Raw genomic sequence first — 55,267 nt, 5'->3', positions numbered from 1 at the left:
CCGGGAGTGACCGTGACCTGTTATGACCGACGCGACCTGGGCCTGCTGCTGCTCCGGCTGGGTACCGGCGGAGTGCTGGCCGCGCACGGCGCGCAGAAGCTGTTCGGCTGGTTCGGCGGACACGGGATCGAGGGGACCGGCCAGTTCATGGAGTCCGTCGGCTACCGGCCCGGCAAGGCGAGCGCCACGGCGGCGGGGCTCGCGGAGTGGGGTGGCGGCACGCTGCTGGCGCTCGGCCTGGCCACCCCGGCGGCGGGCGCGGCGGCGGCCGGCGGGATGGCGGGCGCGGCCGCGGTGCACACACCCAACGGCTTCTTCAACCAGGAGGGCGGCTACGAGTACGCCGCGACCCTGGCCCTGGCCGCGACCGGCCTCGCGGTCACGGGCCCCGGCCGCCTCTCCCTCGACCACGCGCTCGGTCATGTCGTCGACCGCGGCTGGATGGTCCCGGCGGCGCTCGGGGCGACGGCGGCGATGACAGCGGTGGTGGTGGGGATGCGGAACAAGCGGCTGGCGGAGGCGGAGAAGGAAGAGCAGGCGGAACAGTTCGGGGAGCAGGACGCCCTGTTCGGGGAGTAGGAGGGTCTACTCACGGAACAGCCACGGCATGCCATGCCAAGCTGCCCACATGACTGATCAGTGCGCCTCCACCGAGACCTCCGCCGACCTCTGGACCGACATCGACGCCCTGTGGACCTGGCTGGACGAGAACCGCGCACACGGCGGCCAGGAAGGCCTGCTGCTGCGCATGCTCAAGCTGTCGGAGGAGGTCGGCGAGGTCGCCCAGGCGGTGATCGGCGCGACCGGCCAGAACCCGCGCAAGGGGACGACCCACACCTGGGACGACGTCCAGTCGGAACTCTGCGACGTGGTCATCACGGCACTGGTGGCGCTGCGCACGCTGACTCCGGACACGCGCGAGGTGTTCACGCGGCATCTGGCGAGGGTGAAGGAGCGTTCGCTGGGAGCGTCCTGAGCGTCGACTCGACTGATCGGCGACGACTCGGCTGATCGGCGAAGACGCGCTGAACGATCAACCGGCGGAGGAAAGGGCGGTGGACGCGTCGCCCTTGGACGCGCGGAGGCTGTTGGGCATACCTCCAGGCTCTCGGCGCTTCGCGGGGCGATCGTCGTGCGGCCGGAGGAAACCGCCGTACATCCTTCGATGCAGCCGACCGGGAACGGCGCTGTCGCGAAAGGGCGGCCGTCAGTCCTGGCGGGGTTCGAGCGCGAGGGAAGTCGCGGGCCCGGGACTCGCGCACGAATCGCCCCCGCGCCAGCTGCTCGCGGAACGAAGGCGCCCCGGCCCTACGCCGCCCCGACCGTTGGTCATCGACCGCCGGTCGTCAGGTCACCAGCCCGTGCCGGTAGGCGTAGACGACGGCTTGGACGCGGTCGCGGAGGCCGAGCTTGGTGAGGATGCGGGAGACGAACGTCTTGACGGTCTCCCGGCTGATCATCAGGGCCGCGGCGATCTCGCTGTTGGACAGGCCGTCCGCGATCAGGCGCAGGACCTCCAGTTCGCGGGGGGTCAGCGGAATGTTCTGGGCCGGGCCGTCCTCGGCGGGACGGATACGGGCGGCGTACTTGCCCACCAGTTGACGTGTCACCTCGGGGTCCAGCAGGGCGGCGCCCATGGCCACGGTGCGGATGCCGTGGAGCAGCCGGTCGGGGGGCGCGTCCTTGAGCAGGAACCCGCTGGCCCCGGCGCGCAGCGCCTCGTAGACGTACTCGTCGAGGTTGAACGTCGTCACCACGAGCACCTTGGCGGGGTGCGGCACCCCGGACCCGGCCAGCAGCCGGGTGGCCCCGATGCCGTCGAGTCCCGGCATACGGATGTCCATCACGACGACGTCCGGACGCAGCCGGCGGACGAGATCGACGGCGGCCTGTCCGTCGCCGCACTCGCCGGCCACCTCCATGTCGGGCTGGGCGTCGATGATCGTCACCAGCCCAGTGCGGATCAGTAGTTGGTCGTCGCAGACCACGACCCGGATCGGCACTGTCACGAGGGGGCCTTTGCGGGGATGCGTGCCCGCACCACGAACCCGCCGCCCGTGCGCCGACCCGCGCTGAACTCGCCACCCAGGACGTCGACCCGCTCCCGCAGCCCGGCCAGGCCGCGTCCGCTGCCGCCGGGGGATGTCGCCCGCGAGCCGGATGCCTCCGTAGTGACTTCCACGGTTATCTCCTTGTCGCCGTGGCGCACCATAACCGAAGTGCGAATGCCGTGGGCGTACTTGAGGGCGTTCGTCAGGGCTTCCTGCACCACCCGGTAGGCCACCAGGTGGGCGCTGCCGGTGGACTCCGGCGGGGTGCCCTCCTCGGTGAACTCCACCGGCTGGCCCGCCCTGCGCGTCTGTTCCACCAGGGTGCCGAGGGTGCCGGCCTGCGGGGTCATGTCCTCGGTCGGCTGCGGGCTGTGATCGGGGTTGAGCAGGTCGAGCAGGTGCCGCAGGTCGCCGATGGCCTGCCGGCCGGTTTCCGAGACGGCGGTCAGGGCTTGTTCGAGGCGCTCGGGAGCGGAGGTCAGATAGCGGGCCGCCTCGGTCTGCACGACCATCGCCGTCACATGGTGGGTCACCACGTCGTGCAACTCGCGGGCGATACGGGTGCGTTCGGCGGTGCGGGTCTCCTCGGCGACGCGGCGCCGGCGGTCGGCTTCCGCGATGCGGGCGGCGCGCAGCCACGCCCCCATGCCCCAGACCAGGGCCGTCGCCACGTAGAACATCACGAACCCGCTCGTCGACTCGCCCGAGCCGAGCCGGGAGAGGACGACGGCCAGCGGTACGTACGCCACGGAGAGGGCGAGGGCGGTGGCGCGGCGGTGCTGTTCCACCCGGGACCCGGCACCCAGCAGCGCGAGGGCCAGCGCCGTACCGGCCAGCGAGTGGTAGCCGAGCAGTTGGTCCAGGGCGAAGCCCACCGACACCAGTGCCACGCAGGCCACCGGCCATCGGCGGCACATCATCAGCGGGAGGCTCTCCAGGGCGATGACCACTACGGCCAGCCCGTCCCAGGGCCGGTTCGGGACGCCGCCGAGTTGTGTGCCGTGGCTCTGCAGCGAGGGGAGGAACGACGCGGCCAGCAGCAGCGGGCCGAGGACGAGGTACCAGGCCGTCACGTCGAACTGGAGCCACTGGCCCGGGGTCCGGCGGACCCGGATGCGGAGGAGGGCTCTCCGGAGGGCGATCACCGGACGAGCCTAGTGGCGGCGTCGTTCCGGTCGGCGCGTCGGCGGGGCACCACGTGGCCGCGCCGGTGGGCCAGCCACATGAACGCGATCGTCACGAGCACGCCGAACAGGATCGCGTACACACTTCCCTCCGGGCCGAAGTCGCCGCCGGTGAGCAGTTCCGGGCCCGACATCGAGGAGTTCAGCAGGCCCTGCGGGGTGTCGTTGCCGGAGACCTCGGTGCTGAAGATGCCGGACGCGGCGAAGTTCCAGCCGAAGTGCACGCCGATCGGCACCCAGAGCCTGCGGGTGGCGACGTACGCGGCGGTGAGCATGCCGCCGGCCTCGACCGCGATGGCGAAGGCGCCCCACAGGCTCGCGTTCGGGCCCGGCGGCCCGTGCGGCCTTTGGGGCCTATGCGGCCTGTGCGGTGACGCGCTGGATGGCCTTGACGGCGATGTCCGGGCGGTCGACGTGGATGTAGTGGCCGGTCCCCGGAGCGGTGCTGAGCTTGCTGCGGGAGGACAGCGCGCGCCACTGCTGCTGGCCCTTGGACCACATCTGTTCCAGCGCGGGCCCGTACTCGGGGACCTCGGCGTACTGGGACTCGTGCTTGATGATCTGCACCGGGATCTTCCCGGCGGAGCGGACCTTCGTGTCGGCGATGATGAACTGCTCCGGGTTCTGGCCCTCGTTGACCGCCATGGTCTGGTCGCGCAGTTCGGCCGCCATGCCGGTGGCCGACTCGGGGATCGCCTTCGAAATGCCGGCGGTCAGCGCAGGGATGGTGGCGTCCATGAGCACCAGTCCCTTGATCCGGTCCGGGTGGCCGGGGGCGTACCGGGCGGCGATGTACCCGCCCAGCGAATGGCCGGCCAGGACGACGGAGCGGTCACCGGCGAGGCGGTCCAGAACGCCGGTGAGGATCTTGGCGCTGTCGTCGATGGTCTGGGTGCCCTTCGGCTGGTCGCTCTTGCCTTCGCCGAGCCGGTCGTAGGAGCAGACCCGGCCCTTCTCACTCAGTGTCTTCTGCAGGCCGGCCATGGTGTCCAGTCCGTCGCCGCCGCCGGCCATCAGCATGACGAGTGGCTTGCCCTCCGTCGCATCGCCCGAGCAGGAGACGTTTACGGAGTGCTTTCCGAGCCGGATCTTCTTGGTGCCGGAGAAGTTGTCCCCGTCCCGGCCCTCGTCCCCGAGGTTCTTCTCCGCGGTCTCCTCGGTGACCTTGCCGGTGGTCTCCTCGGTGACCTTCTCAGCGGTCGACACGGGTCCGTCGCAGGCGATGAGCGCGGCGCCGACCACGACGGAGGAGAGTGCGGCGATGGCGGTTGCCTTGATCCTGCGGTTCATCCCTTGCCTCCAAAAAGCGGTGCGCATTTCAAATGCGGTGTGTATTTCAAAGCGGTGTCTGTTTCGGGGCTCTGCGGCCACGACCAGAACGCTATGGAAAGCCAGGCACGAAATCGTCACTCCCTGGCGCGCACTTGCGTGTGGCTCACGAGGGGGACAAGCGGGGCTTCGGGCGCAGTCGCACGCGCCACGTGGAACTGACGGACGAGTTCATCGCCGACCGCACACCCCGACCGTGGCCCTGCGACAGTTCCTCGCACACCTCGTCCAAGGCCTCGTACCGCACCACGGCTACAGCGACCTCAACATCCATACACTGTGGTCGCTCAGCAGATCCGACCCAACCTGCTGCAATCAGGCGCGGCAGCCTGGGCAACTGCTCGACCGGCTCCCCGTGATGTTGGATAGCCGTGAGCTCTCGTCGAGCGGGCGAGGGGAGTTGGAAAGCATCCGGTACGCGATCCGCCTCGCCGAGGCGTGAGAGGAGCCGCACGGTGTCCGAGGACCTGACCGCGGTTGCCCGTTTCCTGTACGAGGCAGGCACGCTGAAGAACACCGCTCGCACCGGATGGTGGATGGCAGGCGTGCAGCACCCCGAGTCAGTAGCCGAGCACTCATGGCGTACCGCCCTCATCGCAACGATCATCGCGAAGCTGGAGGGCGCCGACCCCGCCCGGGCGGCGTTCCTCGCCGTCTGGCACGACTCCCAAGAGACCCGTACCGGAGACGTCAACCACCTCGGCAAGAAGTACACCATCGGAGAGGCCGACCCTCGTGACATCACAGCCGACCAGGTGGCGGGCATGCCGGAGCTCCTTGCCGAAGCCGTGCGCCACCTGGTCGCTGAGTACGAGGCCAAGGAGTCCCTGGAAGCGATCTGCGCACGGGACGCCGACAAGCTGGAGTGCATGATCCAGGGCATCGAGTACCGGGACCAGGGCTACGCCAACGCCCAGCGGTGGATCGACAACAGCCGGGGGCGGCTCGTCACGAAGACGGGCCAGGCTCTCGCTGACGCGGTGCTGGACACAGGGTCGTTGGACTGGCTGCGCGCGGCACTGGGTGAGAAGCAGAGTTGATGTCGAGCGTTGCGGCTCTTCCGCCGAGCGCTCGGCCCTCACTTGGCGGTGACCTTCTTGAGGCGGTCGCGGCGCGAGGGGTCCGCCTCATCACCGGGCTCCGGTGACTTGTGGTGCGCGGACCACCAATATCCTCGAGCCTCGCCAACGCCTTCAGGTGAGCGTGCGCAAACTCCACTCCACACAGCCGATGTCATTGCGATCGAGGCCGTCCCGCCGGGTGCCAACGCGTCTGGCGAGTGGGCGGAGACACCACGGCGTCCAAAATCGATCTGCGTCAACTGGCCCGTGCACTAACGTGGTTACCCGCTGCGCACCTTCCCGGAGGGTACGTCGGCGGTGTTCCAGGTGCCGGTCCTCGGCGATGAGCGACGAGTGGTCTCCACCGCGTGTTTCACACGGTGTGACTGCGGATGCCCGGTAGGGCGATCCCTGCCATTCCCAGCTCACGCTCAGGAGTGGAAACCGATGAACCCCGTTGAGTACAAGCTTGCACGTCGTGACCGGATTCGTCAGATTCTGGTCGACGTCGCGGTGGGAGTCATCATCAATCTGATGGTGACGGCCCTTACCGTGGTAGCGCGCCTGGTCTTCTGACCGGCAGGTGGCGGGCCCGGGAGCCCGCCACTCCACCTACCGTGCACCGTTTCAGAAAAGGCGCATCTCTCCGGGCGGAGCGTCCTTCTTCTGACGCTTCCTGCGGCGGCGCCCTCCTCGGCCGGGACGGGGCAGATGTGGCTGTCGCGCCTGCTCCGGCAGGTTCTCCCAGGTGGGTCGCAGACCGTGGATCGCAACGTCGCCGACGAGTCCCTTCAGGTAGTCCCGGGTCTCCTCGTCCGTGGAGTAGAGCACGGTCGCCCGGCTCGCCCGGGTCATCAGCACGTGGTACGCGTGCCGGACGAGGCGGGCGAACTCGTCATCGTGCACGCTCTTCGGCTTCACCTTGGGATCGAACGACCCGGGAACGGCTACCCGCTTGACGCCCGCCTCCTTGTCCGCCCTCTCCTTGCCCCGGCGGAACACCCAGCGATCGCCGCGGCGCACCATGTCCTCACCCATGATCACGCCGCACCAGTCCCACTCCAGACCCTGCGCGGTGTACACACACCCGATCTGGCCGAGGCCGTTCTCGTGCACGGACCAGATCTTGGAAGGCGGGACGGTCTTGTTCTCGCAGAAGGAATCACTGTCCGCGTTCCACGGCCGATGCCAGTCACCGATCCGGACGTCGGGCTCAAGTCGCTTCTCCTTGCCCAGGGGCTTCGTCCAGGGCCAGCAGTATCCGGCGACCATGCGTGCGGACGCTCCCGCCCCGGCCTCGGAACGGATGATCCGCTCGAGTTCCGCCGGGCTGTCCACGACCTCGACATGCATCAGTCCGTCCGGGGTCCACGGCTCCGACTCCGCGTCGGACACTCCCAGCGCACCGCGCACCCAGCGGATGTAGGCGTCGCTGCCGCCGCACCGAAACTGTTCCCGCAGGCGCCAACGGACCAGGTGGGCGTCGTAGCGCCGTGCCGCGTCCTCCACGAGAGCGGCGGTACCGACCTCCTGCGGGCGCACGGACTGACCCTCGTCGAGGAAGAACACCGTCAACCGGGAGGCGTCGAGAAGCTCGTCCACCTGAGGCTTGGTGCCCCAGTCCTCGGGTTTCCAGAAGCGGTTGGTGGAGCGGTCGCGCAGGCGGTGGGCCTCGTCGCAGATCAGCACGTCCAGCGGCGGGTCGGGCGGGGTGACGAAGTTACTGAAGTAGGTGAAGGTCTCCTTGAACTCCCGGTCGCCGAAGCCGACATGCTCCTGGAGAGCGCCGTTGAAGGCCCTGCTACCGCTCGCGTACTTGACCGTGCGGCCCGCCGCCTCCAGTTCAGCCTTGAGCTGGAGTCCGATGGCGCTCTTGCCCGTACCGGCACCGCCCGTGACCAGGAACACCACCCGTCCTTCATCGGGGATGAGCGTGGGCCGCTGGGGATCGGGAAGCACCTTGGCGGCCGTGTCGAGGATCTGGTCCGAGACCTTCTTTTGACGGCCGCGCAGGGTGAAGACCGTGTCCTCGCCGCTGGAGCGGATCATGGCGTCGAGCAGCGGGGTATTGCGCAGACCCATGCTCCGCAGCAGGATCTCGGCCGCCGAGTCGGCACCGTCGGCGGCGAAGCTGCTCCTCAAGTCCGACAGCAGCTGGGGGCGGCGGTCGTTCGTGTAGACACGCGCGTAGGAACCGGTCGGCGCGTCCACGCCGACCAGCGGAAGCACCGAGGCGTCGGTGGCGTTGTGCATATAGGCGAAGCCGCCGCACTCGAAGTCCAGTCCGTACAACGGACCTCTGTCACTCGTGAACGCCTCGTAATATTCGCGCAGTTGCAGCGCAGGATGCTTCTTCTCCCCCATGCCGGGGACATGCACCAGCTCGGCGGTGGCTCGCTCCACCCGGGTCACCGTCGACCACCGCTTCAGCTCGACGAGTTGGACGGACAGCCCGTTCTCCTCGGGATGATGGCCCACGAGGACGACGTCTATGAGCCTCGGGTCCCCGGCGCGGTCGATCTCGTCGAGCGTGGCCGCGCACTCGACGACCATTTCGACGTTCCCACGGTCGGCGGCAACCAGATCCTCGGCAAGATGAACCAGGCTCTCTGCCCAGGCGGAACGTTCGGTCAACGAAGCGTCGGTGCTGAGGAAGTGCTTCCACCTCGCGGCGAGGTGGGGCACCATACGGCGTCTTGAGTTCAGGTTCAGCAGATCCCGCGCTGCCAGTTTCAGCAGGAGCATGGACACGAGGTGGATCCCCCAGGGCACGAGTGACTCGTGCGGATGGGGGCATGTCCACGTGGGGAAGCCCGTCGGGCCGCAATGACGCCTGGGATCTTAGACAAGTGACGTCCCGTCCCGGCGCATATGACACATCGGTCGGCTGGAAGCACGGGCATCATGGCCGGATACCGCGCGCTCACCGCCGCAGAGAGGGCTCCTCCTCGATCGCGGCAGGCTGTGGAGCCGGTCGGCTGGACACCAGTTCCCGCAGCTTCTCCCGGGTCTTCGGATCGGTCGAGTATACGATCGTGCCGACCATCCCCCGCGTCAGCAGCACCTTGTACGTGTTCCGGATGAGACGGTCCACATCGGTGTCTGGTGTGGACTTCTTGAACACCGGATCCTTGGACGCGGTGCGGTCGGTTATCCAGCGGTCACCCCGCCAAACCAGGTCCGGGCCGATGATGACGCCCGACCAGTCGTACTCGAACCCCTGGGCGGTGTAGACGCAGCCGATCTGCCCGAAGCCCGCGGGGTCGGTGGCCCACAGCGCGGACGGGGGCGCCCCAGAGACCGACCGGTCCCCGCGCAGGTTCCAAGGCCGGGCCCAGCCCCCGATGACGACGTCGAGAGGCAGTGGGTCGCCGGGCTTGGGTTCCGGGGACCACTGCCAGCAATAGCCCGCGGACATCCGGGCACCGTATTCGGCGCGCCGGGCGTCGAGGAACGCCTCCAGTTCTTCAGGGCTGTCGGCGACCAGCAACTGCATACGGCCGTCGGGCTCCCACACGACCGGCCCGCCGGGCTCAAGGCCAAGGAGCCGGACCACCCAGCGGAGGTACGCGTCGCTGCCCCCGCAGCGGAACTGGCTGTCCAGGGGGACGACATGGCAGTCGATGCCCCGTCTGGACGCGGCCTCACGGATTTCGCCCACGGTGCCCATCTCGCCGGGACGCACCACTTGGTGCTCGTCGAGGAAGAAGACCGGTACGTGGGCGACATCGATGAGTTCGTCGATCTGTGCCCTGCCGGTCCGCAGTGCCGCGCGGGTGTAGCGGTTGGCGGAAGTCTCCCGGATGCGGTGCGCCTCGTCACAGATCAGAGCACCCAGGCTGTTCTTCTCCGTGGTCATGAAGCTGTTGAAGTACTTGAAGAGATCCTGGACTTCCCGTTTCCGGGAGCCGGCCACCTTGCGCATCGTCTTGGTGAACGACTGCGAGCCGGTCGCGTGGACTGCAGCCACACCCCTCCGGTAGAGCTCGCCGAGCAGTTGGAGCGCAATCACACTCTTGCCGGTACCGGGGCCGCCGGTGACGATGACGACTTCCTTGTGGTCGGCGCGCTTCGCCCTCTCCACTGCGTTGAGCACCATGCGGTAGGCGACCTGCTGCTCGTCGAGGAGGACGAACTGCTGTCGCTCCCGGACTTCCTGAGCTGCTACGGACATCAACTGCTTAGAGGGCACGGTGGCGCCCGCGAGCAGTTCGTCCGCCGCACGGGCACCGGCGTGCTTGTCGCTCAGCTTCGACCGGAGGTGGTCCAGAAACGCACCGCGACGCTCCCCCGTGAAGAGCCGCCCCTGCCCGTCGCGCTCGATCTCACGCAGTCCCGTCACCCCGAACTCAGTGGCGTTGTGCAGGAAGGCCACTCCGTGGATCCGCTCGCCGTGCTCGGCCACCGCGCCGTTGAAGTTGACCAGGTAGTCGCAGTATCGCCGCACCTGCTCGATCGGGTTGAGCACGGGGTGCGCGTAGGCGTCGACATGGCAAAGGGTGGGGTCGTCCTCGTGCGGAGTCGCCTGGCTCCACTGCTTCAGCTCGACCACGACGTAGGACGGCTCCTGCGTGACCGGGTGCAAGCCGGCGAGGACGACGTCGGCACGCTTGCTGTTCAGCGGTAGCGCGTACTCCAGCATGACCTCGACGTCGCCCAAGCCGGCGTCGTTCAGCGCGGCGGTCAGCAGAGGGATGCTGCGCTCCCAGGAACGCATCTCCGAGGCTCCGGGCCGATAGCCGTGCATGTGGACGAACTGGTCGGTGAGGTGCAGGAACAACGAACCGTCGAGTGCCATGACGGCGACCGTTTTCGCGGACGCGCGGAACAGCAAGGACTTCCCCCAGGCAGCACGAAAAGACTCGTGCGGGTGGGGGCATGTCCTTCGAGACTCCACCGGGGTGGAGCGGAAGCCCGTCGGGCCGCGTTGACGATGTGTTTAAGCGTACCTGGCGGTACTGGCAGTCGTACGGGTGGTCAAAGTGGCGGCAGCAAATTCGGTGCCCGATCTCCCCTGCCACCCCAGATATCCGTCAGCGGTGCGTCGCGCCGACACGACTCGCCATTCCGGGGCGTCCGGTTCTTCGTAGAACTACAGAAGGTGCTGGCCTGGGCAGACGGGCGAGGGCGTCACGGAACGGAGCCAGGGGGACGTGGAAGAACTCGCGTCGTGCGTTGACCCCGTTGCCCTCCGGTGTCAGGGCCCCTGGCGCAGCCCGTTCAGGCTGCACGCTGCGGCCAACCGAGCGCCGATCTTCACCTTCCCACTCATCCGGCAAGGCCCGAATTCGACCTGGGCGTTGATTCACCGGAAACCACGGCCTCTGGCCTGTGGAGATGCAGAGCCGCCGACGAGTCGGGCTATACGCCCGGGGACAGCCATGTGATTCGTGACCACGGCGTCTGACCTGCGCGAGCGTTCCGCCTGGCCAGAGGTCGTGCACCTCGTGTGCACACTGCCACGGCTGATCTGCTGCTCAGCCGGGCCGGCGCCAAGTGAATCCCGCTACTCGGGAACGGCGTAAGGCTCGGGCCCCGGCGCGGAACTAGCTGGGGCCCGAACGAATGTCAGCGGTCAGCGGATGGGGTGTTCCCACCGCAGTACCGGCTTCTCCCCGATCCACTTCTCACCGCTCGGCGTGGTGATCCGCTGTCCTCCGATCCAGTACGTGTGAGCCCGCTCGGTGATGTGAACGCGTATCGCGCTGATGTCGGGCTGTCCGGCGTCCTGCCACGCGGTTAGGGCCGCTTCGACGTCGTCCCACAGGGAGACGGGGCCGCCTTGGCGGACCGTCCAGCCGGAGGCGCCCTCGGTGAAGGCTGCGAACGACTCGCGGTCTGCGTCGAACAGGTACAGCGACAGCGTTCCGTCTGCGCTGGCTGCTTTCACGAACTGGGCCCTCGGGGCGGCAAGCTGGGCGAGGAAGGCGGGCATCCAGTCGTCCAGCAGCGTCGGTGGCACCTTCGCCTCCCGCTCGGTGTCGGCGTAGGCGGTGCGGGCCGACAGATCCCCGGCCAGAGGTACGGCGGCCTGTGCGCGAGCGTGCATGAAGGACGACCGGCCGATGATGCGCCCCTCAGCTGAACCGGCTTCGTTGACAGTGACCTTCGCGAGGCCGGTCCCGTACGCCCATGAGCCGACGGTGGCGAGAATGATCCCGCCCGGCCGGGTCTGGCGTACCCATGTGTACGGGATGCGGCGTACGGCACAAGTGGCGATCACCCGGTCGTACGGTGCCCGGCGAGGGTGGCCGAGAAGCCCGTCACCGGTCACGGTCCACGTGGAGAACCCGGCCTCTTCCAGTGCAGCATCCGCACGGGCCGCGACCTGCTGGTCCACCTCGATCGTGGTGACGTTGTCCTCGCCGAGCCGGTGACACATCAGGGCGGTCGAGTAGCCGGTGCCGGTGCCGATCTCCAGCACCGTATGCCCGTCGTCGACGTCGAGATGTTCGATCATGCCGACCACCGTCACGGGCGTGGTCGAGGACGAGGTGGGTGTGCCGCGGACCGGCTCACCGGTCTGGTCGGCGGTCAGGTGTCCATCGAGCTGAGTGGCCAGGGACTGGTCGCTGTAGGCGATCTCGGCCCACTCGGCAGGGTCGGTACCGAGGGCCGTTACAGAGCGCCAGAGTCCGCCTTCGGCGGGCAGGAACACACCCGGATTGAGGAACAGTTCACGCGGTACGGCCTCGACGGCAGCCCGCCATGCGGCGGTTGTGAGGACTCCGGCCGCCTGGAGCCGTTCGGCAAGTGCGCGTCGCTGTGGAGCGGTCTGAGTCATCGGGGTTCTCCTCGGGTGAGCAGGTCGGCGAACGCGGCAGCCATAGGCAGCCCGGTGTTCTCCTCCAGCCAGCCCCACTGGCCGTTGGGGTTCAGCTCCAGCCAGTGCGGTTCGCCGGCGCGGTCGACGGCAAGGTCGAAGCTGCCGGAAGTGAGACCGTAGTGGTCGAGGTAGGCGCGCAGGGTCTTCGTCAGGCGATCGGGCAGGTCTACCACGTGGTACGTGAGCGCGCTGTAGTCCTTGCGCCAGTCCAACAGACCGGAGTCGATCCGTACGGCGAACACCCGCTCGCCGACGAGGAGAACCCGCAGATCCGCCGTCTTGACCACACGGGCCTGAAACAAGTGCGGGGTGACGCGCACGGCTTCGGTGATCTCGTCGGAGCTGACCGGCTCCGCCCACGAGGTGAGACCGATTCCGTCTCGCTCGTACGGCGTCCACCGCAGCGTCTTGTAGATCACTTGACCGTGTTCCTGGATGAACTCCCGTGCGGCGTCAGGGTCGTTCGTGACAATGGTTGGCGGCACCTTGAGGCCCAGACGCTGGGCCAGGGCGAGTTGGGCGGGCTTGTAATCGGCAGCCGCTTCCCTCAGAGGGTGGTTCAACCACAGTGGGCCGTCGAGGGCGTAGAGGATGCCGCCAAGCCCGCAACGGACCTGGGCGGCGGCGAATCGAGCATCGTCGGCCTCCAGGTTCTCGAAGGCGGGCCAGACGGGGCGGCGCCAGTACACCGCTCTGACGTGCTCCAGGTCGGCAGTTCTCGACGTAGTGCGAAGTTGCCCGGCCACGAGGGTCGGGCAGACACCGAACTGAGCCGAGACCGTCAGGTCCCTACCGATGTCAGCAGGGTTGAAGCGGACCACCGGAATGCCCTTGCGGTTGAGTTCGGTGATCACCATGTCGGCGGTCAGATCGAAGGCTTCGGTGGCCACGAGGACGGGCCTGTCGGTCTCGGCCATACGCGTCAGTCCTGCTGTGAGTCCTGGTCGGATCCCTGGTCGTTGCGCGAATCCAGGTTGGTCACGGTGGTCGTCGAAGTCGCGGAACTGGTGCCGTGCTTGCCCATCTCCACTACCAACCCTTCACCGTCGCGGAGCACGCCGGTCTGCGTCGCCGGGTCGATCGTGACCGACGTGAACGGCAGGTTCACCGTGGTCGGGTACGGGGCGAGGCGGCCGGCGCCCCACGGGCGGGCGGGAGCGAGCTGCTCTGCTGCTGTCATGTGTCATCTCTCCTTCGTGTGATCCATAGGTGTGCACTCTGCTCGGCTTCGCCTTGCCTGGTGCACTGGTAGGTGCTCTCGTCGACGGGACAGGGATGAGGGGGCGGACCGCTGGAGATCACCAGTCGGCGCCGCAGGAGAACAGGGCGAGCACGAAAGCAGTGACCGCGATGACGAAGAGGAGCTGGACCGCTACCTGTCTCCATGCGATCCGGATTCTTCGGGGCCAGCGCGATGGCCAGGACCGCTCCTCCTCCAGGTCTGCGTCCAAGCCGTCGAGGATCACAGAGCTACCTGCTTCACGGCGAGTTCGGCCCAGCAGCGCTTGCCCCACGGGCGGCGGGCGGGGCCGAGCAGGTCGTAGCCCCACCGATCGCTCATGGCCTCGACGAGAACCAGCCCGCGCCCGCTCTGCTCCTCATCCTCCGGGGCGCACAGGTCCGGAAGCCGGTGGGGAGCGCGGTCGACGACCGCCAGGCGCACGCGTTCGTGGCCGAGCCGGTCGACGGTGACCCGCACTGATGGGCCTGAGGCGTGACGCACCGCGTTGGAGACGAGTTCGGCCATCACTACAGACGCCGCCTCGGTCACCTCGTCCGGGAGGCCCCATATGGCGCAGGCGGTGCGGACCAGGCCACGGGCCTGGGGCGCCGTCGCTTCGATGCGGGGGTGGGTTTCGCTGTAGCCGGGGTGCCCCTTGGGGCGGGGCCTGGTCGCCGTCATCGTCATGGATCACGCCTTGGTCCGGGTGCGGGGGGACGGTTCGTCCCCGGCCAAGAACTGGGGGCGTACCGCCGTCGCACAGGCGCCCGAACTCCCGCTGGAGAGACGGGCGTTGTGCTGACACCTAGTCAACGATCACTGTGTGACGTGGGACCATCACACATGCGGCACCCGCATGCGGATATGCGCTCAGCGGGTAGGGGTAGACGCGCGGTGCCGTGGAGACTCGTAGCGTGGGGGTAGGTCGTGGATTTCCAGACAAGGCCGATCCGAGAGGCATCCCGGGCCGGGAATTACGGGCGGGTGATCGAACTCGTCCGCACCGACCGGCGGATCACGCAGACTGCCTTGGGCCAGGCCCTGGGCATGAGCCAGTCCGCCGTGTCCCGTCTGGAGAAGAAGGGAACCGCGGCCTACAGCACCGACATTCTGGCGACGGCTGCCGCACACCTGGAGATCCCGCCGACACTGGTCGGACTCGCCGACAGCCACCCCCAGACACACGCGAAGGACGGGTCTGACGACGTGGACCGACGCCGCTTCCTCGGCGGGGCCGTGGCCGTGGCCGTGGCCGCGACCCCAGCTCTGGCCGCACTGCCCGACGCAGCCGACACGACCAGTGGGCAGGCGGCAGCCCTCCGTCTGAGCACGTCCGCCTACAGGCGGCTCGACGGCTCAACCCCCTCCCGGGACCTGGAGGAGTCCGTACGCGCCCACGTGCGCCTGATCCAGAGCATCACCCGCGACGCGGGCGCCGAGCAGCGTCCCCGCCTCGCGGCCGTCGGCAGCGAGGCGGCAAGCCTCGCCGGGTGGCTCGCGTGGGACATGGGCGACAACGGCAGCGCACGCACCTGGTACGGCTCCGCCATCAAGGCCGCCAAGGCGGCCGGCAATCCGCTGCTGATGGCCTACCAGACCGGCAGTCTGGCCCAGTTCGAGGCCTATGCGGGTAACGGCGTCCAGGGCCTGAACCTCGCGGCGAAGGCCCGCCGCGCGCTCGGCGACCAGCGCCCCGCCATCGCGGACGCGTGGCTCTCCAGCGTCGAGGCCCTGGCACACGCGACTGTCGGAGACCGACGCCGTGCCGACCGGTCGCTGACATCGTCACGGGCCTCCGTTGCAACCCTGAACGGTCAAGAACCGCCGCCATGGCCATGGGTGTTCACCTTCACCGAAACGAAGGTCGCCGCCGCCCGAGTGGCCTGCGGCGCACGGCTCGGCCTCGCCGACTGGGTGCTCTCCGAGGACACCGAGGCGCTTGCCACCGGCCACGAGAAACAGCGCGCCCTGCTGGTGCTCGACATCGCTTCCGGCCATCTCGCCTCAGGACGCGTCGAGGCGGCGTTCGCCCTCGCCTCCCGCGCGCTGAACACCGGGCTCAAATACCGGTCGGGGCGGATCGTGGAGCGGGCGCGCACCATGCGCCGTACTCTCACGACCACCGCACCGCCCAAGGTGGTACGGGACTTCGACGAGCAACTGCACGGCGTCTACCTGTAAGGAGGTACACAGTGCGGGTGGGGATCACGGGACACCGCGGGCTGAGCGCGGAGGTCGAGGAACGTGTGCGAGCGATGCTCGACGCAGCGGTACGCGGCTACGACACCTCAGAGCTGGTCGCCGTCTCGTGCATCGCCGACGGTCCCGATGCCTGGTTCGCGGAGGCGGTCCTGGCGCACGGCGGGCGCCTCGAAGTCGTCATTCCGGCCACTGAGTACCGCGACAGCCTCCCCGAGTGGCATCACGACACGTACGACAAGCTGATCCGGCAGGCTGCCGACGTGCACGAAACCGGCATGAGCGAGTCGACGTCCGAGGCCCACCAGGCGGGCAGCGAAATCCTCGTCGGCCTGGTGGATGAGCTGCTGGCCGTGTGGGACGGGAAACCCGCGCGGGGCTACGGCGGGACGGCGGACGTCGTGAACTACGCCGAACGCAACGGCGTCCCCGTACGGGTGTTGTGGCCCGAGGGCGCCTCACGCTGAGCGGCATCACGATGACCTGTCCCTTGGGGGCGGGCCGTCAGCGCCTCCCGGTGGGCCCAGGACCTTGCCGAGTTCACGCCGATTCGAGAAGTGCAGCAACGCATCCGGGACTTGCCTGCACAACACGGGCACACTGCCGCGGGAGCTCCCGGGAATTCCCAGGTGGAAGCAGGAAGCGTACAGACACGAGAAGGGCCCCGACCAGGCCATAAGTCCCGGTCAGAACACCGAAGGCAGGCGGGCCGGGCTATACGCCGGGGATAGGTCCCGTACTACTGAAATCGACCTCTGAGCTGCGTCGATGTTCCGCCTGACCAGTAGCCGTGCAAACCGCGAGCAAGTCTATGGAAACCATCCGCTCACGACATGCCTTCCGCGCACCACCCCCTGAAATACGAACCCTGTGCCGCGCCCCCGGCTACTGCCAAGCCCGTACCAGTTCTTCGGGTCCCCAGTGCGCCGCAAGGGGAAGATCGTCGGTCACGCCGCTGCGGGACACTGCGACCAGCGGGGTGTCCGGGCCGGCGCCGGGTACGGCCGGCACGTCCCGGACGAGAGTGTCGTATTCACGTCTGCCGAAAGGCTGGGACTCCAGCCACTTGATGGAGCCGACGAAGTGCACCGCGCCCGCCACGGGTTCGCGGTCCGCGCCGATCAGGTCGACCTCGGGGTTGTTCTGCCGGTTCCACCAACCGCCCACCGCCTCTGTCTCAGGCCAGTGCTCGTCGGGCAGCAACCGTAGGAGTGACTCGCGAACGACCGGCTCGACGGCGCGTCCCCGCCAGGTCGTCCATGAGCGCTCGATGCGCTCCAGGGCCAGATCGCCACGGCCGCGTTCGATGAGCGGGATTCCTCGCTGCAGGAAGGCCAGCCAGAACCGCAGGTACGGATCGGCGATGCGGTAGCGCTTGTTCTTGGTGTCGGCCTTCCCGGACAGGGGCAGGTCGGCCGCCAGGACCCGCTTGGCCTGCAGGGTGTTCAGCAACGGAGACAGCGTGCCCGACGGCAGCGCTCCCGCCCCGCCGGCCTGGGCGGCGATGGCGGAGAAGGTCCGCTCGCCACTGCCCACCGCCTCCAGCACCGCCCGCGACAGCGAAGCTTCGGGAAACTCCCCGAGGAGCGACAGCTCACCCGCTACCAGCAACGGCGACAGCGGGTTGTTCACCGCCGCCCGCAGGAAGTCCGCCCGGCTCATCCCCGGCCGCCACGACTGGACGATCTCCGGAAAGCCTCCCGTGATCAGCAACGCGTCCACCGCGTTTGCTGCGTCGAGTTCCGTCATCGCCTGCACATCGGCCAGGTGCAGCGGCTGGACGGTCATCTTCGTCGCCCGCCCGAAGAACGGACGGCCGTAGGACTGCAGGGCCTCCATCACCGACATGTCACTGCCGACCAGGACGAGCAGGACCGGCTTGGCGGAGAGATGACGGTCCCAGACCGTCTGCAGCGCCCCCTCGAACTCCGCGTCCTGCTCCACCAGCCACGGCACCTCGTCGATCACAGCGATGCTCGGGGCGTCGTCCGGTAGCGCGATGGCCAGTGAGCGCAGCGCCTGATTCCAGTCCGCGGCCTGCAACCCCGCCACCAGCTCCGCTCCCGGCAGAGCGGCGGACTGCGCCAGCGCCGCGGTGAAGTCCGCCCGCTCGGCCACGGCATTACGGCCCCGGGTCGCCTGGAACACCACGTACGGAACCCCGGACCGGTCGCAGAACTCCTGAACCAGACGGGACTTCCCCACACGCCGCCGCCCGGTCATGATCACGGCCTGCCCTCGGGTGCCTCCCGCGCCTTCGATCACCAACCCGAGCTGCTGGCTCAACAAATCGAGATCGGCCGCTCTGCCTTTGAAGTCCATCGGCGGTCCTCTTAGAGATAAACGTAGGCAACGTCTTACGTAGATTAAATCTACCTTGGATGTCCTCGACGATGGAAAATGGCCCTGCCGCAGCCCGTCAGGCCGGACCTGACATCGCGAGCCGACGTCAGGTGGTGGGTGCGGGGCTCCTAGGAAGATCCCGGCCTTCTCCCGCCCTCCAAAACACGGCAAGTTCGCAGGTGAACGAAGTGCCGACGGGGCTTGGGCCCTGACTGGACAAGGAGGACGCCGTGACACGGACAACGTCTCGGACCACAGAGCAGGGCGGCCGCAAGGTCGTGCTCGTCACGGGTGCCACGAGTGGCATCGGTGAAGGCATCGCCAGGCGGCTTGCCGCGGAAGGGCATCACGTCGTTGCCGGTGGGCGTCGGGAGGATCGGCTGACCAGCCTGGCCAAGAGCATCCGAGCTGACGGCGGCAGCATCGACGTACGCCGTCTCGACGTCACCGACCGGGCCGACGTGGCCAGGTTCGTCGACGAGACGGTTGCCGATCAGGGGCATATCGACGTGATGGTCAACAACGCCGGTGTGATGCCGCTGTCGCGCCTGGACTCGCTGCTGGTGGACGAGTGGGACCGGATGATCAACGTCAACGTCAACGGGCTGCTGCACGGCATCGCCGCGGCCATGCCGCACTTCCAGCGCCAGAGCAGCGGGCACTTCATCACCATCGCGTCGGTCGGCGCCTACTCCGTGGTCCCCACGGCCGCGGTGTACTGCGCCACGAAGTACGCGGCCCGGGCGATCACCGAAGGCCTGCGGCAGGAGGCCGAGCCGTTCATCAGGGTCACCACCGTCTCACCCGGCGTCGTCGAGTCCGAACTGGCCGACACCATCACCGAACCGGGAGCCGCGGCGGCGATGAAGACCTACCGCTCGGCTGCCATCCCGCCCGATGCCATTGCTCGTGCGATCTCCTACGCGATCGGCCAGCCGGCGGATGTCGACGTCAACGAGATGGTCATCCGGCCCGCGCGGCAGCGGCCGTAGCGGCGCGGCCGTCGGCGGACAGGCGGCCGTCGGCGGCCCCGCGGACCGGTTGGTTCCCCGCCGACGGCGTGGAGTCATGAACGGCCGAGCGTACTGCTTCGCTCATCGCTCGACCGTAGACACCGCGGCGTACGGGCGCGGCGGACGGGCGCGGCGGACTTCAAGGAATGGCGGTCGGGTGAGGCCGGTCAGTCTGTGGTGATGTCCTGTTGCGCGGAATCCGAATTCCGCGCCGTCTCCGTCGCGGTGAGGCTGCCGAGCAGTGACAGTGCGTGGGCGGAGGGGCCGGCGGGCTCGGCCTGGTAGACGACCAGTTGCTGACCCGGGGCGCTGTTGATGGTCAACGACTCGTAGGCCAGGGTGAGTTCGCCGACGACCGGGTGCCGGAAGCGTTTGGTCTCGTGCCTCTTCTGGCGGATGTCATGACGCGCCCACAGCCTGCGGAACTCTTCGCTCTTGAGCGACAGTTCGCCGACCAGCTCGATCAACTGCGGGTCGTCGTAGTCGGTTCCCGCCGCCTCGCGCAGACCGCCGACCGTGTTGGCGGCGACCCGGTCCCAGTCCGGGTAGAAGTCCCGGGCGTCGGGGTCGAGGAAGACGAGCCGCATCAGGTCCCCGCTGTAGGTGTGGCCGGCGAACAGGGCGCCGCCCAGGGCGTTGTGCGCCAGTACGTCCATACAACGCCCCAGGATCACGGCAGGGGTGTCGGTCCAGCCGTTCATCATCTGCAGCAGCGAGGGGCTGACCGGCTGGCGCCGGGTGCTCTTGCGGGAGCGTCCCGGCATGGGCCGGGCCAGCTGGTGCAGATGGGCGATCCCTTCGTCGTCCAGCATCAGCGTGCGGGCCAGCGCGTCGACCACCTGCACCGACGGATTCCTCTCGCGGCCCTGTTCCAGGCGCACGTAGTAGTCGGTGCTCAGCCCGGACAGCATGGCCACTTCCTCCCGGCGCAGACCCGCCACGCGGCGGTGGCCAATCACGGGAACGCCCTGTTCCTCGGGCCGCACAAGGCCGCGTCGAGCTCGCAGAAACTGCCCCAGAAGGTTGTCGCTGTCCATGCCATCGACGGTAGTCCCGCCGCACGTCCGACGCAGCAGCCCAAGGTGGCCGCGATACTCCTAGGCTGGTGCCGATGACGGACAGAAGCTGCGGCTGGGTTGCTCCCTCATGCGTCTTTGCCGGTGGCCTTGCGGTGGGCCGGGCTGTCCTCGCGGTAGAAGACGTAGCCACCGTGGTGAAGGATGTCGCCCTCGAACTCTCCGTCGGCGGTGAAACCCGTGTCGTCCGCGTACTCGATGTGATTTCCGTTCACCCAGTAGCGGCCGGTATACGCGCTTCCGCGCCCGCCCCGAGCCTCGTCGTAACGACCGTTCGGGAGGAGTTCCTGCCGGATGTGATTGTCCGCGGTGACCCACATCCCGACGTACGTCACCGGCACACCGGGGCCCTGTTGTTCCCCAGCTCGTTCCCCAGGCGCCTGCTGACAGGCCACCACTGCGGCCGCACCCACAAGAGGCGCGATGATCTTCAGAGTGCTGTTTTTGTAGCGCATGGGCCGATGATGACCCGCGAGTGTCGTGGCGAGGGAGACCGTGCTGCTCCTGGGAGTCGCGCACCTCCCCACTCACTCAGGCGTCTCAGGTGCCGCGAGTCCCGGCGCCCCGTATCGGGCGAGCATGGTCTGCACCGCTTGATCGACCGCGTTCATGACGGAGGAGTCGTCGGGTTCCCAGCGGGCGAGCAGCATCCGCGGCCAGAACACGTAGTTGGAGATCATCCCAAGGAATTGGGTCGCTGCCATCTCCGCATCGTCGAGCACGGCTGTACCGGCGGCGTTTTCCGCTGCCAGGTAGCGGCGGACCGATTCGAAGTAGGGCATCTTGCCGAGCTTGAACTGGGTCGCGCCGAGCTCCGGGAAGCGCGGCACCTCGGCGATGACGATGCGGTGGAGGGCGGCCATGCCGGGCCGCGTGAGCAGCGCAACGTACCGGCGTCCGAGGACCTCGAGCCCTGCGCGGAGGTTGCCCGGCTCGGGAAGTGGCGCCTCCTCGTCGTCGACCTTCCAGTGTTCGGTGACGATCGCCTCGAACAGGGCCGCCTTGGTGGTGAACTGCTTGAACAGAGTCGCCCTCGACACTCCGGCCTCCTCGGCGATACGGGCCAGCGAGGTGCCGTCGTAGCCGGAGTCGAGGAACAGCTTCGTCGCTGCCTCGACGATGGCCGTCCGCTTCTGCGCCGCCACGCGCCGGTGGTATTCCGAAGGCTGTGCCGTCATGCCCTCCAGTATGCCCCTCGCTGCGAGGTGAGTCACTTGACTCACCTCTAGTTCCGCTCTTACCTTGAGAGAGGAGGTGAGTCACTCGACTCACCATTCATGCAAACCTGGAAGGACGCATCATGGGACGCTTCGAGGGCCAGACCGTCATCGTCACGGGCGGCAGCGGCGGCATGGGCAGCAGCCATGTGCGGGGCTACCACGCCGAGGGGGCGAACGTCGTCATCGCCGGCCGCGACGACGACGCCGGCCGCGAACTCGCTGCTCAGCTCGGTCATCGGGCTCTGTCCGTTCACCTGGATGTCGCCAGCGAGGACGACTGGGCGGCGGCGGTGCGCGAAGTCGAAGGCCACTTCGGGCCGGTCAGCATCCTGGTGAACAACGCGGGCGTCCAGAACCCGGCGGCCCCTATCGAACACACCGAACTCCGTGCCTGGGAGCAGACCTTCAGTGTCAACGTCACCGGTCAGTTCCTCGGCATCAGGGCTGTGGCTCCGTCGATGCGCAGGGGCGGCGGCGGAACCATCGTCAACATCGCCTCGACCATGGCCCACGTAGGCACGGCTTTCTACGCCCCCTACACCGCCAGCAAGTGGGCCGTGCGCGGGCTGACCAAGACGGCCGCGCTGGAGCTGGGACGGGACAACATCCGGGTCAACTCGATCCACCCCGGCGTCGTCTCCACACCGCTGATCAACGAACCCACCGTCGCAGGCCAGCCGGCCATCGCCGACTTCTATTCACCCGCCCCCTTCGCCATCCCCCGCCTGGCCGAACCCGCCGACATCACCCGCCTGTTGCTCTTCATCACCTCCCAGGACGCGTCTTTCGCCACGGGCTCCGAATTCGTCCTGGACGGGGGTCTACTGCTCGGCCCTGCCCTCCAGCCCGAAGCCGACATCGCAGCTTGAGCCGGCATTGCGCTACGGAGCGTACTGACCGTGCCGGCTCCGCCCTGCGGCGCGAAGTCCCCGCGAAGTCCCTCTGCACACTGGCGCGGGAACTCCCGGAACTCCCGGGAACTCGCAGGCAGAAGCGGGATGGGCCCGAACGCGGGAAAAGGCCCCGACCGGGCCATAAGCCCAGGTCAGAGCCCTGCCGACAGACGAGTCGGGCTGTACGCCGGGTTCTGTCCTCCGGGGTCCTCGCGGACCCTGGAGCGACGGCCATCCATCTAGGACCGGCGTTGCCGCCGGTCTCGTGCGGTCTACCCGCGGACTCGGGCGGGCAGCCCTCGGACGTCCGCGCAGAGTCGCTCTTCTTTTCGAAGAGGCGGCTCCTCTTGACCTTGCTCCGGGTGGGGTTTACCTAGCCGCCTGAGTCACCTCAGGCGCTGGTGGTCTCTTACACCACCGTTTCACCCTTACCCAGCGCCTGAACGCTGGGCGGTTTGCTTTCTGTGGCACTGTCCCGCGGGTCACCCCGGGTGGCCGTTAGCCACCACCCTGCCCTGTGGAGCCCGGACGTTCCTCGGGGAGGTCCATAGGAACCTCCACGCGGCCGTCCGCCCGGCTCGTCTGCCGTGTCGACCATGCTACCGGGCGTGGGGCCTTCCTCGATCCCTTCCTAGATCCGTTCCTCGATCCCTCCCTCGGGCCCGCCGCCGACGTCGCCAGCACCGAGCCCGCCAGGATCAGCGTGAACGCCGCGGCGATGCCCGCCGTCAGCGGCTCGTCGAGGAAGATCGCACCCGCTGCCACCGCGACCGCCGGGTTGACGTACGTGAAGACCGTCGCCCTGGTCGGGCCCGCCTCCTTGATCAGCTCCAGGAAGGCCACGAAGGCGACCGCGGTGCAGACGGCACCCAGGGCGGCCAAGGCGGCCAGGACCGAGGTCGAGGGCATCGCGGGCGGCCGGGTCACCGCTGCCGCGGGGGCGTAGACCAGGGCCGCGAGGGCCAGGCACGGGGCGATGAGCTGGAGGGTCGGGACGTCCTTGAGGTAGCGCGCGGCGATCAGGGGGGCGGTCGCGTAGCCGAGCACCGTGACGAAGACCTCGGCCAGGGAGCGGGCGTCGCCGCCGGTCAGGTGCGGGACCGTGAGGACTCCCACGCCGGCCAACCCGAGCGCGAGGCCCGTCGCACGCCGTACCCCCAGCCTCTCCGTGTCACCGAAGAAGCGGGCCAGGGCCAGTCCCACGATCGGGACTCCGGCGATCAGCAGGCCCGCCGTGGAGCTGGACAGGTGGCGTTCGGCGTCGGTCAGGGTCCACCAGGGGCCGATGATCTCGATGCACGCGAAGGCGAGCATCGGGCGCCAGTGCGTCCGTATCGTGCCGGGCAGGCCGCCCTGGCGTATCGCGAAGGGCAGGAGCAGGGCAGCGCCTAGCGCGCAGCGCGTGAACACCACCGTCGACGGGGACAAGTCCGCGTCCACCGCCACCTTGATCAGCAGGTAGGGGATGCCCCAGACCACTCCCATCAGGGAGAACAGAAACCAGCCGCGTGCAGTCATGCGGCCATGCTCACCGGATCAGCGGCGCCCGTCTTGAACGCTGTTGCGGTACGCCGCCGGCGTCACCCCCAGCACCCGCCGGAACCAGCGGGTCAGATGCGCCTGATCGGCGAAGCCTACCGCCCCCGCGACCTCACCCGGCCGCATTCCGGACTCCAGCAGTCCGCGGGCCCGGCCCACCCGGTGCTGGGCCAGCCATGCGTACGGCGGTATCCCCATCGTCGTACGGAAGGCCCGGAGGAGTTGGTAGCGGGACAGCCCCAGGTCGGCGGCGAGCTCGGCGAGGGAAGGGGGCGCCAGGAGCTCGTCGGCGAGCCGGTCGCGTACGACATGGGCGATGTGCGCGGCACCGGGCACGACGTCCTTCGCCGCTCGGGCCGTCGAGTGGCGGCGGGTCAGCGCCGTGAGCAGCCACGGGAGGCGGGACTCGGCCTCCAACGGGTCGGGGCAGGCGCTGAGTTCGGTGTGGGCGCGGCTGAGGGCGGTGGCGAGTTCGGGGTCGTCGAGGAGGGGCTCGCGGAAGTACGGGAGGCCGTTGCCGAGGGTGCCTTCGGTGAGGAGGGACGGGTCGGGGTACAGGGCTCGGTAGGCGTAGCCGTCGGACGCGGCGGGGCGGCCGGTGTGCATCTCGCCGGGGGCGAGTACGACGATGGAGCCCGGGCCGGGGCGGAGGTGGTCGCCCCGGTAGTCGATGACCTCGGAGCCGCCGACGCAGATGCCGATGCTGAATTCCTCGTGCGTGTGCGAGGCGTAGACGTGCCGGTCGAAGCGGGCGGTCAGCAGATCGAGCGGTGGACCACAGTGACCGAGCCGCGCCCTGGTCCAGCTGGCCTGTTCCCGTGTACTCACCTCGCACCCCCTCAGTCCGAGGGGATCAGAGGAACTCGGTGGTGTCCAGTTCGAAGGCGAAGGGCTCAGGGAGGGCCAGCCCTTTACCCAGGGGGAGTGTGCAGTGCTGGCGGTAGTCGTCCTTCTCCGGTTCGCTGAACAGCGTGATCTGAGCAGCCTCGCGGTCGACGAGCAGGTAGAGAGGGATGCCGCCGCGGGCGTAGCAGCGACGTTTGGTCTCGCGGTCGGCCTTGGGCTTGGTGGAGGTCACCTCCAGCACCATGGCGACGCCGTCGCACGGCATCCAGGAGTCGGCGCCACGGTAGAGCCGCAGTTCCATGGGAGCGAACGTGCCGTCCGGGATCACGTGGTCCTTGGGGCAGCCACCTCCGCTTCGCAGCTTCAACCCCTTGTTCCCGGAGAACTGCATGTCGGTGCGGGACCGCCTGATCACCTGGTTCACGATCAGCCCGATGTAGTCCTCGTGATCCCCGTCCGGCGGCGGCGTCACAACGATCTCCCCCTCGATCAGTTCCGCCCGGAAACCCTCCGGTGTGTCCAGGGCCAGAAAGCCCTCCAGCAGGACCTCCGCCTGCGTGAGCGACTCGTGTGCCATGGCAGTCATGTCACGCCCCTCCCTCGGTCGGTCGCCAGACTCGGACATCGGGGATTCTCCCGTCCATGAGATCGGGAACTGTTCCCTCGATCGTGGCACACGATCACGATCACCGTCAGGACACGTCTCGCTTGACCCTGCCGCAACGTCAACGTCTCTACTGAAGCCATGCGGATCGGAGAACTCGCCACAGCCGTCGGTGTCACCACGCGCACCGTGCGGCATTATCACCACCTGGGCCTGCTGCCCGAGCCGGAGCGGCTGTCGAACGGCTACCGGAATTACACGCTGCGGCACGCCGTCGTGCTCGCCCGGATCCGGCGGCTGACCGAGCTGGGGCTCGGGCTCACGGAGGTGCGGGACGTCCTCGCGGATGACGCGGGCCGGGACCTCGCCGAGGTGCTCACCGAGCTGGACGAGGATCTGGCCCGGCAGGAAGCAGCCATCCGGGATCGCCGGGCGCGGCTCCGTGCGCTCCTCGACTCCGAGGAGGAGCTGCCCGCCGAAGGGCCGGTCTCGCCCGAACTGACCGCGCTGTTCGCCGAGATGGCCCACCCCGACGCATCCCCCATGGCCGCCAAGGACCGCGAGCTGCTCGCGCTCATCGAGACCACGGCCCACCCGGAGGAACGCGCGCGGCTGATGGGCCTGCTCGGCAGTGCCCTGGCCACACCCGGCGGTGTCGAACAGGCCCTCGCGGTCTACGCCCTCCTCGACGCCCTCGCCGACTCCCCCACCGACGACCCCCGCGTGGACGAGGCCGCCCGCGCCCTCGCCGACTGCATCCCCCGCGAGCTGCTCCCTGACGACATCGGTATCGACCACGACGACAGCTTCCTGCGCGCCTTCTACGCCGACTTCGCGCCCGCGCAGGCGGAGGCGATCCGGCGCGCGCTGCGGATCGTGACCGGGGAGGCCCGATGAGGACAGTCCTTGCCCTCCTCCGGCATGAGCTGCGGCTGCTCGTCAGCCTGGTGCTGTGGGTCACCAAGCGACGGCACGGGACGGGCGGCGGCGGGCAGGCCTTCGGCTACGCGCGCGGGCAGGGCGCCGTGATGTTCGGGTTCGCGTTCGTGTGCGTGATCGAGACGCTGACGATGTCCGTCCTGCTGCGTCACTGGCCGACCGTCGACCGGATCGTGCTCGTCCTGGACCTGTACGGCGTCGTCGTCATCGTCGGCCTGCACGCCGCCTCGGTCGTACGGCCCCATGTGCTCAACGACGGCTCGCTCCGCGTCCGTTACGCCGCTCACGTCGATCTGCGCATCCCCGTCACCCACATCGCTTCCGTACGACGGGAGCTGCGGACCACGCACCAGCGCACCGACGGTGAACTCGACATCCCCGTCGGCTCGCAGACCGATGTCACGATCGAACTCACCGAGCCCGTCACCCACTTCACCTTCTTCGGGCGGCAGAAGACCATCCGACTCGTCCGGCTGCACGCCGACGACGCCGACAGCCTCGTACAGGAAATTAAAGAAGCGGTCACGCAGGCGCGAAACGCACCCTCGCCGCTGCCGGATCCGCTTGGGTGAGACGGACGCGGAGGCGTTCGCCGAGGGGCAGGGGCTCGGCGTCGCTCTCGATGGGGGCGACCACCGCCGGGGAGTCCAACTGGACCTTCCCCACCGTCGGACGGCGTTCCTCCACATCCACCACGCACCCGTCGAAGAACTCCCCCACCCGGTCCTTGAGCAGCGCCGCCTCCACGGTGTCCACGCAGGCGCGCTCCACCTGGCCCGCCCTCCGCGTGCCGTCGGCCATCTCCTTGGGGAGGGTGTCGAGGGCGGCGAGTACCCATTCGGGCACGGCACCTCCGGAAACCGTCGCCAGGCAGATCTCGGTGGCGTAGCGGTCGGCGAGGCGGCGGAGGGGGGCCGTGCAGTGGGCGTAGGGGGCCGCGACCGCGGAGTGCGTGGTGATGTCCGGCAGGAGGCCGTTCCAGAAGACCGTGTAGCCCGCGCCGCGCAGCAGCGTCGTGCACTCGAGGAGGAACGCCGCGTGGTGCGGGCGGTGCGGGTCGAGGGAGCGGATCAGGGCCGCGTACGAGACATGGTGCGGCCAGTTGATGTGCAGGGCGTGGGCGGTACGGCGGAGGCGGCCGACGGCGCCGTCGGGGGCGGCGGGCAGGGTGCGGAGTACGCCGGTGCCGGCGCCCAGCATCAGATCCGCGGCCGCCATTCCCGTGAGCAGGGAGATCTGGGCGTTCCAGCCGTCGGCGGGGAGTGGGGCGCGGTAGTTCAGTTCGTAGGTGTGGTCGCGCTCTACGATCTCCTGCTCGGGCACGGTGAGCGAGATGCCGCCGCGTTCGATCTCCAGGCGTTCCCTCGTCTCCCCGATCTCCTTGAGCAGCGCGAGCGGTTCCTCGGCCGTCCTGGCGTCGATCTGCTTCTGTACGCCCGCGTAGTCCAGCTTGGCGCGGCTGCGGACCAGGGCCCGGCGGACGTCGACGGCGAGCGTGCGGCCGTCCGCGTCGAGGTCGATGGTCCACAGGGCGGCCGGGCGGGGCTGGTCCGGCAGCAGACTCGCCGCGCCTTCGCTCAGCAGCACCGGGTGCAGCGGGATCTTTCCGTCCGGGAAGTACAGGGTGGTCACGCGGCGGTGGGTCTCCAGGTCCAGCGGTGACCCGGGTACGACGAAGGCGGCGACGTCGGCGATGGCGTACCGGACGCGGTAGCCGGTGCCCTGGCGGGAGAGGTGCATCGCCTGGTCGAGGTCGGTGGAGGTGGGTGGGTCGATGGTGAAGAGGGGGATGTCGGTGGCGTCGTACTCCGGCACGGCGGGTGTGGCCGGGACGGCTTCGGGCGGGAAGCTCTCGGAGACGCCGAGTTCGGTACGCAGCGCGGTGAGGGCGGCCCGGAGGGGGGCTTCGGGGGCGCCGGTCACGCGGATGTGGCGGCGGGGCATACCCATGAGCCTAGGCACAATTCGGCTTGTATGCCGGTGCGGGGCCCTGTCGATGTGAGCCGTACGCTGTCGCGAAGCCCGAAACCGAAGGAGAACCCGTGCTCGTCCTGCTGCCGCCTTCCGAAGGCAAGGCCTCGTCCGGCCGTGGCGCCCCGCTGAAGCTTGAGTCGCTGTCGCTGCCCGGGCTGACGCCGGCCCGTGAGGCCGTTCTCGGCGAACTCGTCGAGCTGTGCGCGGGGGACGAGGAGAAGGCGCGCGAGGTGCTCGGGCTGAGTGAGGGGCTGCGGGGCGAGGCCGCCAAGAACACGGAGCTGCGGACGGCGGGGACGCGGTCCGCCGGGGAGATCTACACCGGTGTGTTGTACGACGCTCTGGACCTGGCCTCCCTCGATACGGCGGCGAAGCGGCGGGCGGGGCGCTCTCTGCTGGTCTTCTCGGGGCTCTGGGGTGCCGTGCGGGTGACGGACCGGATTCCCTCGTACCGCTGCTCGATGGGTGTGAAGCTGCCGGGGCTCGGGGCGCTGGGCGCGCACTGGCGTGCGCCGATGGCCGACGTTCTGCCCGAAGTCGCTGGGAGTGGGCTGGTGCTGGATCTGCGGTCTTCCGCCTATGCGGCTGCCTGGAAGCCGAAGGGTGAGGTGGCCGGGCGGACGGCGACCGTGCGGGTGCTGCATGCGCCGACACGGAAGGTCGTCAGCCACTTCAACAAGGCGACGAAGGGGCGGATCGTACGGAGTCTGCTGGCGGGCGGGGTTTCGCCGAAGGGGCCGGCTGAGCTGGTGGAGGCGCTGCGGGACCTCCGGTATGTGGTGGAGGCGGAGCGGCCGGTGAAGGCGGGGGCGGCTTGGGCGCTGGATGTGCTGGTGGACGAGATTCACTGATCATCAATCTCGATCGTTGCATCATGCGCAATGAGCTTTGCGCATGATGCTCGCCGACGGCACGATACTGACCATGAGCGCCTCCCTCCTCGATCTCGCCCCCGTCATTCCCGTAGTCGTCGTGCAGGACGCCGCCGACGCCGTTCCGCTCGCGCGGGCGCTGGTCGCGGGTGGGCTGCCGGCGATCGAGGTGACGTTGCGCACGCCGGTCGCGCTGGACGCGATACGGGCGATCGCCGGGGAGGTACCGGACGCGATGGTCGGGGCCGGCACGGTCATCACGCCGGAGCAGGTGAACGAGTCCATAGCCGCCGGGGCGCGGTTTCTGGTGAGCCCGGGCTGGACGGACGTACTGCTGGAGGCGATGCGGGCGTCCGGGGTGCCGTTTCTGCCGGGGGTGTCGACGACGTCGGAGGTCGTGGCGCTGTTGGAGCGGGGCGTGACGGAGATGAAGTTCTTTCCGGCGCAGGCGGCGGGCGGTACGGCCTATCTGAAGTCGCTGGCCGGGCCGTTGCCGCAGGCGCGGTTCTGCCCGACCGGGGGGATCGGGCTCGCGTCGGCTCCCGAGTATCTGGCGTTGCCCAACGTCGGTTGTGTGGGCGGGACTTGGATGCTTCCGGAGGATGCGGTGGCCGCGCGGGACTGGGGGCGGATCGAGTCGCTGGCCCGGGAGGCGGCGGCGCTCAGCGCAGGTGCGACGTGTCGTTGAGGAGCCGTACGCTCGCGTTGCCGTCCGCGTAGTACGCCACCGCGGACAGTGAGGCCGCCGAGAGTTCCATGCGGAACAGGGACTCGGGCGGGGCGCCGAGGGCGAGTCGTACGAGCGTCTTGATCGGTGTGACGTGGGTGACCAGCAGGACCGTGTGGCCCGCGTACGCCGCCACCAGCTTGTCTCTCGTGGCCGCGATCCGCGTCGCCGTCGCCGCGAAGCTCTCGCCGCCGCCGGTCGGTTCGGCGTCCGGGGAGGCGAGCCAGGCGTTCAGGTCGTCGGGTTGGCGCACCTGCACCTCGGCGAAGGTGAGGCCCTCCCAGGCGCCGAAGTCCGTCTCGATCAGCCCGTCCTCGATGGTGACGTCGAGGCCCAGACGGGCGGCGACGATTGAGGCGGTCTCGCGGGTGCGGGCGAGGGGGGACGCGAGGACGGTCTCGATCGTCCCGCGCCGGGCGAGCGCGGCCGCCACGCGTTCGGCCTGTTCCCTGCCGACGTCGGACAACGACGGGTCGCTACCGCCACGCCCCGAGAAACGCTTCTGCGGCGTCAGGGGCGTCTCGCCGTGCCTCAACAGCACGAACGTGGCGGGCGCACCGAGGTCGGCGCCACCCCACCCGACAGTCGGCGTCGCCACGTTCCGCGCGGCGCGGACGTCGGCATCTGCCTTCGCGGCACGGACATCGGCGCCGGCCTTTGCAGCGCGAACGTCGGCGTCAGCCTTTCCGGCATGGACGTCGGTGCCAGCCTTCGCCGCACGGACATCGGCGCCACCCTTCCCAGCCCGGACATCGGCGTCAGCCTTCGCACCTCCGGCGCCCGGCCCCTCGGCATCGGCCTCCGCCGGTCCGCCGCCCGACCCCTCCGCCGCTCCCTTGCGCAGAGAACTCGCGGAACCACCGGTGTCCATCGCCTCGTTCGCCAACCGGTCCGCCCGTCTGTTCAGCTCTCGCGGAATCCACTCGTACGTCACCTGGCCCGCCCCGAACACCGCCGCCGCCTCCGCGGCCAGCGGCTTCATGGCAGGGTGCTTGATCTTCCAGCGGCCCGACATCTGCTCGACGACGAGCTTGGAGTCCATCCGGACATGGACCGTGGCGGCGGGGTCGAGGGCGTGGGCGGCGCGCAGGCCCGCCAGCAGCCCCCGGTACTCGGCGACGTTGTTCGTCGCGATGCCGAGGTACTCGGACGCTTCCGCCAGCGTCTCCCCGGTCGCCGCGTCGGTCACCACGGCGCCGTAGCCCGCGGGCCCGGGATTGCCCCGTGACCCGCCGTCGGCCTCGACGATGAACTCCCGCACTGGAGACACCGGAAAGACTCCTAGAGGCCCGACTCGGACGTACGCACCAGAATGCGCCGGCAGTTCTCGCACCGCACCACCGTGTCCGGCGCGGCGGCGCGGATCTCGTTGATGTCGGTGATGGCCAGCTCCTGGCGGCAGCCCTGGCAGGTGCGCTGGTAGAGCTTGGCCGCGCCGACGCCGCCCTGCTGCTCGCGCAGCTTCTCGTAGAGCTTGAGCAGATCGGCGGGGACGGACCCGGCGATGACCTCGCGCTCCTTGGTCGCCGAGGCGATGTCCCCGTCCAGCGACTCGAACGCCGCGTCCCGGCGGGCCGTCGCGTCGTCGATCTTCGACTGGACGGAGGAGACCCGCTCGGTCAGCTCGGCGACCCGCTCCTGTGCGGACTCGCGGCGTTCCATGACCTCCAGGACGACGTCCTCGAGGTCACCCTGCCGCTTGGCGAGGGAGGCGATCTCGCGCTGGAGGTTCTCCAGGTCCTTCGGCGAGGTGACGGCGCCGGAGTCGAGGCGCTGCTGGTCGCGGACGGCGCGCTGGCGCACCTGGTCGACGTCCTGTTCGGCCTTGATCTGCTCGCGGGCGCAGTCGCTCTCCTCGGTCTGCGCGGCCACGAGCAGGTCGCGCAGCTGGGTGAGGTCCTTGGTCAGCGACTCGATCTCGGCGTGCTCGGGGAGCGACCGCCGCTTGTGGGCGAGCTGCTGGAGGCGGACGTCGAGGTCCTGGACGTCGAGGAGTCGGATCTGGTCGGCGGGCGCGGCGTTCAGTTGGGGGCTCCCATTGACGGTGAGTGGATGGTCCACGGGTCGGTGACCGTCTTGGACACATGGACACGCAGGTCCCAGCCATTCCGGTCGGAGATCTCGTCGAGCTGGGCTGCTGCCAGCTCGCACCAGGGCCACTCGGTGGCCCAGTGCGCCGCGTCGAGCAGCGCGAGAGGACTGTGGGCGCGGGCCTCGGACACCGGGTGGTGTCGCAGGTCTGCGGTGAGGTAGGCGTCGACACCGGACGCGCGTACGTCGTCGAAGAGGCCGTCGCCGGAGCCGCCGCTGACCGCGATCGTCCGTACGACCGCCTCGGGGTCGCCCGCGACGCGGATGCCCTGCGCGGTGGCGGGCAGACGTTCGGCGGCCCGCGCGGCGAACTCGCGCAGGGGCAGCGGATGGTCAAGCTCGCAGATCCGGCCCAGGCCCCGACGCCCGGACGGGTCGGTCGGGTCCGGCACGAGCGGTCGTACGACCCGAAGGTCCAGGGCGCCGGCGAGCGCGTCGGAGACGCCCGGGTCGGCGGTGTCGGCGTTGGTGTGGGCGACGTGCAGCGCGATGTCGTTCTTGATCAGGGTGTGCACCACGCGGCCCTTGAAGTGGGACGCCGCGACCGTCGTCGTACCGCGAAGGTAGAGCGGATGGTGGGTGACCAGCAGGTCGGCGTCCAGCTTCACCGCCTCGTCGACGATCTCCTGGACCGGGTCGACGGCGAAAAGGACCCTCACGACCTCCTGGCCGGGGTCGCCCACGACGGTGCCGACCGCGTCCCAGGACTCGGCCCGCTCGGCGGGCCACACGTTCTCCAGCGCGGCGATGACTTCAGACAGACGGGGCACACGCCAAAGGCTACCTGGAGGTTCTGTGCCGCTGAACCTGCGCCGGGGGCCCACCGGGGCCGCCGCCCCGTCCAGCACATCCGCCCCCGTTTCCTCAGGCGAATCGAATCGTGGCCATCCATATGTGTGAAACGGGTGCCCGGCGGTCCCCCGTCTGTGCGTACGAAAACTAGCTTCGTCGCCGGAGGTGATCGACCGATGACGGCCTGTGCGATCGAACCCACCGCGGAGAACGAGGACGACCCGACCCCGCCGCCGGGGTGCGCGATCACCGTGGACGGCTGCTACGCCGCACGCCTCGCCGCGGACGGCGACTCCCTGTTCCCGGAGCGCTGGACCCTGGACGGACCCGAGCCGTACGCCGTGCCGCTGCCCGGCAACCAGCCCGAGGAGCCCGGCACCGAGGTGCAGCCGATGAGCGACGGCCGGGTCCTGATCCGGCGCCTCACGGACGGACGGCATGTCTTCGCGCTGCTCTACCCGACCGGGCCCGGCACCGGTGAGCTGCCGCTGGGGGCCGTGGAGTGCCCGGACCCCGGCTCCCGGCTGCGGCTGCTGCCGCCCGCGCCGGGCGGCGACAAGGCGTACGCCGTCGCCGTGGGCCGGCGTTCCAGCGCCGTGTGGCTGGTGGCGGGCGGTGCCTTCGGGCCCGAGCAGCTCGCCGAGATCCCCGGGCGCTGCTCGGGCGGGGTGTGGCTGGACCGCACGGGGCGGATACTGGCCCTCGACCGGGAGGCCGGCGGGCGGACCAAGACCGTCGTCGTCGACCTGGAACGCGGCGGCGAGGTGTCCCCGCTGCTGCAGATCGCCGCGGACAGCGACGACCGGCTCCTGCTCGCCGACCCCGACAGCGGACTCCTGCTGATCAGCTCCGACGCGCCCTCGCCGGGGCAGGCCCGGCTGGGCTGGGGGGTGCTCGGCAGCACGCTGCCGGTGCGATTCCCGGAGAGCCTGCGGGTGGCGGACTGCACGGTCACGCCGTTCGCCGTCCAGCCGGGGCAGATGCTGATGCCGGAGAGCTGTGCGGTGGCGCTCCGCGTCGACGGGCCGGTGAGCAGCTGGCTGGGGCTGTGGCGGCCGAGCGAGCGCCGGGTGCGTCATCTTCCGGGGCCCGAGGGGTGGTTGGCGGGAGCGGGGGTGTTCACGCGGGACGGGGTGCTGCAACTGCCGTACGCGACCCGGACGGTGCCCTGCGGATTGGCGCGATGGGAGGCGCCCCAAAGGGGCGCGGGGCTGTGTCGATCTGCGGCTCCGCCGCGATGGGGGTCCCCCCGCTCGAGCGAAGCCGAGAGTGGGGGAGCGACCAGCCACGACGAAGCCGCAGAGAACCACCAACAGAACCCGGCACAACCCGCGGAGCCACAACGTCCCATCCCGTTGCAGCAGGCTCCACTTACGGGACGTATGGCCGCCGAGTAACGAATTCGTGGCGGTTGGCGTGTGCGGCTGGATTCGGTGCGTGGGGTGCTGGTTACGCTTGCCCGGCTGTAAGAAGGATCATGTTGACGGGGTGAATTTCTTCCGATGAGTGACGCCACTACGACCCAGCAGCCTGCCCAGACCCAGGAGTCCGCCGGTCGCGGCAAGCACCGGGGTCCGGTCTCGTCCCACGAGGGTGAGGCCGCCCCGCGCGGCCGTCATCGCAAGCCGGTGGAGCAGCAGACCGAGACGGCTGCCTGACGGTAGGTCGATCGGCCCCGCTCGTCCAGTGGACGGACGCTGTTGGTTAATTCGGGGTCTGCGTGACGTCGGTCTTCAAGACTCGGTTGTGGTCTTGAAGACCGACGTTGTCGTATGGGGTGGGTGTTGATGTCGATGCGTTCGGCCGGGGATGGGGAGATCCCCGGGGAGACGGTGCGGGTAGCGCGGGCGGCGTTCCCGAAGGGCAGTCTGGCGACCCGGCTGCGGGATGAACTGGGCGTGTTGTTCACCGATGAGCAGTTCGCTGATCTCTTCCCGTCCCGGGGCAGGCATGCGTGGTCGCCGGGGCGGCTGGCGCTGGTGCTGGTGTTGCAGTTCGTTGAGGGGCTGACCGACCGGCAGGCGGCGGAAGCGGTCCGCGCCAGGATCGACTTCAAGTACGCGCTCGGGCTGGAGCTCGACGACCCGGGATTCGACTTCTCGGTGCTGTCGGAGTTCAGAGACCGCCTGACCGGCACGGACGGCGGGCGGCGGGTGATGGACGGTGTCCTGGCCGCGGCCAGGGAACGAGGACTGCTCAAAAGCTCGGGCCGGGCCCGCACCGACTCCACCCACGTGCTGTCCGCCGCACGGGAGCTGAACTGGCTGGAGATGGTGGCCGAGACCCTGCGTGCGGCACTCAACGCGGTCGCCCACAACGCCCCGGACTGGCTGGCCGACATTGCCGAGCCGGACTGGTTCCAGCACTACGCCACCCGGATCGATGACACCCGGTTTCCCGCCTCCCGCGCGAAGCGGGCCGAGGTGGCCGAGCGGATCGGCCGGGACGGGATGCGCTTGCTGGCAGCTGTCTTCGACCCCCGTTCTCCCGATGGCCTGCGCGACCTGAACAAGGTGGAGGTCCTGCGGCAGATGTGGATCCAGCACTTTCACCTGGTGGAGGGCGAGGTGCGGCGCAGGGACCCAAAAGACCGCCCGCCGAACGCGACGCGCCTGGTCACCCCGTATGACACCGACGCACGTGGCAGCGTCAAACGCGACATCATGTGGGACGGCTACAAGGTCCACTTCACCGAGACCTGCGAGCCGGACGCCCCGAACCTGATCACGAACGTCACCACGACCGTGGCCACCGTCCAGGACCGGTCGATGGCCGAGACGATCCACACCCAGCTTGCCGCACGTGACTGCCTGCCCGCCGAACACTGGGTGGACGCCGGCTATCCCACCGCCCCCGCCCTGGTCAGCGCCCGACGCGACCACGGCATCGCCCTGCACGGACCCATCCAAGCCGACAACAGCGCCCAGACCAGCGCCGAAGACGGCTTCGCCCAAGACGCCTTCACCATCGACTGGAACAAGCAGCAGGCCGCCTGCCCTGGCGGCCACACCAGCACCACCTGGAGCGAACGGCTCTCCCAGCGCGGCCAGCCGGTACTCCGGGTGGTCTTCTCGGCGAGCGACTGCCGCCCCTGCACCATGCGACAGGCGTGCATCAACACCACCAACGCCAAACGACCCCGTGAACTGCGGCTACGCCGCCAGGACGAACACCACGCGCTGCATGCGGCCAGGGCGGAACAGCAGACCGACGCCTGGAAGGAGCGCTACCAGATCCGCGCCGGTGTCGAGGGCACCATGTCCCAGGCCGTCCTACGCTGCGGCCTGCGCAGGTCCCGCTACCGAGGCCTGGCCAAAACCAGCCTCCAGCACCAGCTCACTGGCGCCGCGATCAACCTCGCCCGCATCGACGCCCACCTCATCGACACACCACGAGCCCGCACTCGCATCAGCCACTTCGCAGCACTTCGCCCCGCCGACCAAGAAGCGGCCAGCGGGGCGAAGTGCCCGGCCCCGAATTAACCAACAGCGTCCGTCCAGTGGACGGGCGGGGCCGTTGTCGTAGAAAGGAGCTGCAGAACGGGCTGCAGAACGCGCTACCCGCGTTTGAGACCGAGCACTTCCGTCGCCGCGAACGTCTCCCCCTTCGTGTCCGCGTAGTGCTGCGTGAGTACGGCGTCCAGCTCCTCGTACGTGAAGGCCTCCTGCTTGCTGTCGAACTGCGCCTGGACACGCGGCCGTTCGACGATCGCGACCATGCCGCCGTGGACGACGAGCAGCTGGCCGTTGACGCGGGCGGCGGCCGGGGAGGCCAGGTAGCCGACGAGGGGGGCGACGTGTTCGGGGGCGAGGGGGTCGAGACCGCCGTCGGACACGTCGGGGAAGACGTCCTCCGTCATCCGGGTGCGGGCGCGCGGGCAGATCGCGTTGGCCGTCACGCCGTACTTGGCCAGGGCGAGGGCGGTGGAGGTGGTGAGGCCGACGATTCCGCCCTTTGCGGCCGCGTAGTTGGGCTGTCCCGCGGAGCCGGCGAGGAAGGCCTCCGAGGAGGTGTTCACGATCCGCCCGTACACCGGCCCGCCGGCCGCCTTGGAGCGCTCGCGCCAGTGTGCGGAGGCGAAGTGGGTGGTGTTGAAGTGGCCCTTGAGGTGGACCCGTATCACCGAGTCCCACTCGTCCTCGGTCATGGAGAAGACCATACGGTCGCGCAGGATGCCCGCGTTGTTGACGAGGATGTCCAGCTTGCCGAACTCCTCGACCGCCAACTCCACGAGTGCGCGGGCCTGTTGGAAGTCGGCGACGTCCGCGGTGTGGGCGAGTGCCGTGCCGCCCGCCTTGCGGATCTCGGCGGCGACCTCCTCGGCGGGGGCGGCGGACGCCTCGCCGGAGCCGTCGCGGCCGGGCTGTCCGTAGTCGTTGACGACGACGGCCGCGCCGAGCCGGGCGAGTTCCAGCGCCTCGGCCCGGCCCAGACCGCGTCCGGCGCCGGTGACGACGGCCGACAGGCCCTCAAGTGGCAGTGACATCAAGGTCCTTTCGCGAAGGGCTACAGACGTTGCTCAGATCTCGATGCACGTGCGCAGTGCCGTGCCCGTCCGCATCTGGTCGAGGGCCTCGTTGATGTCGGCGAACGGGACGCGGTGCGTGATCAGTCCCTCCAGGTCGATCCGGCCGGCCCGCCAGAGGGAGATCGTCCGCTCGTAGGAGCGCAGGACGTCGCCGCCGCCGTACAGGGACGGCAGGATGCGCTTCTCGTCGAAGAACAGCTCGAACATGTTGAGCTGGAGGAAGTCGTCCATGGCGCCCGCGCCGACGACGACGAGGGTGCCGCCGCGCCGGGTGTTCTCGTAGGCGGTGCGGGCGGTGGCGGCCTTGCCGACGACCTCGAAGACGTAGTCGAAGCCCTCGCCGGCGGTGACGTGCTGCTTGACGTCGGGCAGCTCGTCCGGCGAAACGGCCTTCGTGGCACCGAACTTGAGCGCGGACTCGCGGCGCGAGGCGACCGGGTCCACGGCGACTATCTCGGCGGCGCCCTTCAGCCGGGCCCCCTGGATGGCGGAGACCCCGACCCCGCCGCACCCGATCACGGCGACCGACGAACCGGCCTCCACATCGGCCGTGTTGAGAGCCGCGCCCAGCCCAGTCGTCACGCCGCAGCCGATGAGCGCGGCGATGTCGAAGGGCACGTCGTCCGGGATCGGCACCGCGCACCGGGCGTCGACGACGACCTCCTCGGTGAAGGTTCCGGTGCCCGCCATGCCGAAGACGTCACCGCCGGGGCGCTTGAAGTTGGGGGTGCCCGCGTTCATGAACCCGGCCAGACACAGCTCGGTCTGTCCGCGCTTGCAGGCGGGGCAGGTGCCGCAGGCGGGCAGCCAGCACAGGACCACCCGGTCGCCGACGCTCAAGTCGGTTACACCGTCGCCGACTTCGAGGACCTCGCCCGCGCCCTCGTGGCCCGGCACGAAGGGCGCGGGCTGGGGCAGTACGCCGTTCATCGCGGACAGGTCCGAGTGGCACAGCCCGGTGGCCCGCACCCGGACCCTGACCCGTCCGGGGCCGAAGCCCACCGCCTCGACGTCGTCGAGGACGTCGAGTTTGTCCTGGCCGATCTCGTGCAGTACGGCTGCGCGCATGGTGCGGCTCCCCTCGGAAGGCTCTTGGCTCACGAGTGCTGGACGGTGCTCACGGGTGTTCGGCGATGGTGACGACTGTGTCGGCGAGGACGGGCGCGTCGTCCCGCTCGACCGCGCTGACGGCGACCCGGACGGCATCTGCGCCCTCGCGCCACATGCGGATGCGCAGGGTCTCGCCCGGGTAAACGACCCCGGCGAACCGTGTGGCGTACGACCGCACGCGGGCGGTGTCGCCGCCGAGCAGCGTGTCGACGACCGCCTTGAGCGTCATGCCGTAGGTGCACAGCCCGTGCAGGATGGGCCGCTCGAACCCGGCGACCTTGGCGAACTCCGGGTCGGCGTGCAGCGGGTTCCAGTCGCCGGAGAGGCGGTAGAGGAGGGCCTGGTCCTGACGGATCGGCCGCTCGACGACCTTGTCCGGCTCACCGGCGGGCGGTTCGAGGCGCGCGGACGGCCCGCGGTCGCCGCCCCACCCGCCTTCTCCCCGTACGAAGATCTGCGCGTCGTTGGTCCACAACGGGCCCTCGGCGTCGGTGACTTCGGTGCGCATGACGAGGACGGCGGCCTTGCCCTTGTCGTAGACGGCGGCGATCCGGCCGATGGCGGTGGCGGTGCCCTTGACCGGGATCGGGCGGTGCAGGGTCAGGGACTGGCCGCCGTGCAGGACACGGGCCAGGTCGACCTCGACGCCGGGCATGGACAAGCTGCTGATCACGCCGGGTGAGCCGCTGCCCGCGACGGTGGCGAAGCTCGGCAGGACGTGCAGCCGGGATTCCAGGGTGTAGCGCAGTTCGTCGGGGTCCGTGGCGGGGTTCTCCTTGTCCGGATTCACGCCGGCGCCCACCCCCAGGTGGTACAGCTGCACATCCTTGTGGTCCCAGGCGATCTCGCCGGAACGGGGTTCGGCGGCGAGCGCCTTGGCTGCGTCGATGGGCATAGGGCTCAGGACTCCTGACGACTCTCCCGGGCAGAGAACCTCGGCGCGGCCGTCCGCACCGTCGGCCGCACCGAGGTCGTTCACTGGCCGACCTAGAACGCGTTCCAGTCCGGCGCCCTCTGTATAGCCCAGGGCTCTGTAGTTGTGAAGACTCCTGACAGGGTGTCAGACGCATGTCGGGCCGGGCGGGCTATGACATTTGTCCCGTGGGAGTCCGTACAAGCGCATCTGCCCTGCCGGTGTCGCGGGTCCGTAGCGTCGAGGTCATGACGCAGACAGAACATGCCGGGGTCTTCGCAGGGGCGGCTGTGTCCTTTACGGAGGTGGCCGTGTCGTTCACGGAGGTGGCCGTGTCGTTCACGGAGGTGGCCGTGTTCTTCATGGGGGCGGTCAAGACCTTCGGTGCGGTACGGGCAGTCGACGGGCTCGATCTGGTGACGGGGAGTTGAGGGCCCTATGGCCGGTGGCGGCCGGGTCGGCAGCCGGGAGCGGTCACTCGCACGGGTGATGGTGATCGATAGCCTGCCCGGTCGGTGAACGTGAGGGCTAGGTTCACGAGCATGTCACGCTTCCGGATGTACCCGACGAGCGAGCAGGCGAGCATCATGCTTGACCACTGCGCGCACGCCCGCTACGTCTGGAACCTCGCCGTCGAGCAGCACTCGCACTGGTACAAGGGGCGCGGGGCCGCGCCCGGATTCGCTGAGCAGTGCCGCCAGCTCACCGAGGCCCGGCATGACAACGCATGGCTGCGCGCTGGTAACGCGGACGTCCAGCAGCAGGCCCTGAAGGACTTCGCCAAGGCCAAGAACGCCCGGTTCGCCTCCGGGTTCGGTGAACCGACCTGGCGTAAGAAGTTCCGGCATGAAGGCTTCCGTGTCATCGGCACCGACCGCGTACCGGAGTTCGAGGCGGACGGCACCCCGAAGCTGAATGCCAAGGGCAAGCACGTCATGGGCCGGTCGGTCGTGGTGCAGAAGCTGAACCGGCGCTGGGCGCAGGTGAAGGTGCCCGGCTGCGGCTGGGTGCGCTTGCGCCTGTCCCGCAAGGGCAAGGGTGCCCGCCTGCCCGCGGCGAAGACGTTCCGGGTCACCTTCCGCAACGGGCAGTGGCATCTCGCGTTCGCCGTCGTTCCCGAGCCGGCTGACCCACCCGGCACGGGTGAGGTCATTGGCATCGACCGGGGAGTGAAGATCACCGCCGCCCTCTCGGACGGGCGGAAACTGAACTGCCCGCAGCTCACGGTCAAGGAGCGCGCACAGATCCGCAAGCACCAGCGGCGTGCTGCCCGCGCCCCCAGAGGCAGCGAGGCCAAGGCCACCGAGTACGCCAAGGCCGCCAAGCTCAAGGCGCGCGAAGCTGCCCGGCGCAAGGACTGGTGCGAGAAGACCAGCACCATGATCGCCAAGACGTACGATCTGGTGCGGTTCGAGAAGCTGAACATCAAGAACATGACCCGCTCGGCGACGGGGACTGTCGAGCAGCCCGGCAAGAACGTACGCCAAAAGGCCGGGCTGAACCGGGCGATCCTCGCCCAGGGCTGGGGGCTGCTCCGGCGACGCACGCAGGACAAGGCTCCGGGCCGGGTCGAGGACATCCCCGCACCCTTCACGTCTCTGCGTTGCTCCGCCTGCGGATGGATCGAGAAGAAGTCGCGCAAGAGCCAAGCCGACTTCGTCTGTGTGTCCTGCGGGTTCACCTGCAACGCCGATGAGAACGCAAGCATCAACGTCGCGGCAGGACAGGGCGGGATCCCCCGCCCCCGGCGCTCAGCCGGTGCCGGAGGGGTGACAGCGGCCACCAGCCGTTCGAGCGCCCGTGAACCTCAACCCACCAGGGTTGGAATCTCCCTCTTTTAAGACGGGGAGGATGTCAACGTGCGTATGTGCCGGTCCATCCGGGTCCACCTCCTCGTCCATCCGGTGATCGTAGATCGCAGCAGGCGGCCGCTCCCCTACTTCGTCACCTTCACTTCCTGGTACTCCGTCCCCTCCGGTGCCAAGCACACGAACCAGTTCACGGGCATTCCGTCCACCGGGCGGATCACCTGGTCGTCGCTGTTCACGTCGTACCCCTTCGGCACCCGGTGGACCTCGGTGGTCGTGCCGTTGGTCCAGGTGCAGGTGACGCGCTGGACGATGGGGGCGACCTGGCCGACGACCAGTCGCTGGGAGGTGTCGGGGCCGTTCGTCAGGGGGAGCGCGCCGGACTGGATGCCCGCGACCGACATGGTGTCGTCCTGGGTGAACTGCGCTTCCATAGACAGAATCGGATCTCCGTCGCCGACGCTCCGGTACAGGATGTACGTGCTCTTGCCGATCAGCTCGGCGGCCTGGCGCATGCCAGTCGGATACCTCTCGTTCATCGCGCTCAGCTGGAGCTGCGCCTCCGTCTTGTCGCGTGCCGCCGGCCAGACGTCGATGGCGACCCGCCACTCCTTGCCCTGGTCCGTGCCGACCGCCAGCAGGGTCTCCTGGGGCACGACCGCGCTCCGAGTCTCGGTCGCCGATGGAGTCGGCGTCGGTGTCGGCGGCTGAGTCGCCACCACCGAGCCCCGGTCCCGGTCGCCGCCCGGCATCCCCGCGATGGCCAGCGTCCCCGCCGAACCGGTCAGCGCCAGCGCCGTCGCAGCGACCACCGCCCAGCGCCGCGCCCTGCGTCGCCGGCCGCCGCGGATGACCGCCTGGTAGGGGGCTATACCGATCTCGACCTCGTCCGCGGCGTCGGCCAGCAGGAGGGTGATGTCCGTGTTCGTCATGTCGTGGTTCGTCTCCCGGTCCGCGCTCATCACTTCCGCCCTCCCTGCGTCACCGTCTCCGCCAGCCCCGGTATGGCCCGGAGTTTCGCGATCCCCTTGGCCGCGTTGCTCTTCACCGCGCCGACGGAACAGCGCATCACCTCGGCGGTCTGGGTCTCCGTCAGGTCCTCCCAGTACCGCAGGACCACCGCCTCCCGCTGCCGTGGCGGCAGTTGAGCGAGCGCCTTCAGCAACTCGTTGCGGTCGTCGGCCTGGGCGATGCGGTCTCCGCTGTCGGGCTCCTCGCGCACCAGGCCCGAGTCGTCCTTCGGCGCCAGATACTCCTTCAGCCGCCGGCGATGTCTGCGCGCATGGGCGTTGACCATCACGCGTCGTACATACGCCTCCGGGTCGTCGGCCGAACCGACCTTGCGCCAGGCGACATAGACACGCTCGAGCGTGGACTGGACCAAGTCCTCCGCGGCGTGCTGCTCCCCCGTGAGGAGAAATGCCGTACGCATCAGCCGCGGCCAGCGGCCGGTGACAAAGCTCTGGAACTCCGTGTCCCGAGCCTCCTTGCGATCCCCCATGGGCACCTCCTAGATATTCAAAGGAGTCCATGGGCCGCGCGAACCGTTGCCTCGGACGAGCACGTTCTTCTCTCAGCGCCCAGATTCAGTGCGCGGATTCAGTGCGCGGATTCAGTGCCCGGTTTTTCTCCCCGGGCAGCCACACCATCATCAGCACCGCCCCCGCCACCAGCACCCCCGCACTCACCCGGAACGCCAGCGCGTACCCCTCCGTCAGTGCCTGAGGCGCGACGCTTCCCGCCGAACGCGCCGCCGCGATCGTCGACATGACCGCGAGTCCGAGCGAACCCCCCATCGTCCGCGAGGTGTTGACCAGCCCGGAGACCAGTCCGGCCTCCCCCGGCGCCGCCCCCGACGTGGCCAGCGAGGCGAGCGGCGTGATCGCGAGGCCCGCGCCCAGCATCATCAGGATTCCCGGGAGCATGATGGCGGTGAGGTACGACCCGTCCGTGGTCAGCGTCGACTGCCAGCCGAACCCGGCGGCTCCCACCAGCGTGCCCAGGACGGCCAGGCCGCGCGCCCCGATCACGGGCATGAAGCGGGGCGCGAGCTTCGAGGCGAGGATCACGGCCAGGGAGCTCGGTACCAGCGCGAGCCCGGCCTCCAGCGGCGAGTAGCCCCGTACGTTCTGCGCGTACAGCGTCATGAAGAACCACATGCCGAACATCGCCGAGCCGCTCAGGAACATCGCCACGTTCGCCGCGGCCACCGACCGCACCCGCAGCAGTCCGAGCGGCATCAGCGGAGCCGTCGTACGCGCCTCGACGACGAGGAACAGCCCGATCAGCGCGAGCCCGGCGAGCAGGGGGATGAGGGTGGCCGACGCCGTCCAGCCCGCCGCCTCGGTCTGTGAAATGCCGTACGCCAGACTCGCCAGCCCTCCGGTCACCAGCAGCGCGCCGGGCAGGTCGAGGCGCCGTCCGTCCCCGGCCCGGCTCTCCACCAGCCACCGCAGGGAACCGAGCAGTACCACCGCGCCCACCGGCACATTGATCAGCAGCACCCACCGCCACGACAGGGCTTCCACCAGCACGCCGCCGACGAGGCCGCCCGCCGCTCCCCCGCCCGCGCCGACCGCGGTCCACGTCGCGATCGCCCGCGCCCGCGCGGGCCCTTCCGGCACCGCCGACGTCACGATCGTCAGCGTCGCGGGCGCCAGTACCGCCGCGCCCAGGCCCTGCACGGCCCGCGCCAGCAGCAGTTGCCACTCCTCCTGGGCCAGTCCGCCGCCCAGGGAGGCCAGCGTGAACAGGCCGAGTCCCGCCAGGAACATCCGCTTGCGGCCGTACAGGTCGCCGGCCCGTCCGCCGAGCAGCATGAACCCGGCGAAGGCGATGGCGTAGGCGTTCACCACCCACTGCAGGCCGGGAGCGCTCAGCCCCAGGTCGGCCCGCATCGAGGGCAGCGCCACGTTCACGACGGAGATGTCGAGCACGACGAGGAACTGCCCGGCACAGGCGAGCGCCACCACCAGCCAGGCGGGAGGAGAGTTACGGCCGGCTATGGGGGTGGTGTCTGCGGCTCGGAGCATGGGCGTCATGCTCTCAACCGGGTTACGCCCCTTGCATCGGGATTTCGCGCCACCCGTCCCTCGGTCGCAGGTCGTAGGACCGCTGCGGTAGCTCGCACACCGTCGCACCACTGACGGGCGATCAGTTCGTCATGAGTCGGTCAAGAATTCGTTAGTACGCCAAAGCATCGGAATAGTTGCCCGGGCACACCGGGTTCATGATGCACATGAACCTAACGCCGACCGACCAGCCCACCCCGAGAGCCGGCAGGGCCGTCGTCCCGGTCCTCGCCTTCGCGGGCATCGTGGTCGCGGTGATGCAGACCCTGCTCGTGCCGGTCATCAAGGATCTGCCACAACTGCTGGACACCTCACCCAGCAACGCCACCTGGGTCCTGACCTCGACGCTTCTCTCGGGAGCCGTGGCCACGCCGATCATGGGCCGGCTCGGTGACCTGTTCGGCAAGCGGCGGATGCTGATCTTCAGCCTGGCCGTGATGGTGGTCGGTGCGCTGATCAGCGCCGTCACCAGCGATCTGCTTCCGATGATCGTCGGCCGTGCGCTCCAGGGCTTCGCGATGGGCGCGATCCCGCTCGGCATCGGCCTGATGCGCGACATGCTGCCCCGCGAGAAGCTCGGCTCGGCGATGGCCCTGATGAGCTCCTCGATCGGCGTCGGCGGCGGCCTCGCTCTGCCCGCCGCGGCCCTGGTCGCCCAGCACACGAACTGGCACGCCCTCTTCTTCGGCGCCGCAGGCGTCGGCGTCCTCGCGATCGTCCTCACCCTCCTCGTCGTACCCGAGTCCCCGATGCGCGCCAAGGGCTCCTTCGACCTGCCCGGCGCGTTCGGTCTCTCCCTCGGCCTGGTCCTCTTCCTGCTCCCCATCACCAAGGGCAGCGACTGGGGCTGGACGTCGGGCACCACCCTGGGCCTGTTCGCGGGCGCCGTCGTCGTCCTGCTCCTGTGGGGCGTCTACGAGCTGCGCACCGCGGCCCCCCTGGTCGACCTGCGCACCACCGCCCGCCCGGCCGTCCTCTTCACCAACCTGGCTTCGATCATGGTCGGTGTCTCCTTCTACGTCGTCTCGCTCGTCCTTCCCCAGCTGCTCCAGCTCCCGAAGGACACCGGCTACGGCCTCGGCCAGTCCATGGTCGTAGCGGGACTGCTCGTGGCCCCGCTCGGCCTGACGATGATGTTCACGGCCCCCGTCTACGCCCGCCTCTCGGCGAAGTACGGCCCCAAGACCACCCTCATCCTCGGCATGCTGATCATCGCGATCGGCTACGGTGCCGGGCTCGGCCTGATGAGCGCCGCCTGGCAGTCCCTGGTCATCGCGGTGATCCTGGGCGCGGGCATCGGCCTCGCGTACTCCTCGCTCCCCGCGCTGATCGTCGGCGCGGTCCCGGCCTCGGAGACGGGCGCCGCGAACGGCCTCAACACCCTGATGCGTTCCATCGGTACGTCGGTGTCGAGCGCCGTGGTCGGCATGGTGCTCGCCAACACCGCGAACAACGTGAACGGCGTCGCCGTCCCGACCATGCACGGCTTCCGCGTCTCCTTCCTGATCGCCACGGGCGCCGTGGCCGTAGGCCTGCTGATGGCTCTGTTCCTGCCGAAGCCGAACCGCGCGCCCCAGCTGCGCGCGAGCAGCGAGGAGGAGGAGAACCTGGCCCGCGCCGAGGAGGCACTCCGCGGATTCCGCGGCCGGGTCCTGGACGCCGACGGCGCTCCGGTCGCCCGCGCGAAGGTCACCCTGATCGACCGCCGGGGCCGCCAGGCGGGCGCGACGCTCTCCGCCGACGACGGCAGCTACGCCCTGACCGTCCCCACTCAGGGCGCCTACGTCCTCGCCGCCCGCGCCACCGGCCACGGCCCGCTCGCCTCGGCGGCGACCCACACGGGCGACGAGCGCCCGGTCGACGTGGACCTCGCGCTGCCTGGTGAGCCGGTCGCCGCACCCTGAGCGACCCCGCCGTACCCCCTGTCGCCCGCCGACCAGGGGGTACGGCACCATGGGGGCCGCCCAGACGCACGTACGACCGGAAGGCCCCGCCCATGACCCCGGCGCCCAAGCCCGCGATCCTGGCCGCGTTCGAGGCGGCGAAGGGGTTCATGCCTACGACCGAGGGCCTCGCCCTGTACGCAGCGGCGCTGGAAGCCGGGCGGCTCGGACTGCCGATCCTCGAGGTCGGGACGTACTGCGGCCGCTCCACGATCCTGCTCGCCGACGCGGCCCGCCAGGCGGGCGTCACCGCGCTCACCGTCGACCACCACCGCGGCAGCGAGGAGCAGCAGCCCGGCTGGGATTACCACGACCCGGAGACGGTCGACCCCGAGCTCGGCGTGATGGACACGCTGCCGACGTTCCGCCGCACGCTGCGCGGGGCGGGACTGGAGGACCACGTCGTCGCGCTGGTCGGCCGTTCCCCGCAGATCGCGCGGATCTGGAACTCCCCCCTCGGCCTGGTCTTCATCGACGGCGGCCACACCGACGAGCACGCGGGCGCCGACTACGAGGGCTGGGCCCCCCATGTGGCCCACGGCGGCCTGCTCCTCATCCACGACGTCTTCCCGAACCCGGCTGACGAGTTCACCGGCCAGGCCCCGTACCGCGTCTACCTCCGCGCTCTCGCGTCCGGCGCCTTCACGGAGGTCTCGGTGACCGACTCGCTGCGCGTGCTGCGGCGAACCGGAGCAGGGATCTGAGGGCCCGGTTAGAGTCGCAGACGTGTCGTACGTAGGCCCTGACTTCGAACCGCCCCGCCCCCGCCGCTCCCGGCGCGGGCCCCTGACCGTCGCTGTTGCCGCGCTCGTGCCGGGTGCGCTGCTGGGGTGGCTGGTGTTTGAGGCGGTGGGCGGTACGGGGGGTGGCGGCGAGGACGACCGCCCGCAGGCGTCCTCGACGAGCGCGCCGGCCGCCGCTCCCCCGGCCGCGGACACCGCCTCCCCGACCGAGGACGGCGAGGAGCCGAGCCCGGTGCCCACGCCCGCCGACTCCTCCGGACCCCTCGCGGGCAAGGTCGTCGTCATCGACCCCGGCCACAACCCCGGCAACTTCCAGCACACATCCGAGATCAACCGCAAGGTGGATATCGGGACAGGCTTGAAGGAGTGCGACACTACGGGCACTTCCACCAACGCCGGTTACACGGAAGCCAAGTTCACGCTCGACGTCGCCCACCGCATGCGGGCCCTGCTCCAAGCACAGGGCGCCACCGTGAAGTTGACCCAGGACGCCGACCGTCCCTACGGCCCCTGCATCGACGAACGCGCCCGCATCGGCAACGACGCCCGCGCCGACGCCGTCGTCTCCGTCCACGCGGACGGCTCCGGAACCGGCAACCGCGGCTTCCACGTGATCCTGCCCGGCTCGGTGAACGCCGGTGCCGCCGACACCCGCCCCATCGTCGCCCCCTCCCGCGACCTCGGTGAGCGCATCGCGGGCAACTTCGTGCGCTTCACGGGCTCCCCACCCTCCAACTACGTCGGCGACGGCACCGGAGTCGTCACGCGTAAGGACCTTGGCGGTCTCAATCTGTCAACGGTTCCCAAGGTGTTCATCGAGTGCGGCAACATGCGCGATAGCAAGGACGAGGCGCTGCTCACCAGCGGCGCGTGGCGACAGAAGGCGGCGCAGGGGATCTCTGAGGGGATTGTGAGTTTCCTGCGGGGGTAGTGCTCAGCGGGCTGATCCCTGCGGACACCCTGGTCGGGCGGACGATAGTGTCGTCCTTACGATGAGGGGCCACCCCCGCGCTTCACACCGGGGCCTTAAGGCGACATGGTGACAGCGACGCCTCTACCTACGACGAGACGACCTACGAAGGACCTGAAGTGAATATCCGCTCCCTCACTCGAGGCGACGGCGTGGTGATCGGAGCAGCGGTGTTGCTCTTCATCGCGTCGTTCCTCAGCTTCTATACCGCCGAGGGCGTCAGTGACGCCCCGAACGCGTGGGAAAACCTCGACACCGGCATGGGCGTCTACCTGGGCGGATTCATCGGTGCCGCCTTGATCGTTGCCAACCGCGTCCTGCCGCAGCCGCGCAAGGTCGCCGGTCTGGACCTCGGGACGGTCGGGGCAGGCTTCTCTGTTCTGGTCACGTGGATCCTCTTCTGGACCCTGGTGGACGTCCCCGAAGGCATCGAGGCCGGCTCCGGTCTCATCCTCGGCTTCATCGCCGCCCTGCTCCTCGCCGCCGGCGCCATCGCCAGCCCCCTGCTCCCGCCGCTCCAAGCCGCCCTCCTCCCGGCCCCCCGCCCCGCCGCCCCGCAGCCCTACGGCGCCCAGCCCCCCGGCGATTACGGCTACCCGGGTGCCGGTGCCCCGCAGCCCGGCCAGCCGGGTCAGCCCTACGGTGGTCAGCCGCAGGCGGGCCAGCCCTACGGTGCCCAGCAGCCGCAAGCCCCGCAGCCCCAGGCACCGCAGCCCCAGGCTCAGCCCGGCGGTGACTTCTCGCCGTTCTGGTTCGCCGTGCCCGTGCCGCGCCCCCTCTTCGCGGAGGACGGTTCGCAGCAGCCGATCGCCGAACTGGCGCCGGGGACCTGGTACCTGGCTGTCGAGCAGCGCGGTCCGGGGCTGGTCGCTCAGACGCAGGACGGCCGTCGGGGTGTGCTGCAGGACACCTCCGGGATTCAGCGCGGCTGAGACCGGCACGTAGCCGTACCAGCCGTACTACGGCCCCTCACCCTTCCCGGTGAGGGGCCGTTGTCGTACAGTCGCAGCCCCCACACATCAGCTGACGCTCCGTCAGAAGGAGGGCGTATGCGGCTCGGTCTCGCACTCGGTTACTGGGGGCGTGGTCCCTCCTCCGACCATGTGCCGCTCGCCCAGGAAGCCGAGCGGCTTGGCTACGACTCCGTGTGGACGGCTGAATCGTGGGGGTCGGACGTTTTCACGCCGCTCACCTGGATCGCCGCGCAGACGTCGAGGATCAAGCTGGGTACGGCCGTTGCGCAGATGGCGGCGCGGTCGCCCACCACCACCGCCATGCATGCGCTGACGCTCGACCATCTCTCCGGTGGGCGGATGATGCTCGGGCTGGGGCTGTCGGGGCCGCAGGTGGTGGAGGGGTGGTACGGCCGTCCGTTCCCGAAGTCGCCGCTGACCGCGACCCGGGAGTACGTCGATGTCGTACGGCAAGTCCTGCGCCGCGAGGCCCCCGTCGCGCTCGACGGGCGATTTCACTCGCTTCCCTATCGGGGCGAGGACGGTTCCGGGCTCGGTAAGCCCCTCAAGCCCATCACGCATCCCCTGCGCGCCGAACTCCCCATCCTGCTCGGCGCCGAAGGGCCGAAGAACGTCGCGCAAACGACCCGGATCGCCGACGGCTGGCTGCCGCTGTACTGGTCGCCGACCCGGCCCGAGGCGTACGAGGCGTCGCCGGCCGACCTTCCCGAGGGCTTCCTCGTCGCCCCCATGGCCCGGGTGCACGTCTGTGACGACCTCGCCGAAGGGCTCCTCCCCGTCAAGACGATGCTCGGCTTCTACATCGGCGGCATGGGCCACGCCTCCCGCAACTTCCACGCCGATCTGATGGCGCGGATGGGGTACGAGGAGGAGGCGCAGCGGATTCAGCGGCTGTTCCTGGAGGGGCGGCGGGAGGAGGCCGTACTCGCCGTTCCGGACGCCTTCGCCGACGAGATCTCCCTCGTCGGGCCACGCGAACGGATCGCCGAGCGGCTGGAGTTGTGGCGGAAGGGGCCGGTGACGGACCTGCTGGCGCTGGCGCCGGACCGGCGGTCCTTGCGGGTCTTGGCTGAGCTCAACGCGTAGGCACGGGGTGGGTGTTCACCACTGGAAAATGGCGACCGGGTCCAGCGTGAGTTCGGCCGTCCTGTCGTTCCATGAGCGCACCAGGCCCAGACAGGTGGCGGGGAATTTCTCGTCCTCCGAGTAGTTGTCGACCGGGAACCTCCTGCGGATCCAGCGCTGCTCGCACGTGATCTTCACATGCGCGGCCGTCCCGCCGGTGCCATAGCGGGCGCGCAGCACGAAGTCGTCGCCGTCGGTCCTGCGGACCGTGAAGAGGCCGGAGACCGAGATGTAGGTACCGCCTCTGACGTCCGTCAGCGCCACACCCTCCGCGGCAGCGTCCCGCAGCTCGTCGGCGAGGGCGGCGGTGAGGACGAGCCGCCCCTTGGCAAGGTCGGCGTCCACGACCCTGTCCTGCTCCCGCAGCCTGTCCATGATCAGGGCGATGGTCTTCATCGGCGTGCTGACATCCGGCCTCTCGATCTTGGTCGAGGAGTCCGAGGTCTGCTCCAGTCTGCCGCTGACGCCGGAAACCGTGCCGGTCACACCTCCGCCGCGCGAGGCTTTGACCTCGTGGGACACCTGCGCATCCGACCTCGGTATCAGGAGCACGTCCGCGTCGTCCTCGACCTGCTCCTCGTCCAGATAGAAGCACCTTCCGGAGACCGCGTGCCCACGCGGGTTCCTCCTGCGCCAGGCCTTCACCAAGCGTCTCACCACGTACCAGAGGACAACTCCGAAGCAGGCTGCCGTCAGGAGCCAGACGACCATCCATGGCCACCGCATGCTCCACCACTGACTGTCAATGACACCCACGGATCTCCTTGAAAGCGTCGGAGAGTGAGGAAAGGCCGGCGTCGACCATGCGGCCGCCGGTCGCGGTCGCGGCCTTTTTGAGTGCTCCGGCGTCGGCCTCGCCGAAGTGGACGGGGAAGGTGGGTACTTCGCGTGCGTCGGGCGCTAGACGGGAGTGGCGGCGCAGGAACTCCGCATAGCCGATGCCCGCGTTGCTCTCGCCGTCCGTCATCAGCACGATGGACACGGGCCGTTCGGGCGCCTGCTTCACGGCCGCCGCGGCGATGCGGTAGCCGCGGTCGAGGGCCGACCATACGGCGGTGGCGTCGTCGAAGTCGTCGGTGGCCACCACTTTGTCCAGGACGCGGAGATCGCCGTCCCCGCGCACGATCACCGTGCGTTCCTGAAGGACGCTGCCGCCGAATCGTACGACTGTGAGGTGCTCGCCCCGGTAGAAGCGGGCGAACTTGCCGGTGGACGTGGGGTCGGCGCCGCTGAGGTCGGCGAAGGCGGCGCGCAGGTCGGTGATGCGGTCGCCGCGCATGGAGGTGGAGAAGTCGAGCAGGAACACCACCTGGTCGGTGGTGGCGCTCGCGGGATCGCCGTAGTCGTCGACGAGTCGCTCGACGATGGACAGCCGGTCGGGGAAGGCGAGCGCGTTGCCGACCGGTGCCTGGAGGGGTTGGGTGGGCGTGACGTCCTGGTTGACGGGGCGGCGCCAGGTGCGCTTCATCAGCTTCTGCTGCGTGTCGGCGCTCAGCAGCCAGTCGACGACTTTGCCGTACGCGGTCCGCTGGTCGGAGTTCAGGAGCAGCAGCGGGAAGTCGGACAGCACCATGCCGTCCTCGGGGTGGACGATCTGGAGCGGCTCGCGCAGCTTGTCCGTGGCGTTCAGGGACAGCAGTTCGGACTCGTGCGCGATCAGCGCGTCGGCGTCCTTCTGATTGCGTACGTAGGCGTCGAGCAGTTCCCGCGAGCTGGCGCCGGTGAGGGTCTGGCCCGAGCGGAAACCGCGCAACCGGTCGCAGGAGACGTCCTGTTCGCGCAACGCGCTGCCGGTTCCCGCCGCCGCCGTGGCAACGCCGACGAGGGCCGCGCGCCCGGTGTCGCTGCGGCGTGGGTCGGCCATCCCGAACCGTACGGTCCCGTCGGCCGCCGCGTCCGCGAGGTCCGCCCACGACAGCCGTCCGCCGGGCGCCTTCGCCTTCAGGGCCTTGGCGGTCTCGGGGGTGAGGCCGACCACCACCGGCGAGCGCATGATCGGGGTGGACTCGGGCCGGGTGGCCCGCTCGCCGGAATCCTCCAGGCGCAGCAGGAAGGAGCGGTCGGAGGTGGGCCAGGCCAGGTCGTACGACGGCTTCCGGGCGCCCGCGAGATCGGCCGTGGCCCGGTAGTCCATCTCCAGCTCGACGCCGGTGTCGTCCTTCAGCTCACCCAACAGGGGTTCCAGGTCGGCGAGTTCGGGGCTGGCGAGGACCCGCAGGGTGACGTCCTCTTCGCCCGTGCCGCAGGAGGTGAGGGTGGCGAGGAGGGCCAGGGTGAGGGTGAGGGAGGCGATGAGGGTGCGGACGTACCGGCTCATGGGGCGTCCCGTTCGGGCGGCGAGCATCCGCCGACGTCATCGATGATCCGCTCCAGGACCTCCAGGTCGGGCTCGTACATCGCGGTCTGGTCGGGGTTGTCGACCGGCGCCTGTATCCCGTGCTCGCGCAGATACGTGTCGAGTTGCTTGCCGGTGCCGTCCTCGCCGGAGGCCCGGACGCGGAAGCCCAGTTCGATGGCGCGTCGACGTAGGTCGCGGTCCTCCTTGATGAGCTCGACCAGCCGGTCTCCGTTCTCGCTGAGGGAGATGAGCTGCGGCTTGGTGAGGGCGGAGGGAGAGGGGTAGAGCAGGACGCGGCGGGAATCGCGCTGCTTCTTCTTGCTGACGTGGTCGATCTGGTGGGCCAGGTACTGGTGCTCGTAGATCAGGGCGATGGGGACGGTGTCGCCGACGTCGGAGAAGTAGCTGTCGGCCTGTTCGTCGTCCCACATTCCCTGGAGGGTGATGAGGGGCTTGATCTCGCGGGCGACCTCCTCGGCCTCCTTGATGGCGTCCTTGTCGTTCTCGTCCGCACCCGGTGTGCTGTCACCGTTCGCGACGAAGGCGAGGATGCTGAGGTAACTGCCCGCGGAGTTGGACTCGCAGACGTCGGATGTGCGGACGAGGACACGGTTGCCGTTGCTGCGCCCGTTGCCTGTCTTGTCGAAGCCGATGCCGTTCCAGGTGTCGGCGCGTTCCTTGATCCTGTCCTTGTCCTGGTGGGCCATCTCGCGTCCCTCGTGCAGGCCGTCGAGCAGTTCCATGAACCCGGCCATGTTCAGGTCGTAGTAGAGCGTCTTGCTGCCGTCCGTCGTCGGCTGCGCGGTGGCCACGCCCGCCTTCTCCAGGGTCTCGGCGTACTGCCGGAACGTGCCCAGCACCAGCGGGGTGACGAAGGGGCGTGCCGAATCCACCGATCGTTCCTGCCGGTTGAGGATCAGTCTGGCCGCGGGCTGGCCGGACGGGAAGACCACGTCCATGCCGTCCAGGGACTGTGTGGCGATGCCGCGGGAGCCGAGCCGTTTGATGTCGACGCGGATGCCGTGTTTCAGCAACAGCCGCTGTACTTCGGGGTCTTTGAAGTAGTCGGACTTGGAGGCCATGCGGGCGTGGATGGTGATGACGCGGTCGAACGGGCGCAGTGCGTTGCCCGTGACGAGCAGGGCGATCAGTCCGGTCAGGGCGAGTGGAAGGGCGATGGCGACGTGGAGGGGTAAGCGCCGGCGGCGGCGTTCCCTGCTGCGGGTGGCGAGTCGTGGTTCCGCTGCGGCGCGTGGTCTGTCGGCTTCGGATGTCGCGTGCGGTCTGTCTGCTTCGGACACCGGCTCTCCTGCCCTCTCCGGGGGCAGGATCATCGGTGATCATCTCTAACACAGGCCCCTGGTAGGGCCGATTCCGGTGGAACGGGGGGTTAACGGCAGTCGACTTGGTTTGATTCAGAGTTCAAGGGCAATCCGCAAGGTATGTCTCCTACCTCTGGCTCCAATCAGGCCGGGAGGGTCATCGCCCTCGTCGCGGACGTCATGGCCGGCATCCTCGGGCTGTGGATCCTGATGTATCTGCTGGATGCGAACGGCGCGAACGACTTCGTGCAGTTCATCCATGACGCGGCCCGCTGGCTCGCCGGCTGGTCCCATGACCTGTTCACCTTCGACGAGCAATGGGCGCGGGTGGTCTGCGGTTACGGCCTAGCGGCGGTCGTGTACTTGTTCGTGGGACACGCCCTAGCAGGCCGAATCAGCAAGCACTGAGCGCGCCCCATAGGGGCGCGGGGAACTGCGCGACCAGCCCCCACCGGCCCGCAGACGAAGCACCACGCACAGCTCAGCCACAGCAATCCGGGTCCAGCCCCCGCGGCAGGCGGTCCCCACTGAACACCGCGCACGTTGCCTCGTCGCCGCCCAGTGCGGCTACCGCGAGAAGAAGGGAGCCGGCTGTCCAGGTGGTCAGCTCGCGGGGCCAGACCTTGCGGTCCTCGAACACGTAGCCCGTCCAGTAGAGGCCGGTCTCCGGGTCCCGCAGGTGCTGGATGGACTGCAGGATGTCCAGCGCGTGGTCGGACTCGCCCATCGCCCAGAGCGCCAGGGCGAGTTCGGCCGACTCCCCGCCCGTCACCCACGGGTTGGGGACGACACAGCGCACCCCGAGGCCCGGCACGACGAAGCGGTCCCAGTCGGCCTCGATCCGGGACTTGGCCTCCGCGTCCGTCAACGCGCCGCCCAGCACCGGGTAGTACCAGTCCATCGAGTAGCGGTCCTTGTCGAGGAACCGCTCGGGGTGCCGGCGGATCGCGTGCCGCAGCGCGCCGACCGCCAACTCCCAGTCGGGCTGCGGCTCTTCACGCTGCTCGGCGATGGCGAGAGCGCAGCGCAGCGCCTGGTGGATCGACGAACTCCCGGTGAGTAGCGCGTCGTTGACGCCCGTGCCGTCGTCCTCGCGCTTCCAGCCGATCTGGCCGCCCGGCTGCTGGAGGCACAGCACGAACTCGATCGCCGCGTAGACGACGGGCCACATGCGGTCCAGGAACGTGTCGTCGCCGGTCGCGAGGTAGTGGTGCCAGACGCCTACGGCCGCGTAGGCGACGAAGTTCGTCTCGCGGCCCCGGTCGGTGACCGCGCGGGCGTCGCCGTCGTGGTACGCCGCGTACCACGAGCCGTCCTCTTTCTGATGGGCCGCCAGCCACAGGTACGCCCGCTCGGCGGCCTCGTGTTCACCGGCCGCGTCCAGGCCCATCGCCGCCTCGACGTGGTCCCAGGGGTCGAGGTGATGCCCCCGGAACCACGGGATCGCGCCGTCCTCCCGCTGCACGGCGAGGATGCCGGCGACGGTCGCGGCGGCCTCCTCCGCGGTGAGGACCCCGGGCAGGACGAGGTGTTCTGTCCGGGGGGTGGTCACTTGGCGGCCACCTCGGCTTCGGCGAGACGCGGAAGGTGGGGCTTGGTCGCGTAGACCACGAAACTCTTG

Annotated in this window: 55 protein-coding genes, 1 other RNA gene and 2 pseudogenes (1 of these 58 running past the window's edge); 23 read left to right on the top strand and 35 right to left on the bottom strand. The window is 69.4% G+C overall.

Annotated features, from left to right (window positions below; all coding sequences use genetic code 11):
• Window positions 1-12: 12 nt before the first annotated feature.
• Both OG828_RS34995 and OG828_RS34990 read left to right on the top strand, forming a co-directional pair.
• Window positions 13-579: a DoxX family membrane protein gene (locus OG828_RS34995; RefSeq protein ID WP_328503434.1), complete on the top strand. Its 567-nt coding sequence runs from the start codon at window positions 13-15 to the stop codon at window positions 577-579.
• A 49-nt stretch (window positions 580-628) separates the two neighbouring features.
• A complete protein-coding gene (locus OG828_RS34990; RefSeq protein ID WP_328440985.1) occupies window positions 629-976 on the top strand; it encodes a MazG-like family protein in 348 nt (115 codons plus the stop codon).
• A gap of 370 nt (window positions 977-1,346) precedes the next feature.
• Here the strand turns inward: OG828_RS34990 and OG828_RS34985 are convergent, their stop codons facing one another.
• The 4 genes and pseudogenes from OG828_RS34985 to OG828_RS34970 form a co-directional block, all read right to left on the bottom strand.
• Window positions 1,347-2,009, bottom strand: coding sequence for a response regulator transcription factor (locus OG828_RS34985; protein ID WP_328503433.1), 663 nt, complete (start codon window positions 2,007-2,009; stop codon window positions 1,347-1,349).
• A complete protein-coding gene (locus OG828_RS34980) occupies window positions 2,006-3,166 on the bottom strand; it encodes a sensor histidine kinase (protein WP_443062524.1) in 1,161 nt (386 codons plus the stop codon). Before OG828_RS34980 ends, OG828_RS34985 begins: the two co-directional genes overlap by 4 nt.
• Before the next feature lie 26 nt (window positions 3,167-3,192).
• Window positions 3,193-3,561 (bottom strand): annotated as a pseudogene (locus OG828_RS34975) (CPBP family glutamic-type intramembrane protease); the annotation flags it as partial.
• 28 nt (window positions 3,562-3,589) lie between these two features.
• Entirely contained in the window at window positions 3,590-4,525 is a 936-nt protein-coding gene (locus tag OG828_RS34970; RefSeq protein ID WP_328503432.1) for an alpha/beta fold hydrolase, read from the bottom strand.
• A gap of 494 nt (window positions 4,526-5,019) precedes the next feature.
• Between OG828_RS34970 and OG828_RS34965 the strand changes: the two genes are divergently transcribed.
• Both OG828_RS34965 and OG828_RS34960 read left to right on the top strand, forming a co-directional pair.
• Window positions 5,020-5,604, top strand: coding sequence for an HD domain-containing protein (locus OG828_RS34965; RefSeq protein WP_328503431.1), 585 nt, complete (start codon window positions 5,020-5,022; stop codon window positions 5,602-5,604).
• A gap of 468 nt (window positions 5,605-6,072) precedes the next feature.
• On the top strand, window positions 6,073-6,201 hold the full coding sequence (locus OG828_RS34960) for a DUF6408 family protein (protein WP_328503430.1): 129 nt from the start codon (window positions 6,073-6,075) through the stop codon (window positions 6,199-6,201).
• 51 nt (window positions 6,202-6,252) lie between these two features.
• On the opposite strand, the gene OG828_RS34955 is transcribed toward OG828_RS34960, so the two are convergent.
• From OG828_RS34955 to OG828_RS34925, 7 genes are all read right to left on the bottom strand, one after another.
• Window positions 6,253-8,370 (bottom strand): DUF2075 domain-containing protein, encoded by a 2,118-nt coding sequence (locus tag OG828_RS34955; protein ID WP_328504997.1) that lies wholly within the window; start codon window positions 8,368-8,370, stop codon window positions 6,253-6,255.
• A 178-nt stretch (window positions 8,371-8,548) separates the two neighbouring features.
• Window positions 8,549-10,459 (bottom strand): DUF2075 domain-containing protein, encoded by a 1,911-nt coding sequence (locus OG828_RS34950; RefSeq protein WP_328503429.1) that lies wholly within the window; start codon window positions 10,457-10,459, stop codon window positions 8,549-8,551.
• 741 nt (window positions 10,460-11,200) lie between these two features.
• A complete protein-coding gene (gene tgmC / locus OG828_RS34945; RefSeq protein ID WP_328503428.1) occupies window positions 11,201-12,409 on the bottom strand; it encodes an ATP-grasp peptide maturase system methyltransferase in 1,209 nt (402 codons plus the stop codon).
• A complete protein-coding gene (tgmB, locus tag OG828_RS34940; protein ID WP_328503427.1) occupies window positions 12,406-13,368 on the bottom strand; it encodes an ATP-grasp ribosomal peptide maturase in 963 nt (320 codons plus the stop codon). Before tgmB ends, tgmC begins: the two co-directional genes overlap by 4 nt.
• Before the next feature lie 5 nt (window positions 13,369-13,373).
• On the bottom strand, window positions 13,374-13,631 hold the full coding sequence (gene tgmA / locus OG828_RS34935; protein WP_328503426.1) for a putative ATP-grasp-modified RiPP: 258 nt from the start codon (window positions 13,629-13,631) through the stop codon (window positions 13,374-13,376).
• Between the two features lie 118 nt (window positions 13,632-13,749).
• Entirely contained in the window at window positions 13,750-13,902 is a 153-nt protein-coding gene (locus tag OG828_RS34930) for a hypothetical protein (RefSeq protein WP_328503425.1), read from the bottom strand.
• An 11-nt stretch (window positions 13,903-13,913) separates the two neighbouring features.
• Complete coding sequence (locus tag OG828_RS34925) at window positions 13,914-14,360, bottom strand: ATP-binding protein (RefSeq protein ID WP_328503424.1); 447 nt, start codon at window positions 14,358-14,360, stop codon at window positions 13,914-13,916.
• A gap of 297 nt (window positions 14,361-14,657) precedes the next feature.
• Here OG828_RS34925 and OG828_RS34920 point away from each other — a divergent pair, with 297 nt between their 5' ends.
• Window positions 14,658-15,854, top strand: coding sequence for a helix-turn-helix domain-containing protein (locus OG828_RS34920; RefSeq protein WP_328503423.1), 1,197 nt, complete (start codon window positions 14,658-14,660; stop codon window positions 15,852-15,854).
• An 11-nt stretch (window positions 15,855-15,865) separates the two neighbouring features.
• Window positions 15,866-16,339, top strand: a complete 474-nt coding sequence (locus tag OG828_RS34915; RefSeq protein WP_328503422.1) for a hypothetical protein — start codon at window positions 15,866-15,868, stop codon at window positions 16,337-16,339.
• Window positions 16,340-16,757: 418 nt separating this feature from the next.
• Here OG828_RS34915 and OG828_RS34910 read toward each other — a convergent pair whose 3' ends face one another.
• Window positions 16,758-18,194: an ATP-binding protein gene (locus OG828_RS34910; protein WP_328503421.1), complete on the bottom strand. Its 1,437-nt coding sequence runs from the start codon at window positions 18,192-18,194 to the stop codon at window positions 16,758-16,760.
• Window positions 18,195-18,445: 251 nt separating this feature from the next.
• On the opposite strand from OG828_RS34910, the gene OG828_RS34905 reads away from it, so the two are divergent.
• Window positions 18,446-19,207: an SDR family oxidoreductase gene (locus tag OG828_RS34905; RefSeq protein WP_328503420.1), complete on the top strand. Its 762-nt coding sequence runs from the start codon at window positions 18,446-18,448 to the stop codon at window positions 19,205-19,207.
• Here the strand turns inward: OG828_RS34905 and OG828_RS34900 are convergent.
• From OG828_RS34900 to OG828_RS34885, 4 genes are all read right to left on the bottom strand, one after another.
• The gene (locus tag OG828_RS34900; protein ID WP_328503419.1) at window positions 19,179-19,313 is read right to left on the bottom strand and encodes a hypothetical protein; all 135 of its coding nucleotides are present in this window, start codon (window positions 19,311-19,313) and stop codon (window positions 19,179-19,181) included. The genes OG828_RS34905 and OG828_RS34900 overlap by 29 nt on opposite strands.
• Before the next feature lie 82 nt (window positions 19,314-19,395).
• A complete protein-coding gene (locus OG828_RS34895; RefSeq protein WP_328503418.1) occupies window positions 19,396-20,265 on the bottom strand; it encodes a helix-turn-helix transcriptional regulator in 870 nt (289 codons plus the stop codon).
• Between the two features lie 107 nt (window positions 20,266-20,372).
• Window positions 20,373-20,624 (bottom strand): Atu4866 domain-containing protein, encoded by a 252-nt coding sequence (locus OG828_RS34890; protein ID WP_328504996.1) that lies wholly within the window; start codon window positions 20,622-20,624, stop codon window positions 20,373-20,375.
• A 207-nt stretch (window positions 20,625-20,831) separates the two neighbouring features.
• Complete coding sequence (locus tag OG828_RS34885; protein WP_328503417.1) at window positions 20,832-21,482, bottom strand: TetR/AcrR family transcriptional regulator; 651 nt, start codon at window positions 21,480-21,482, stop codon at window positions 20,832-20,834.
• A 122-nt stretch (window positions 21,483-21,604) separates the two neighbouring features.
• Here OG828_RS34885 and OG828_RS34880 point away from each other — a divergent pair, with 122 nt between their 5' ends.
• Window positions 21,605-22,393 (top strand): glucose 1-dehydrogenase, encoded by a 789-nt coding sequence (locus OG828_RS34880; protein ID WP_328503416.1) that lies wholly within the window; start codon window positions 21,605-21,607, stop codon window positions 22,391-22,393.
• A 191-nt stretch (window positions 22,394-22,584) separates the two neighbouring features.
• Here the strand turns inward: OG828_RS34880 and rnpB are convergent.
• From rnpB to OG828_RS34855, 4 genes and pseudogenes are all read right to left on the bottom strand, one after another.
• Window positions 22,585-22,998, bottom strand: an RNA gene (rnpB, locus tag OG828_RS34875) — RNase P RNA component class A.
• Window positions 22,999-23,152: 154 nt separating this feature from the next.
• A pseudogene (locus tag OG828_RS49655) lies at window positions 23,153-23,902 on the bottom strand (DMT family transporter); the annotation flags it as partial.
• A gap of 51 nt (window positions 23,903-23,953) precedes the next feature.
• Complete coding sequence (locus OG828_RS34860) at window positions 23,954-24,784, bottom strand: AraC family transcriptional regulator (protein WP_328503414.1); 831 nt, start codon at window positions 24,782-24,784, stop codon at window positions 23,954-23,956.
• A 25-nt stretch (window positions 24,785-24,809) separates the two neighbouring features.
• The gene (locus OG828_RS34855; protein WP_328503413.1) at window positions 24,810-25,388 is read right to left on the bottom strand and encodes a Uma2 family endonuclease; all 579 of its coding nucleotides are present in this window, start codon (window positions 25,386-25,388) and stop codon (window positions 24,810-24,812) included.
• A gap of 159 nt (window positions 25,389-25,547) precedes the next feature.
• Between OG828_RS34855 and OG828_RS34850 the strand changes: the two genes are divergently transcribed.
• The gene (locus OG828_RS34850) at window positions 25,548-26,303 is read left to right on the top strand and encodes a MerR family transcriptional regulator (protein ID WP_328503412.1); all 756 of its coding nucleotides are present in this window, start codon (window positions 25,548-25,550) and stop codon (window positions 26,301-26,303) included.
• The gene (locus OG828_RS34845; protein WP_328503411.1) at window positions 26,300-26,917 is read left to right on the top strand and encodes a hypothetical protein; all 618 of its coding nucleotides are present in this window, start codon (window positions 26,300-26,302) and stop codon (window positions 26,915-26,917) included. The genes OG828_RS34850 and OG828_RS34845 overlap by 4 nt, the downstream gene beginning before the upstream one ends.
• Here OG828_RS34845 and OG828_RS34840 read toward each other — a convergent pair.
• Window positions 26,868-28,289: an RNB domain-containing ribonuclease gene (locus OG828_RS34840; RefSeq protein WP_328503410.1), complete on the bottom strand. Its 1,422-nt coding sequence runs from the start codon at window positions 28,287-28,289 to the stop codon at window positions 26,868-26,870. The two genes, OG828_RS34845 and OG828_RS34840, sit on opposite strands and share 50 nt — an antisense overlap.
• A 98-nt stretch (window positions 28,290-28,387) precedes the next feature.
• On the opposite strand from OG828_RS34840, the gene yaaA reads away from it, so the two are divergent.
• A complete protein-coding gene (gene yaaA / locus OG828_RS34835) occupies window positions 28,388-29,170 on the top strand; it encodes a peroxide stress protein YaaA (protein WP_328503409.1) in 783 nt (260 codons plus the stop codon).
• A gap of 43 nt (window positions 29,171-29,213) precedes the next feature.
• Window positions 29,214-29,879 carry a bifunctional 4-hydroxy-2-oxoglutarate aldolase/2-dehydro-3-deoxy-phosphogluconate aldolase gene (locus tag OG828_RS34830; protein ID WP_328503408.1) on the top strand — a complete coding sequence of 222 codons (666 nt, stop codon included), beginning with the start codon at window positions 29,214-29,216 and terminating at the stop codon, window positions 29,877-29,879.
• On the opposite strand, the gene OG828_RS34825 is transcribed toward OG828_RS34830, so the two are convergent.
• Genes OG828_RS34825 through OG828_RS34815 form a run of 3 tightly spaced genes read right to left on the bottom strand, consistent with a single transcriptional unit; the run spans window position 29,854 to window position 32,779 of the window.
• Entirely contained in the window at window positions 29,854-31,179 is a 1,326-nt protein-coding gene (locus OG828_RS34825) for a bifunctional RNase H/acid phosphatase (protein ID WP_328504995.1), read from the bottom strand. The genes OG828_RS34830 and OG828_RS34825 overlap by 26 nt on opposite strands.
• Window positions 31,180-31,199: 20 nt before the next feature.
• Window positions 31,200-31,943, bottom strand: coding sequence for a zinc ribbon domain-containing protein (locus tag OG828_RS34820; protein WP_328504994.1), 744 nt, complete (start codon window positions 31,941-31,943; stop codon window positions 31,200-31,202).
• Window positions 31,940-32,779, bottom strand: a complete 840-nt coding sequence (locus OG828_RS34815) for a Nif3-like dinuclear metal center hexameric protein (RefSeq protein ID WP_328503407.1) — start codon at window positions 32,777-32,779, stop codon at window positions 31,940-31,942. Before OG828_RS34815 ends, OG828_RS34820 begins: the two co-directional genes overlap by 4 nt.
• A 198-nt stretch (window positions 32,780-32,977) precedes the next feature.
• On the opposite strand from OG828_RS34815, the gene OG828_RS34810 reads away from it, so the two are divergent.
• The 3 genes from OG828_RS34810 (at window position 32,978) to OG828_RS34800 (ending at window position 36,283) form a co-directional block, all read left to right on the top strand.
• The gene (locus OG828_RS34810) at window positions 32,978-34,198 is read left to right on the top strand and encodes a hypothetical protein (protein ID WP_328503406.1); all 1,221 of its coding nucleotides are present in this window, start codon (window positions 32,978-32,980) and stop codon (window positions 34,196-34,198) included.
• Window positions 34,199-34,303: 105 nt separating this feature from the next.
• A complete protein-coding gene (locus tag OG828_RS34805) occupies window positions 34,304-34,459 on the top strand; it encodes a hypothetical protein (protein WP_301979588.1) in 156 nt (51 codons plus the stop codon).
• Between the two features lie 129 nt (window positions 34,460-34,588).
• Window positions 34,589-36,283, top strand: a complete 1,695-nt coding sequence (locus OG828_RS34800) for an IS1182 family transposase (RefSeq protein WP_328441959.1) — start codon at window positions 34,589-34,591, stop codon at window positions 36,281-36,283.
• Between the two features lie 74 nt (window positions 36,284-36,357).
• Here the strand turns inward: OG828_RS34800 and OG828_RS34795 are convergent, their stop codons facing one another.
• From OG828_RS34795 to OG828_RS34785, 3 genes are read right to left on the bottom strand one after another with little or no spacing between them, the layout of a single operon-like run.
• Window positions 36,358-37,287 carry a 3-oxoacyl-ACP reductase gene (locus tag OG828_RS34795; RefSeq protein WP_328503405.1) on the bottom strand — a complete coding sequence of 310 codons (930 nt, stop codon included), beginning with the start codon at window positions 37,285-37,287 and terminating at the stop codon, window positions 36,358-36,360.
• 33 nt (window positions 37,288-37,320) lie between these two features.
• Entirely contained in the window at window positions 37,321-38,397 is a 1,077-nt protein-coding gene (locus tag OG828_RS34790; RefSeq protein WP_328503404.1) for a Zn-dependent alcohol dehydrogenase, read from the bottom strand.
• A gap of 49 nt (window positions 38,398-38,446) precedes the next feature.
• Window positions 38,447-39,334, bottom strand: coding sequence for a MaoC/PaaZ C-terminal domain-containing protein (locus OG828_RS34785; protein WP_328503403.1), 888 nt, complete (start codon window positions 39,332-39,334; stop codon window positions 38,447-38,449).
• Between the two features lie 266 nt (window positions 39,335-39,600).
• Between OG828_RS34785 and OG828_RS34780 the strand changes: the two genes are divergently transcribed.
• Together OG828_RS34780 and OG828_RS34775 are read left to right on the top strand one after the other, a co-directional pair.
• Window positions 39,601-39,783, top strand: coding sequence for a hypothetical protein (locus OG828_RS34780; protein WP_328503402.1), 183 nt, complete (start codon window positions 39,601-39,603; stop codon window positions 39,781-39,783).
• Window positions 39,784-39,894: 111 nt separating this feature from the next.
• The gene (locus OG828_RS34775) at window positions 39,895-41,193 is read left to right on the top strand and encodes an RNA-guided endonuclease InsQ/TnpB family protein (RefSeq protein ID WP_328503401.1); all 1,299 of its coding nucleotides are present in this window, start codon (window positions 39,895-39,897) and stop codon (window positions 41,191-41,193) included.
• Window positions 41,194-41,288: 95 nt separating this feature from the next.
• Here the strand turns inward: OG828_RS34775 and OG828_RS34770 are convergent, their stop codons facing one another.
• From OG828_RS34770 to OG828_RS34760, 3 genes are all read right to left on the bottom strand, one after another.
• Window positions 41,289-42,122, bottom strand: coding sequence for a hypothetical protein (locus tag OG828_RS34770; protein ID WP_328503400.1), 834 nt, complete (start codon window positions 42,120-42,122; stop codon window positions 41,289-41,291).
• Window positions 42,122-42,661: a SigE family RNA polymerase sigma factor gene (locus OG828_RS34765; RefSeq protein WP_328503399.1), complete on the bottom strand. Its 540-nt coding sequence runs from the start codon at window positions 42,659-42,661 to the stop codon at window positions 42,122-42,124. The genes OG828_RS34770 and OG828_RS34765 overlap by 1 nt, the downstream gene beginning before the upstream one ends.
• A gap of 85 nt (window positions 42,662-42,746) precedes the next feature.
• The gene (locus OG828_RS34760) at window positions 42,747-44,192 is read right to left on the bottom strand and encodes an MFS transporter (protein ID WP_443062459.1); all 1,446 of its coding nucleotides are present in this window, start codon (window positions 44,190-44,192) and stop codon (window positions 42,747-42,749) included.
• A 206-nt stretch (window positions 44,193-44,398) separates the two neighbouring features.
• Between OG828_RS34760 and OG828_RS34755 the strand changes: the two genes are divergently transcribed.
• The 5 genes from OG828_RS34755 (at window position 44,399) to OG828_RS34735 (ending at window position 49,947) form a co-directional block, all read left to right on the top strand.
• Window positions 44,399-46,135 (top strand): MFS transporter, encoded by a 1,737-nt coding sequence (locus OG828_RS34755; protein ID WP_328503397.1) that lies wholly within the window; start codon window positions 44,399-44,401, stop codon window positions 46,133-46,135.
• A gap of 92 nt (window positions 46,136-46,227) precedes the next feature.
• Window positions 46,228-46,878 (top strand): class I SAM-dependent methyltransferase, encoded by a 651-nt coding sequence (locus tag OG828_RS34750; RefSeq protein ID WP_328503396.1) that lies wholly within the window; start codon window positions 46,228-46,230, stop codon window positions 46,876-46,878.
• 22 nt (window positions 46,879-46,900) lie between these two features.
• Window positions 46,901-47,848: an N-acetylmuramoyl-L-alanine amidase gene (locus OG828_RS34745; protein ID WP_328440944.1), complete on the top strand. Its 948-nt coding sequence runs from the start codon at window positions 46,901-46,903 to the stop codon at window positions 47,846-47,848.
• Window positions 47,849-48,006: 158 nt separating this feature from the next.
• Window positions 48,007-48,819 (top strand): DUF5336 domain-containing protein, encoded by an 813-nt coding sequence (locus tag OG828_RS34740; protein ID WP_328503395.1) that lies wholly within the window; start codon window positions 48,007-48,009, stop codon window positions 48,817-48,819.
• A 117-nt stretch (window positions 48,820-48,936) separates the two neighbouring features.
• Window positions 48,937-49,947, top strand: coding sequence for an LLM class F420-dependent oxidoreductase (locus OG828_RS34735; protein ID WP_328503394.1), 1,011 nt, complete (start codon window positions 48,937-48,939; stop codon window positions 49,945-49,947).
• Between the two features lie 15 nt (window positions 49,948-49,962).
• Here the strand turns inward: OG828_RS34735 and OG828_RS34730 are convergent, their stop codons facing one another.
• The 3 genes from OG828_RS34730 to OG828_RS34720 are packed head-to-tail and all read right to left on the bottom strand — an operon-like array spanning window position 49,963 to window position 53,625.
• The gene (locus OG828_RS34730; RefSeq protein ID WP_328503393.1) at window positions 49,963-50,742 is read right to left on the bottom strand and encodes a hypothetical protein; all 780 of its coding nucleotides are present in this window, start codon (window positions 50,740-50,742) and stop codon (window positions 49,963-49,965) included.
• Window positions 50,729-52,303, bottom strand: a complete 1,575-nt coding sequence (locus OG828_RS34725) for a vWA domain-containing protein (RefSeq protein ID WP_328503392.1) — start codon at window positions 52,301-52,303, stop codon at window positions 50,729-50,731. The genes OG828_RS34730 and OG828_RS34725 overlap by 14 nt, the downstream gene beginning before the upstream one ends.
• The gene (locus OG828_RS34720; protein ID WP_328503391.1) at window positions 52,300-53,625 is read right to left on the bottom strand and encodes a hypothetical protein; all 1,326 of its coding nucleotides are present in this window, start codon (window positions 53,623-53,625) and stop codon (window positions 52,300-52,302) included. The genes OG828_RS34725 and OG828_RS34720 overlap by 4 nt, the downstream gene beginning before the upstream one ends.
• Before the next feature lie 141 nt (window positions 53,626-53,766).
• Here OG828_RS34720 and OG828_RS34715 point away from each other — a divergent pair, with 141 nt between their 5' ends.
• Window positions 53,767-54,054, top strand: a complete 288-nt coding sequence (locus OG828_RS34715) for a hypothetical protein (protein ID WP_210577632.1) — start codon at window positions 53,767-53,769, stop codon at window positions 54,052-54,054.
• A gap of 73 nt (window positions 54,055-54,127) precedes the next feature.
• Here OG828_RS34715 and OG828_RS34710 read toward each other — a convergent pair whose 3' ends face one another.
• Both OG828_RS34710 and OG828_RS34705 read right to left on the bottom strand, forming a co-directional pair.
• Window positions 54,128-55,198, bottom strand: a complete 1,071-nt coding sequence (locus tag OG828_RS34710; RefSeq protein ID WP_328503390.1) for a prenyltransferase — start codon at window positions 55,196-55,198, stop codon at window positions 54,128-54,130.
• On the bottom strand, window positions 55,195-55,267 hold the 3' end of the coding sequence (locus OG828_RS34705; protein WP_328365595.1) for a class I SAM-dependent methyltransferase. 677 nt of this gene lie beyond the right edge of the window; only the last 73 of its 750 coding nucleotides appear in the window; its start codon lies off the right edge, out of view; its stop codon occupies window positions 55,195-55,197. Before OG828_RS34705 ends, OG828_RS34710 begins: the two co-directional genes overlap by 4 nt.

This window comes from Streptomyces sp. NBC_00457 (genome assembly GCF_036014015.1).
Lineage (GTDB): Bacteria > Actinomycetota > Actinomycetes > Streptomycetales > Streptomycetaceae > Streptomyces.
The sequence above is the reverse complement of the archived record's forward strand: the minus strand, read 5'-3'. Positions and strand labels throughout refer to the sequence as shown.

What these genes read in the sequence shown, in the direction of transcription:
- OG828_RS34990 (WP_328440985.1), top strand. Translation starts at nt 629, where the DNA reads ATGACTGATCAGTGCGCCTCCACCGAGACCTCCGCCGACCTCTGGACC.
- OG828_RS34970 (WP_328503432.1), bottom strand. Translation starts at nt 4,525, where the DNA reads ATGAACCGCAGGATCAAGGCAACCGCCATCGCCGCACTCTCCTCCGTC.
- OG828_RS34960 (WP_328503430.1), top strand. Translation starts at nt 6,073, where the DNA reads ATGAACCCCGTTGAGTACAAGCTTGCACGTCGTGACCGGATTCGTCAG.
- OG828_RS34955 (WP_328504997.1), bottom strand. Translation starts at nt 8,370, where the DNA reads ATGCTCCTGCTGAAACTGGCAGCGCGGGATCTGCTGAACCTGAACTCA.
- tgmC (WP_328503428.1), bottom strand. Translation starts at nt 12,409, where the DNA reads ATGACTCAGACCGCTCCACAGCGACGCGCACTTGCCGAACGGCTCCAG.
- tgmB (WP_328503427.1), bottom strand. Translation starts at nt 13,368, where the DNA reads ATGGCCGAGACCGACAGGCCCGTCCTCGTGGCCACCGAAGCCTTCGAT.
- tgmA (WP_328503426.1), bottom strand. Translation starts at nt 13,631, where the DNA reads ATGACAGCAGCAGAGCAGCTCGCTCCCGCCCGCCCGTGGGGCGCCGGC.
- OG828_RS34925 (WP_328503424.1), bottom strand. Translation starts at nt 14,360, where the DNA reads ATGACGATGACGGCGACCAGGCCCCGCCCCAAGGGGCACCCCGGCTAC.
- OG828_RS34910 (WP_328503421.1), bottom strand. Translation starts at nt 18,194, where the DNA reads ATGGACTTCAAAGGCAGAGCGGCCGATCTCGATTTGTTGAGCCAGCAG.
- OG828_RS34900 (WP_328503419.1), bottom strand. Translation starts at nt 19,313, where the DNA reads ATGAGCGAAGCAGTACGCTCGGCCGTTCATGACTCCACGCCGTCGGCG.
- OG828_RS34895 (WP_328503418.1), bottom strand. Translation starts at nt 20,265, where the DNA reads ATGGACAGCGACAACCTTCTGGGGCAGTTTCTGCGAGCTCGACGCGGC.
- OG828_RS34890 (WP_328504996.1), bottom strand. Translation starts at nt 20,624, where the DNA reads ATGTGGGTCACCGCGGACAATCACATCCGGCAGGAACTCCTCCCGAAC.
- OG828_RS34885 (WP_328503417.1), bottom strand. Translation starts at nt 21,482, where the DNA reads ATGACGGCACAGCCTTCGGAATACCACCGGCGCGTGGCGGCGCAGAAG.
- OG828_RS34880 (WP_328503416.1), top strand. Translation starts at nt 21,605, where the DNA reads ATGGGACGCTTCGAGGGCCAGACCGTCATCGTCACGGGCGGCAGCGGC.
- OG828_RS34855 (WP_328503413.1), bottom strand. Translation starts at nt 25,388, where the DNA reads ATGACTGCCATGGCACACGAGTCGCTCACGCAGGCGGAGGTCCTGCTG.
- OG828_RS34850 (WP_328503412.1), top strand. Translation starts at nt 25,548, where the DNA reads ATGCGGATCGGAGAACTCGCCACAGCCGTCGGTGTCACCACGCGCACC.
- OG828_RS34845 (WP_328503411.1), top strand. Translation starts at nt 26,300, where the DNA reads ATGAGGACAGTCCTTGCCCTCCTCCGGCATGAGCTGCGGCTGCTCGTC.
- OG828_RS34840 (WP_328503410.1), bottom strand. Translation starts at nt 28,289, where the DNA reads ATGCCCCGCCGCCACATCCGCGTGACCGGCGCCCCCGAAGCCCCCCTC.
- OG828_RS34830 (WP_328503408.1), top strand. Translation starts at nt 29,214, where the DNA reads ATGATGCTCGCCGACGGCACGATACTGACCATGAGCGCCTCCCTCCTC.
- OG828_RS34810 (WP_328503406.1), top strand. Translation starts at nt 32,978, where the DNA reads ATGACGGCCTGTGCGATCGAACCCACCGCGGAGAACGAGGACGACCCG.
- OG828_RS34805 (WP_301979588.1), top strand. Translation starts at nt 34,304, where the DNA reads ATGAGTGACGCCACTACGACCCAGCAGCCTGCCCAGACCCAGGAGTCC.
- OG828_RS34800 (WP_328441959.1), top strand. Translation starts at nt 34,589, where the DNA reads ATGTCGATGCGTTCGGCCGGGGATGGGGAGATCCCCGGGGAGACGGTG.
- OG828_RS34795 (WP_328503405.1), bottom strand. Translation starts at nt 37,287, where the DNA reads ATGTCACTGCCACTTGAGGGCCTGTCGGCCGTCGTCACCGGCGCCGGA.
- OG828_RS34790 (WP_328503404.1), bottom strand. Translation starts at nt 38,397, where the DNA reads ATGCGCGCAGCCGTACTGCACGAGATCGGCCAGGACAAACTCGACGTC.
- OG828_RS34785 (WP_328503403.1), bottom strand. Translation starts at nt 39,334, where the DNA reads ATGCCCATCGACGCAGCCAAGGCGCTCGCCGCCGAACCCCGTTCCGGC.
- OG828_RS34780 (WP_328503402.1), top strand. Translation starts at nt 39,601, where the DNA reads ATGACGCAGACAGAACATGCCGGGGTCTTCGCAGGGGCGGCTGTGTCC.
- OG828_RS34775 (WP_328503401.1), top strand. Translation starts at nt 39,895, where the DNA reads ATGTCACGCTTCCGGATGTACCCGACGAGCGAGCAGGCGAGCATCATG.
- OG828_RS34770 (WP_328503400.1), bottom strand. Translation starts at nt 42,122, where the DNA reads ATGAGCGCGGACCGGGAGACGAACCACGACATGACGAACACGGACATC.
- OG828_RS34765 (WP_328503399.1), bottom strand. Translation starts at nt 42,661, where the DNA reads ATGGGGGATCGCAAGGAGGCTCGGGACACGGAGTTCCAGAGCTTTGTC.
- OG828_RS34760 (WP_443062459.1), bottom strand. Translation starts at nt 44,192, where the DNA reads ATGCTCCGAGCCGCAGACACCACCCCCATAGCCGGCCGTAACTCTCCT.
- OG828_RS34755 (WP_328503397.1), top strand. Translation starts at nt 44,399, where the DNA reads ATGAACCTAACGCCGACCGACCAGCCCACCCCGAGAGCCGGCAGGGCC.
- OG828_RS34750 (WP_328503396.1), top strand. Translation starts at nt 46,228, where the DNA reads ATGACCCCGGCGCCCAAGCCCGCGATCCTGGCCGCGTTCGAGGCGGCG.
- OG828_RS34735 (WP_328503394.1), top strand. Translation starts at nt 48,937, where the DNA reads ATGCGGCTCGGTCTCGCACTCGGTTACTGGGGGCGTGGTCCCTCCTCC.
- OG828_RS34725 (WP_328503392.1), bottom strand. Translation starts at nt 52,303, where the DNA reads ATGAGCCGGTACGTCCGCACCCTCATCGCCTCCCTCACCCTCACCCTG.
- OG828_RS34715 (WP_210577632.1), top strand. Translation starts at nt 53,767, where the DNA reads ATGTCTCCTACCTCTGGCTCCAATCAGGCCGGGAGGGTCATCGCCCTC.